General features: G+C 63.6%; 46 protein-coding genes (2 of these 46 running past the window's edge). 17 read left to right on the forward strand and 29 right to left on the reverse strand.

What is annotated here, in order from left to right:
- Positions 1-618, reverse strand: partial view of a PhoX family phosphatase gene (locus IF10I1_RS09315; RefSeq protein WP_186392562.1) — the 5' end (the start) only. Its footprint begins 1293 nt before the window's first position; 618 of the gene's 1911 nt are visible here — the first part of the coding sequence; its start codon is at positions 616-618; the stop codon falls past the left edge of the window.
- 236 nt (positions 619-854) lie between these two features.
- Between IF10I1_RS09315 and IF10I1_RS09320 the strand changes: the two genes are divergently transcribed.
- The 4 genes from IF10I1_RS09320 to IF10I1_RS09335 all read left to right on the forward strand — a co-directional run bounded on the left by IF10I1_RS09320 (position 855) and on the right by IF10I1_RS09335 (position 2841).
- Positions 855-1595, forward strand: a complete 741-nt coding sequence (locus IF10I1_RS09320; protein WP_186392563.1) for an SDR family NAD(P)-dependent oxidoreductase — start codon at positions 855-857, stop codon at positions 1593-1595.
- Complete coding sequence (locus IF10I1_RS09325) at positions 1589-2023, forward strand: thiol-disulfide oxidoreductase DCC family protein (RefSeq protein ID WP_186392564.1); 435 nt, start codon at positions 1589-1591, stop codon at positions 2021-2023. The genes IF10I1_RS09320 and IF10I1_RS09325 overlap by 7 nt, the downstream gene beginning before the upstream one ends.
- Positions 2020-2508: a DUF3429 domain-containing protein gene (locus IF10I1_RS09330; protein ID WP_186392565.1), complete on the forward strand. Its 489-nt coding sequence runs from the start codon at positions 2020-2022 to the stop codon at positions 2506-2508. The genes IF10I1_RS09325 and IF10I1_RS09330 overlap by 4 nt, the downstream gene beginning before the upstream one ends.
- 120 nt (positions 2509-2628) lie before the next feature.
- On the forward strand, positions 2629-2841 hold the full coding sequence (locus tag IF10I1_RS09335; RefSeq protein ID WP_157757063.1) for a hypothetical protein: 213 nt from the start codon (positions 2629-2631) through the stop codon (positions 2839-2841).
- 133 nt (positions 2842-2974) lie between these two features.
- On the opposite strand, the gene IF10I1_RS09340 is transcribed toward IF10I1_RS09335, so the two are convergent.
- Entirely contained in the window at positions 2975-3511 is a 537-nt protein-coding gene (locus IF10I1_RS09340) for a response regulator (RefSeq protein WP_072242558.1), read from the reverse strand.
- A 480-nt stretch (positions 3512-3991) separates the two neighbouring features.
- Here IF10I1_RS09340 and IF10I1_RS09345 point away from each other — a divergent pair, with 480 nt between their 5' ends.
- Entirely contained in the window at positions 3992-4165 is a 174-nt protein-coding gene (locus IF10I1_RS09345; RefSeq protein WP_157757064.1) for a hypothetical protein, read from the forward strand.
- A 33-nt stretch (positions 4166-4198) separates the two neighbouring features.
- Here the strand turns inward: IF10I1_RS09345 and ccoS are convergent, their stop codons facing one another.
- The 9 genes from ccoS to IF10I1_RS09390 all read right to left on the reverse strand — a co-directional run bounded on the left by ccoS (position 4199) and on the right by IF10I1_RS09390 (position 13731).
- Positions 4199-4366 (reverse strand): cbb3-type cytochrome oxidase assembly protein CcoS, encoded by a 168-nt coding sequence (gene ccoS / locus IF10I1_RS09350; RefSeq protein WP_050470930.1) that lies wholly within the window; start codon positions 4364-4366, stop codon positions 4199-4201.
- Positions 4363-6648: a heavy metal translocating P-type ATPase gene (locus IF10I1_RS09355; protein ID WP_244284684.1), complete on the reverse strand. Its 2286-nt coding sequence runs from the start codon at positions 6646-6648 to the stop codon at positions 4363-4365. The genes ccoS and IF10I1_RS09355 overlap by 4 nt, the downstream gene beginning before the upstream one ends.
- A 72-nt stretch (positions 6649-6720) precedes the next feature.
- A complete protein-coding gene (locus IF10I1_RS09360; protein WP_208977216.1) occupies positions 6721-7260 on the reverse strand; it encodes a FixH family protein in 540 nt (179 codons plus the stop codon).
- Positions 7261-7269: 9 nt separating this feature from the next.
- Complete coding sequence (gene ccoG, locus IF10I1_RS09365; protein ID WP_186392566.1) at positions 7270-8727, reverse strand: cytochrome c oxidase accessory protein CcoG; 1458 nt, start codon at positions 8725-8727, stop codon at positions 7270-7272.
- A gap of 233 nt (positions 8728-8960) precedes the next feature.
- Positions 8961-9839, reverse strand: a complete 879-nt coding sequence (ccoP, locus tag IF10I1_RS09370; protein WP_058897709.1) for a cytochrome-c oxidase, cbb3-type subunit III — start codon at positions 9837-9839, stop codon at positions 8961-8963.
- A 3-nt stretch (positions 9840-9842) separates the two neighbouring features.
- Positions 9843-9998: a cbb3-type cytochrome c oxidase subunit 3 gene (locus tag IF10I1_RS09375; protein WP_019962961.1), complete on the reverse strand. Its 156-nt coding sequence runs from the start codon at positions 9996-9998 to the stop codon at positions 9843-9845.
- A 10-nt stretch (positions 9999-10008) separates the two neighbouring features.
- A complete protein-coding gene (ccoO, locus tag IF10I1_RS09380; protein ID WP_058897710.1) occupies positions 10009-10743 on the reverse strand; it encodes a cytochrome-c oxidase, cbb3-type subunit II in 735 nt (244 codons plus the stop codon).
- Positions 10744-10758: 15 nt separating this feature from the next.
- Complete coding sequence (ccoN, locus tag IF10I1_RS09385; RefSeq protein ID WP_050470924.1) at positions 10759-12414, reverse strand: cytochrome-c oxidase, cbb3-type subunit I; 1656 nt, start codon at positions 12412-12414, stop codon at positions 10759-10761.
- Between the two features lie 234 nt (positions 12415-12648).
- Positions 12649-13731, reverse strand: a complete 1083-nt coding sequence (locus IF10I1_RS09390; protein ID WP_186424283.1) for an AbrB family transcriptional regulator — start codon at positions 13729-13731, stop codon at positions 12649-12651.
- Between the two features lie 204 nt (positions 13732-13935).
- Between IF10I1_RS09390 and hemN the strand changes: the two genes are divergently transcribed.
- The gene (hemN, locus tag IF10I1_RS09395) at positions 13936-15300 is read left to right on the forward strand and encodes an oxygen-independent coproporphyrinogen III oxidase (protein WP_186392568.1); all 1365 of its coding nucleotides are present in this window, start codon (positions 13936-13938) and stop codon (positions 15298-15300) included.
- A gap of 152 nt (positions 15301-15452) precedes the next feature.
- On the opposite strand, the gene IF10I1_RS09400 is transcribed toward hemN, so the two are convergent.
- The 6 genes from IF10I1_RS09400 to mscL form a co-directional block, all read right to left on the reverse strand.
- Positions 15453-16169 (reverse strand): Crp/Fnr family transcriptional regulator, encoded by a 717-nt coding sequence (locus IF10I1_RS09400; RefSeq protein ID WP_208994266.1) that lies wholly within the window; start codon positions 16167-16169, stop codon positions 15453-15455.
- A gap of 352 nt (positions 16170-16521) precedes the next feature.
- Positions 16522-16860 carry a response regulator gene (locus IF10I1_RS09405; protein WP_208975598.1) on the reverse strand — a complete coding sequence of 113 codons (339 nt, stop codon included), beginning with the start codon at positions 16858-16860 and terminating at the stop codon, positions 16522-16524.
- 158 nt (positions 16861-17018) lie between these two features.
- On the reverse strand, positions 17019-17615 hold the full coding sequence (locus IF10I1_RS09410) for a response regulator transcription factor (RefSeq protein WP_050470921.1): 597 nt from the start codon (positions 17613-17615) through the stop codon (positions 17019-17021).
- Positions 17616-17654: 39 nt separating this feature from the next.
- On the reverse strand, positions 17655-18827 hold the full coding sequence (locus IF10I1_RS09415) for a nitrogen regulation protein NR(II) (protein ID WP_050470920.1): 1173 nt from the start codon (positions 18825-18827) through the stop codon (positions 17655-17657).
- Positions 18828-18920: 93 nt separating this feature from the next.
- Positions 18921-20144, reverse strand: coding sequence for a pyridoxal phosphate-dependent aminotransferase (locus IF10I1_RS09420; protein WP_186392569.1), 1224 nt, complete (start codon positions 20142-20144; stop codon positions 18921-18923).
- A gap of 117 nt (positions 20145-20261) precedes the next feature.
- On the reverse strand, positions 20262-20687 hold the full coding sequence (gene mscL, locus IF10I1_RS09425) for a large conductance mechanosensitive channel protein MscL (protein WP_050470918.1): 426 nt from the start codon (positions 20685-20687) through the stop codon (positions 20262-20264).
- A gap of 245 nt (positions 20688-20932) precedes the next feature.
- Between mscL and IF10I1_RS09430 the strand changes: the two genes are divergently transcribed.
- Entirely contained in the window at positions 20933-24460 is a 3528-nt protein-coding gene (locus tag IF10I1_RS09430; protein ID WP_050470917.1) for a PAS domain-containing hybrid sensor histidine kinase/response regulator, read from the forward strand.
- Here IF10I1_RS09430 and IF10I1_RS09435 read toward each other — a convergent pair.
- Positions 24450-26924 (reverse strand): bifunctional diguanylate cyclase/phosphodiesterase, encoded by a 2475-nt coding sequence (locus tag IF10I1_RS09435; RefSeq protein ID WP_186392570.1) that lies wholly within the window; start codon positions 26922-26924, stop codon positions 24450-24452. The genes IF10I1_RS09430 and IF10I1_RS09435 overlap by 11 nt on opposite strands.
- A 295-nt stretch (positions 26925-27219) precedes the next feature.
- Positions 27220-27894: a response regulator transcription factor gene (locus IF10I1_RS09440; RefSeq protein WP_050470915.1), complete on the reverse strand. Its 675-nt coding sequence runs from the start codon at positions 27892-27894 to the stop codon at positions 27220-27222.
- A 388-nt stretch (positions 27895-28282) separates the two neighbouring features.
- Here IF10I1_RS09440 and IF10I1_RS09445 point away from each other — a divergent pair, with 388 nt between their 5' ends.
- Positions 28283-29272, forward strand: a complete 990-nt coding sequence (locus tag IF10I1_RS09445) for an alpha/beta hydrolase (protein WP_186392571.1) — start codon at positions 28283-28285, stop codon at positions 29270-29272.
- A 51-nt stretch (positions 29273-29323) separates the two neighbouring features.
- A complete protein-coding gene (locus IF10I1_RS09450) occupies positions 29324-30193 on the forward strand; it encodes a thioesterase (RefSeq protein ID WP_186392572.1) in 870 nt (289 codons plus the stop codon).
- A gap of 65 nt (positions 30194-30258) precedes the next feature.
- Here IF10I1_RS09450 and IF10I1_RS09455 read toward each other — a convergent pair whose 3' ends face one another.
- From IF10I1_RS09455 to IF10I1_RS09470, 4 genes are all read right to left on the reverse strand, one after another.
- Positions 30259-31080 carry a hypothetical protein gene (locus IF10I1_RS09455; protein ID WP_186392573.1) on the reverse strand — a complete coding sequence of 274 codons (822 nt, stop codon included), beginning with the start codon at positions 31078-31080 and terminating at the stop codon, positions 30259-30261.
- Between the two features lie 118 nt (positions 31081-31198).
- Positions 31199-31810: a 2-hydroxychromene-2-carboxylate isomerase gene (locus IF10I1_RS09460; protein WP_186392574.1), complete on the reverse strand. Its 612-nt coding sequence runs from the start codon at positions 31808-31810 to the stop codon at positions 31199-31201.
- A gap of 66 nt (positions 31811-31876) precedes the next feature.
- Positions 31877-33523, reverse strand: coding sequence for a cisplatin damage response ATP-dependent DNA ligase (locus IF10I1_RS09465; protein ID WP_186392575.1), 1647 nt, complete (start codon positions 33521-33523; stop codon positions 31877-31879).
- 116 nt (positions 33524-33639) lie between these two features.
- The gene (locus tag IF10I1_RS09470; RefSeq protein ID WP_186392576.1) at positions 33640-35607 is read right to left on the reverse strand and encodes a methyl-accepting chemotaxis protein; all 1968 of its coding nucleotides are present in this window, start codon (positions 35605-35607) and stop codon (positions 33640-33642) included.
- A gap of 403 nt (positions 35608-36010) precedes the next feature.
- Between IF10I1_RS09470 and IF10I1_RS09475 the strand changes: the two genes are divergently transcribed.
- The gene (locus IF10I1_RS09475) at positions 36011-38047 is read left to right on the forward strand and encodes a DEAD/DEAH box helicase (protein WP_050470908.1); all 2037 of its coding nucleotides are present in this window, start codon (positions 36011-36013) and stop codon (positions 38045-38047) included.
- A gap of 272 nt (positions 38048-38319) precedes the next feature.
- Here the strand turns inward: IF10I1_RS09475 and IF10I1_RS09480 are convergent, their stop codons facing one another.
- Positions 38320-38742, reverse strand: coding sequence for a DUF4440 domain-containing protein (locus tag IF10I1_RS09480; protein WP_050470907.1), 423 nt, complete (start codon positions 38740-38742; stop codon positions 38320-38322).
- A 47-nt stretch (positions 38743-38789) separates the two neighbouring features.
- Complete coding sequence (locus IF10I1_RS09485) at positions 38790-39830, reverse strand: ligase-associated DNA damage response exonuclease (RefSeq protein WP_186392577.1); 1041 nt, start codon at positions 39828-39830, stop codon at positions 38790-38792.
- A 160-nt stretch (positions 39831-39990) separates the two neighbouring features.
- On the opposite strand from IF10I1_RS09485, the gene IF10I1_RS09490 reads away from it, so the two are divergent.
- Together IF10I1_RS09490 and pdeM are read left to right on the forward strand one after the other, a co-directional pair.
- Positions 39991-42522, forward strand: coding sequence for a ligase-associated DNA damage response DEXH box helicase (locus tag IF10I1_RS09490; RefSeq protein ID WP_371328538.1), 2532 nt, complete (start codon positions 39991-39993; stop codon positions 42520-42522).
- Positions 42519-43250, forward strand: coding sequence for a ligase-associated DNA damage response endonuclease PdeM (gene pdeM, locus IF10I1_RS09495; RefSeq protein WP_050470905.1), 732 nt, complete (start codon positions 42519-42521; stop codon positions 43248-43250). Before IF10I1_RS09490 ends, pdeM begins: the two co-directional genes overlap by 4 nt.
- 19 nt (positions 43251-43269) lie before the next feature.
- Here pdeM and IF10I1_RS09500 read toward each other — a convergent pair whose 3' ends face one another.
- The 3 genes from IF10I1_RS09500 to IF10I1_RS09510 form a co-directional block, all read right to left on the reverse strand.
- Positions 43270-44055: a TIGR02186 family protein gene (locus IF10I1_RS09500; protein ID WP_186415081.1), complete on the reverse strand. Its 786-nt coding sequence runs from the start codon at positions 44053-44055 to the stop codon at positions 43270-43272.
- Positions 44055-44984, reverse strand: coding sequence for a sulfite exporter TauE/SafE family protein (locus tag IF10I1_RS09505; protein WP_058897728.1), 930 nt, complete (start codon positions 44982-44984; stop codon positions 44055-44057). The genes IF10I1_RS09500 and IF10I1_RS09505 overlap by 1 nt, the downstream gene beginning before the upstream one ends.
- A 119-nt stretch (positions 44985-45103) precedes the next feature.
- Entirely contained in the window at positions 45104-49435 is a 4332-nt protein-coding gene (locus IF10I1_RS09510) for a peptidoglycan-binding protein (RefSeq protein ID WP_186415082.1), read from the reverse strand.
- A gap of 370 nt (positions 49436-49805) precedes the next feature.
- On the opposite strand from IF10I1_RS09510, the gene IF10I1_RS09515 reads away from it, so the two are divergent.
- The 5 genes from IF10I1_RS09515 to IF10I1_RS09535 all read left to right on the forward strand — a co-directional run bounded on the left by IF10I1_RS09515 (position 49806) and on the right by IF10I1_RS09535 (position 56499).
- Positions 49806-50270 carry a MerR family DNA-binding transcriptional regulator gene (locus tag IF10I1_RS09515; protein WP_050470901.1) on the forward strand — a complete coding sequence of 155 codons (465 nt, stop codon included), beginning with the start codon at positions 49806-49808 and terminating at the stop codon, positions 50268-50270.
- A gap of 240 nt (positions 50271-50510) precedes the next feature.
- A complete protein-coding gene (locus tag IF10I1_RS09520; RefSeq protein ID WP_186392581.1) occupies positions 50511-52301 on the forward strand; it encodes an acyl-CoA dehydrogenase C-terminal domain-containing protein in 1791 nt (596 codons plus the stop codon).
- Between the two features lie 83 nt (positions 52302-52384).
- A complete protein-coding gene (locus IF10I1_RS09525; protein WP_186392582.1) occupies positions 52385-53023 on the forward strand; it encodes a glutathione S-transferase family protein in 639 nt (212 codons plus the stop codon).
- Positions 53024-53047: 24 nt separating this feature from the next.
- Complete coding sequence (locus IF10I1_RS09530) at positions 53048-54256, forward strand: acetyl-CoA C-acetyltransferase (RefSeq protein WP_094462236.1); 1209 nt, start codon at positions 53048-53050, stop codon at positions 54254-54256.
- Between the two features lie 23 nt (positions 54257-54279).
- Positions 54280-56499: a 3-hydroxyacyl-CoA dehydrogenase NAD-binding domain-containing protein gene (locus tag IF10I1_RS09535; protein WP_186415083.1), complete on the forward strand. Its 2220-nt coding sequence runs from the start codon at positions 54280-54282 to the stop codon at positions 56497-56499.
- Between the two features lie 379 nt (positions 56500-56878).
- Here the strand turns inward: IF10I1_RS09535 and IF10I1_RS09540 are convergent, their stop codons facing one another.
- Positions 56879-57671, reverse strand: the final stretch of a protein-coding gene (locus IF10I1_RS09540; protein ID WP_186392584.1) for a lysine--tRNA ligase. 866 nt of this gene lie beyond the right edge of the window; 793 of the gene's 1659 nt are visible here — the last part of the coding sequence; the start codon falls outside the window, past its right edge — the gene reads right to left on this strand; its stop codon occupies positions 56879-56881.

Raw genomic sequence — 57671 nt, forward strand, 5'->3', positions numbered from 1 at the left:
GATGCGGCGGTTGAACGGGCTGTCCACCACGATGTGCCAGCCGTTTTCGCCTTCCGCCACTTCCATGACGGTGACGCCCTGCATGTGCTGCAGGATCTTCACGTCATCGGCGCTCTGCGGCACACCTTCCGGCGCATGCGGCAGGTTGATTTCCGGGTTCACGTATTCGTGGTTGACGGCAATGACCTGATGGCCGCCGATGACGAAGAGTTCCATGCCGTCGGTGTTTTCACCGAACACCTTGTCCGAATGCTCGACGCTGACAGCCTTTTCCGGGTTCAGGTCCGGCACGCCCGAGAACAGCGGCTCGCCCCACTTGGCCAGCGGCTTCCAGGTGTAGCCTTCCGGAACATGAACGGTGTGATCGGTCGCAATCGGCACCGGCTTGAACTGGAAGCGCGAGGACGTGTCCTGCGCCAGCGCAGCGGTGGAGGACATCAGGTTGCCCACGGTGCCCATGGCAGCGGCGGCGGAGCCGAAAGCCAGGACACCGCCAAGGAAGCCGCGGCGGGACAGGGCGCTTTCGACCACGCGGTCGAAATCCGTCACGGCCGGGGGCGGGTTCTGCAGTTCATCCCATTCGTCCCAGGACAGATCGCTCTTCTTGATGTCGGACATGGCTAGCTCTCTCTCGAAACTGTTTACGAGGTCTATCGCCTCGCCCGACCGGTTAATGGCTCAGTGTCACAGGCAGATGACAAGGTAGCAGGCGCCCAGAAGCACACCTTATCCGGCTTGGCAAAAATGCGGATTATCTCCGTGGAGAAACAAGGCACTGGCATCATCGGGTGCATCTGAACCGGCAGCGCGTCTGCGACGTATTAATAGCGGTTGAATTGACTGGAGCACCCGAGTTGACCGGACCTGCCGCGCAAGACCTGAACTCGTTCCCGCCCGGCGGCCTCGCCGTTGTTGCAGGCAGCACGGGAGCGATAGGTGCCGAGATCGCGCGCCAGATCGAGGCAAGCGGCCGCTTCGCCAGGGTGATCGGGCTCTCCCGGTCCGGCAGCGGCGGCGCGCCCTTTGACCTCACGGATGAGGCAAGCATCGCCGCCGCTGCACTCGCCGTTGGTGAGGCATCGAAAACCGCGCCCTTACGGCTTGTCTTCGATGCCACCGGCATGCTCCATGAGGGGAATATCCAGCCCGAAAAGAGCTGGCGGCAGATGGATCCGGCCGCCATGGCACGGGTGTTTGCCATCAACACCATCGGTCCGGCCCTGCTCATGAAGCATTTCCTGCCGCTGCTTGCTGGCGAAGGAAAGGCAGTGTTCGCCACACTCTCTGCCCGCGTCGGCAGCATCGGCGACAACAATCTGGGCGGCTGGTACAGCTACCGTGCCGCAAAGGCTGCGCTCAACCAGCTTGTCCGCTCCGCCAGCATCGAGCTGGCCCGCAAGCGCCCTGAAAGCCTTTGCATCGCCCTGCATCCCGGCACGGTGGAGAGCCGTTTGTCAGAGCCCTTCGCCAGATCCGGCCTCACCGTGCGTCCGCCACGGGAGGCAGCCCGGCTGCTGCTGCAGACCATCGATCATCTCAGCGCTGCGCAGACCGGCAGTTTCCATGATGCGGAAGGCAAGGAGATCGTATGGTGAGCACCGCCGTCACGCCCCCGGCAGCACAGCCGGAAACGCCGCCCATCACAGTCTATTATGACGGCGCCTGCCCGCTCTGCGCGCGCGAGATCGCCGTCTACAGACGGCAGGCCGGCGCGGAGGGTGTCTGCTGGGTGGATGTCTCCTCAGAGGCCTCGGAAACCCTGCCGGACGGGCTCACGCGCAGCGCAGCCCTTGCCCGGTTTCATGTGCGCGGCGCCGATGGAAAGCTGCGCTCGGGCGCGGCAGCCTTTCTCAGCCTGTGGCACAGCCTGCCACGCTTTGCCCGTGCTGCCCGCCTGCTCGACCGGCCGGTTCCGCGCGCCATCCTGGAGTCCGGCTACCGTCTGACGCTCATCATCCGCCCTGCCCTGCAAGCCCTGGCAAGGCGTGTGTTCCGCCCTCATCCTCAGGAGCAAGACAGATGACACGGCACCTCACCTTCAATCCCCTGACTGTGCCGCGCCCGGCGCTTGCCCTCGGAGTTGCCGGGCTGATCCCCTTTGTGGCCGCCAGCCTGATGACCTTTGCAGGACCGCCTGAACTGCGCCCGCAAGCCGCTTTCGCACTTGCAGCTTATGGCGCGGTCATCCTGTCCTTTCTGGGGGGCATTCACTGGGGCGTGGCCATGGCCGCCTCCACCGGACAGGACGGGCCTTTCGAAGAGGGGGATCTTCTCACCCGGCTGGCTATCGCTGTCGCCCCTTCTCTAGCGGGCTGGGCGGGCTTGCTGCTGCCGCAGACTTCGGGGCTTCTGCTGCTGGCCGCGTGCTTTGCAGCCATGTTCGCCCTTGATCTGACCGCATCGAGGGAGGGCAAGTTTCCGCTCTGGTATCCGGCGCTGCGCCTGCCGCTCAGTGCAGGAGCGGCGGCCTCGATGCTGCTGGGAGCCGCCGCGCCTTCCGTCATGTAAGCGCTGCAGCGCCCCCCAAAGCCTTGCAAAGATCTCTTTTCAGATGATCCAGACTCGGTCATTCATTGTGCATTAACCATAAATGCCGAAGCTGTAATCGTGGATATCGGGGAGACCGGCATGGTTCGCTTGCGCAAACGCCTTGAGACTTTGGACGACTTCTTTGCAGCGGTGGAAGGCTATACACATCTGCCCACCGAACTGCTGGTCCGCTTCCTGCTCGACAACTACCTCGTTGATCTGGACCAGCTTTCCGAGTTTGCCAACGCAATGAAACTGCAGCAGGTCAATCACGCTGCCGCCAGTTCAGCCGCCGCCTCGATCGCAGCCTGATACGGGCCCTTTGCGGTCCGTACGCGGTTGAGACGTGATGCGGGACGGCAGCCAGAGCACTTTCGTTGAAAACGAAGCCGCCAAGCGTGCTCGATCTCTTTGTTTTTACGAAATTCCCGGCGCAGAACCGGCCTCAGCCGATGGCCTGAGTTTCCTGGGATTCCTGCGCAGGCGCGCCGGCATTTCCCGGCTGCGGCAGCCCGCTCTGCCAGATCTTCTGGCGGTTGCGGATTTCGCGCGGCGCAGGGCCGAAGTAGCTCGGGGTCTTCACAAAGTCACGCGGCTGCATGATCACGCTGGAGACCCGCTGATAAAGCGCCTTGGCCGAGATTGGCTTGGACAACAGCTCATGCACGCCCAGACGCCGCGCTTCGATGATGCGGCTGCGCTCCGTATGCCCCGTCACCATGATGATCGGGATATAGGCAAAGGGATTGTTCTGGGTGCGGATCATGCGCACCATGTCGGCGCCGTCGAGGATCGGCATCACCCAATCGAGAATCAGAATGTCGGGATTGGCGCGGTCCATGGCCTCAAGGCCAGACGCACCATCTTCGGCTTCGACAATACGCCGCGCGCCAAAACCCTGCAGCATGGTGCGCAGGATCGTGCGCATATAGGCGCTGTCTTCCACCAGAAGAAATGTCAGCGAGGCAAGATCAAGGCTCACCGGCCACCTCCGTTCGTCCAGATCAGACTACGGGCAAAGGATGAAAAGAGAGTTAGTCAACTCTGCCAGTGCCCGGCGCTCCGTTGTCAGGCCACAGCCGCACCAAAGGCCTCTGCACGGGAGCAGCTCAGCGCGACTGTTAACAGATGCACAGGGTTTGACTGCTCAAGCGGGCATTTCCGTGGCCTGATGTGGCCATTTTCAGCCTGTCCACCTATTTTTCCAATAAATTCAGCCCGTTGCACGAGAGAAGCAGCGGCAGAGGATTTTCTTTTACCCAAGGGCATTTAACCGGAGATGCCGCGAATTTGACATAAGATTCAAGTTACCGGGTTTAAACCTTGGTAAAGTTGCGAAGCATTAACTCGATCCGGAGCTATGGCTTAACGCGCCTTTCAGGGAGCCGTGCTATAAATCCGTCACAGTCGGACAAGGCGGGTTTTAGCAATAGCCTTTCATCCAGACACTCCGGAGCCAGCCATGCAGAGCGAACGCATAGAGAAGAAGAGGGAGGCACGCGGGGAGGAACCCGGCACGCAGGCCCCATCCTTCAGCGCCGGCTCTGGCCCTGCTCACGAGAATATTCTTCTCTTCTCCGGCCTGGCCCTGCTGATCGTTTCAGCCAGCATGGTGATCACCGCTCTCGTCGGCTGAGACAGGCGTGCCTGACCGCTTTTGCGCAGCCGGTCAGGCTTTTTTCCCATCATCATCTTCCAGATCATCATCATCCAGAATACGCCAGCTGGCGCCCTCCAGATCATCATACTGGCCGCTTTTCAGCGACCACAGGAAGCCCACAAGCCCCAAACCACCGAGGAACAGGGCGACCGGGATAAGAAACAGCAGGATGGTCATTCTGCCCCCCGAGGCTTGAGAGAAATGGCAGGCGCGCGGCCAGCGGCCGCGCCGGTTCCAGTCTGGCCGGGCACCGTGTCCTGTGCCATGCGCGCATTGACGAGGCGCAGGCGCAGGGCGTTGGCCGTGACGATGAGAGACGAGCCCGACATGGCGGCAGCCGCAATCAGCGGCGTGACAAAGCCCGCCACCGCAATCGGAACCGCGATCAGATTGTAGATGACCGAGATCCAAAGGTTCTCGATCATGGCGGCCTTGGCCTTGCGGGAGATGGCAAGCGCTTCGGCGACGGGGCGCAGCGGATCGCCCAGGAACACGGCATCGGCAGCGGCCTGGCTGATGTGAACCGCGGTCACCGGCGACAGCGACACATGCGCTGCGGCCAGAGCCGGAGCGTCATTCAGCCCGTCACCGACCATCAGCACGGTGCGGCCAGTCTGCTTCAGATCCTCCAGCCGGGCAATCTTGCCCGCAGGCGTCATCCCGGCCCGCCATTCACTGATGCCAAGGGCAGTGGCGGCCTGCTCCACCGCGCCCGCCCGGTCACCGGACAGAATCTCCAGATGGTAGCCCATGGACCTGAGGCTGGCGGCAACGGCCGGAGCATCAGGCCGGAGCTTCTGCCGCAGGGCGATCAGCCGCACCTGCCCCTCGCCGACCCGATAGGCCAGCAGCGAGGCATCGGGATGGCGCTGCATCAGCGCCGCCACATCTGCCTCTGCCGCACCACAGAAGACGGGACTGCCAAGCCGGATTTCGCGTGCCCCCAGATCGCAGGAGACGCCTGCCCCGCTTGTTTCCGCCACACCGGCCAGCGGCTCGCTGGCGGCCGTTGCCTGGGCAAGGCCACGGGCCAGCGGATGACGGCTGGACAGGGCCAGACGCCCGGCGAGCAGCAGATCCCGGTCCGACAGATCCGGCTCCTCCACAAGTTCCGGCTCGGACAGGGTCAGCGTGCCGGTCTTGTCGAAGACGATGGTGTCGGCAGCCGCCAGCCGCTCGATGGCATCGCCCGAGCGGATGAGCACGCCTGCCTTGAACAACTGCCCGGAAGCGACGACCTGCACCGCCGGAATGGCAAGGCCAAGCGCGCAGGGGCAGGTGATGATGAGAACCGAAATGGCGATGACGAGCGCCGGCTGCCAGCCGATGCCATAAATCGCCCATCCGGCAAAGGTCAGCGCTGCCGCCGCATGCACCACCGGCGAATACATCGAGGCGGCCCGGTCGGCGAGCACGACATAGGAGGACTTGGCCTGTCCGGCCGCTTCCAGCAGACGGTTCACCTCATCCAGCACCGTGGAACCGGAGGCAACCGCCACACGCACATGCAGCACGCCATCGGCATTGCTGGTGCCGGCATAGACCCGGTCCCCGGGCCTCACCGGCTCCAGCGCCGTTTCGCCGGTCACAAGGCTCTGATCGACCTCGGAAATGCCTTCCTCGATGATCCCGTCAACCGGAATGCGGTCACCAGCGGTGACCAGCACGAGATCACCCGGCTGAACCCGCGACAAAGGCACCTCGCGCACGCTGCCATCCGGATTGATCCGCGCCGCGACCTCGCCCTTCAAGGCTGCGATGTTCTCCGCCAGCGACTGGGTGCGGCCGCGCATGTTGTGATCGAGATAGCGGCCGACCAGCAGGAAGAACAGCAGCATGGTGGCGGATTCGAAATAGGCGTGATGCTGGCTTTGCGCGGTCTGGACCAGCGACAGCCCGACCGCAAGGCACACGCCGATGGAAATCGGCACATCCATGTTGAGGCGGCGGCCGCGGATGGCATTGAAGGCACTTCTGAAGAAGGGGCGGCCCGCATAGGCAACCGCCGGAAGGGCGATCAGCGCCGAGATCCAGTGAAACAGGTCGCGGGTTTCGTCGGTGATATCCGTGACATTGCCCGACCAGACCGAGACGGAGAGCAGCATGATGTTCATCGCTGCAAAGCCTGAGACGGCAATGGCGCGCATCAGTTCCCGCCCCGTCTGGTCCTGACGGTTGCGCGCCGATGCCGGATCGAACGGGTGGGCCTTGTAGCCCATGCGTGCCAGCGTGGCGACAATCTTGTCGGCCCCTGTGGCTGCGGCATCCCAGTCCACCGCGAGCCGGTGGGAGGTGAGGTTGACACGCGCTCTGGCGACGCCCGGCAGGCGCATCAGGCCCCGCTCGATGTCGCCCATGCAGGCCGCGCAAGTGATGCCCTCGACGGCCAGGTCCATATGGGCCCTGCCCTCTTCTCCGGGTGTGACGAATGCGTCCCAGTCACGCATATGCACAGTCATGATCCGTCCTTCTCGCGGGAGAAAATGCCATGCCCGGTTCGCCCCCCGAACCGCGCATGGCGCATGTCAAACTCAGTCCTTGAGGAACAGCTTGTTCTCGGACCGGAACACCCGGCCCTCGGCCCCGTGAGCCTCGATGATCAGGTGCCAGTTGCCCGCTGCCACCGGCTCCGGCGTCAAGGCCGTGTAATGCCCGCTTTCTCCTTCGATCAGGTCCACGGTCTGGTCCTGCCCCCTTGCCACGGGGTGCATCAGCCTGGCCTCGAACGTCACACCAGAGACCGGCGAGCCGTCGGCCTTCTCGGCATTGATGGCGATCTGGGCGCGGCCTTCGATGCTGCGCTCGAGATGCACGCCGACATGCCAGCCGCGTGTGGCCTGTTCACGGGCCGCTGCCACCTCATTGTTGAAGGCCTGTCCGGCCTTGTAGGAGCTGTCGACAACCGTTCCGGGGAAGCTGCCGAGGGCCACCCAGAGGAAGAAGCCATTGACCGCGAAGATGACCCCGAAAAAGCCTGTCAGCCAGATCAGAACCGTCCATCCGGTCATGGGGCGGCGTGCCGCCCCTCCCGTTCCATCACCCTTGCCCATCCTCGCAAGTGTCTGTGTCATCTGGTCCTCCTATGGGGCCTTGAAGTAATCACTGGTGTAGACAACCTCGCCCATCAGCGTGTCCGTCAGGCGGAAGATGACGGGTGTCGAGGATGCAAGTTTTGCATCGGCCGGGGAATAGACCAGCACGCGGATCTCACGGCTCTGGTCCGGGCCGACAACGATGAAGGGACGGCCATCCACATAGTGGTCGATGCCGATTGCCTCGACCCTCGTGCCGCCGGGCATGCCTTCAACATTGAGCATGAAGGTGCGTTCGTGGTTCTGCTTGTTCAGCAGGCGCACGGTGAAGCCGTTGCGCACCGAGCCGTCATTCTGCTGGACGAAGATCGGGTTGCGGTCATGCAGCACGCTGATCCCGGCAAAGTCCCGGCTGAGCAGCGCATAGAGCATGATGGCACCGGTGATGGCGATGACTGCCGCATAGATGATGGTGCGCGGACGCACGATATCATAGGTCGGGTCCTTGCCTTCCTGCCGCCGCTGGATGTTCTCGTCCGTGTCATAGCCGATAAGGCCCGTGGGCTTGCCGACGCGGGTCATCACCGCATCGCAGGCGTCAATGCACAACCCGCACTGGATGCAGTCGAGCTGCAGGCCGTTGCGGATGTCGACGCCCGTCGGGCAGACGTGGAAGCACTGGGCGCAATCAACGCAGTCACCAGCCGGCTGGCCAAGCGCCGCCAGTTCCTTGTTGCGCTTCAGCGGTCCGCGCGGCTCGCCCCGGTCCCAGCGGTAGGTGACGTTCAGCGCCTTTTCGTCCGTCAGCGCCGCCTGAATGCGCGGCCAGGGGCACATGTAGATGCAGACCTGCTCGCGCATGAAGCCGGCCAGCAGATAGGTGGTCGCGGTCAGGATGCCGATCCAGATATAGGCACTCAGCGGTGCCTGGAAGGTGGCGAGTTCATAGACCAGCGTCGGCGCATCGGAGAAATAGAGAACCCAGGCACCGCCGGTCCACCAGGCGATCATCAGCCAGGACACATGCTTGGTGGCCCGCTTGCCGAATTTCGACAGGCTCATCGGCGCCTTGTCGAGGGCGATGCGCTCGCGCCGGTCCCCTTCGATCTTGCGCTCGACCCACAGGAACAGGTCGGTCCACACCGTCTGCGGGCAGAGATAGCCGCACCACAGACGCCCGGCGACCGCGTTCATCAGAAACAGCGCCAGTGCCGCAATGATCAACAGACCGGTGAGGTAATAGACCTCCTGCGGCCAGATTTCGATGAAGAAGAAATAGGCGCGCCGCCCTTCGAGGTCGACCAGAACGGCCTGACCGGGTGCATTCGGTCCCCGGTCCCAGCGGATGAAGGGAAGGAAATAGTAGATACCCAGCGTGATGAACAGGAGCGCCCACTTGATCTTGCGGAAAGTTCCCTTGACCGCCATCGGATAGATTTTCCTGGCGGACGCAAACCACTCTTCTGGCTCTCCGCCGGCCCCGCCGGCATTTGGCTCGACACGCATCTTTCCGTCCTTTCGTCCCGGTTTCCGGCCCCAACGGCACCCGGGCGATTCCGGGCGCAGCGCGAGGGCGCAGACCCGGGTTCATGCTGACCTTCAAGACACACTAGACGGCGCGGACGCTTCGGGCCTTGAGCCTGATCAAATGCGGCAATATGTCAAAGGCCGGACGCTTGCGCGCCCGGCCTCCGGTTTTCTGCAGTTCTGCTCCTGGCCGCGCGGGCCGGGCGGCGAGGTTACTCGCCACCACCGAAGGAGTGGACGTAGACGGCCAGCGACTTGATGGTCGCCGGATCAAGACGGCCTTCCCAGGCGGGCATCACACCATGACGCGGGGCATTGACCTGCGCCTTGATGGCCTGAACCGACTTGCCGAACACGTAGTTCGCCGAAAGCAGGTTCGGTGCACCCATCTCGCGAATGCCGGCGAGATCCTCGCCATGGCAGGATGCGCAGTTGTCCTGATAGACGACCTCGCCCGCAGCCAGATCCACACCCGCTTCCGGCTCCAGCCCGGCGCGCGCAGCGACGAAACTGGAAACCTGATCGACTTCCGTCTTGTCGAGCAGTCCATCGCGGCCGAAGGCCGGCATCTCGGCGAACCGGGCCTCATCATGACCCGACCGGATGCCGTACTGCAGCGTCGTGTGGATGTCGTCCAGGGTGCCGCCCCAGATCCAGACGTCGTCCTGCAGGTTCGGATAGCCCACGGCGCCTGTACCGCCGGAGCCGTGGCACGGGGCACAGTTGTCACCGAAAGCTGCACGGCCATTTGCCATGGCGAAGTCCAGCAGTTCCGGCTTGGCGGCGATCTCTTCCAGGCTTGCGTCATTCAGCCCCGCACCCAGCTGGGCACGGGCGGCCTGACCGGCCTCGACAGCCGCCAGCGCGTCTGCACGCTGGCTGTTGCCAAGGACGCCCGCGGTGTAACCGCTGAGCAGCGGCCAGGACGGATAGACCACCCAGTAGCCGATCGCCCAGACGATCGTGGCGTAGAAGACATAGAGCCACCACTTCGGCAGGGGATTGTTGAGCTCCTTGAGCCCGTCCCACTCGTGGCCTGTCGTTTCGACGCCGGAGACAGCATCGATCTCCTTCTTGTGATTGTCGCTCATCTGTCAGTCCTCCCGGAACGGGATCTTGGAGGCCTCGTCAAAGCGTTCTGCATTGCGGGGCCAGAGGGCATAGGCGAGCACACCTGCAAACATCAGCACGAAGTAGATCGTGCCACCCGTCTGGGCGAAGCTGGCCAGGGTCATGTAGGTCTCGTTCATGTGAGCCTCCTCAGCGCAGGTTCGCCTTGTCGTCGTAGATCGTGAAATCCACGAGCGTGCCAAGCATCTGCAGATAGGCGATGAGCGCATCCATTTCCGTCAGGTCCTTCGGATTGCCGTCGAAGTCGCGGACAACAGCCTTGGGATAACGGGCCAGGAATTCATCGACACCGTCCGCATCCGGATTGGCCTGGATGGCCAGATCAGCGGCTGCGTTCTCGATCATTTCGTCCGTGTAAGGCACGCCGACGATTGCATTCACCTTCAGGTGGTCGGCAATGCCACGGGTGTCGAGCTTGGCCGTCATGAGGAACGGATAGCCCGGCATGATCGATTCCGGCACGACAGAGCGCGGGTTGATCAGGTGATCCCTGTGCCAGTCGTCGGAGTACTTGCCGCCGACGCGGGCCAGATCCGGACCGGTGCGCTTGGAGCCCCACTGGAACGGATGATCGTACATGGACTCCGCCGCCAGCGAGTACTTGCCGTAACGCTCCAGCTCATCACGCATCGGGCGGACCATCTGCGAGTGGCAGAGGTAGCACCCTTCACGGATGTAGATGTTGCGGCCGGCCAGCTCGAGCGGGGAGTAGGGACGCATCCCTTCCACCTTTTCGATCGTGCTCTTCAGATAGAAGAGCGGGACAATCTCGACGAGACCGCCGATGGAGACCATCAAGAGGATGCCTACAAGAAGAAGAATAGAGTTCTTCTCGAAGATTTGGTGTTTTGCCCAGGCAGACATTGATTGCTCTCCCCCTTATTCGGCCGGAGCCAGATTGCCAGCCGTACCGGCTTCAGCCGCTTCGGCCTCGCCGTGACGGACGGTCATCCAGAGGTTGAAGGCCATGATCACGGCGCCGATCACGAAGAGCGCACCACCGAGAGCACGGATGACGTAGTAGGGGAACATGGCGTCGACGGTTTCGATGAACGAGTATTCAAGGAAGCCCATCTTGTCGTAGGCGCGCCACATCAGGCCCTGCATGATGCCCGACACCCACATGGCGCAGATGTACAGGACGATGCCCATGGTCGAGAGCCAGAAGTGCCAGTCCACCAGTTTCAGCGAGTAGAGGCCCTTCTTCTTCCACAGCCAGGGAACCAGGCAGTAGAGCGCACCGAAGGAGATGTAGCCCACCCAGCCCAGAGCACCGGAATGCACGTGGCCAATGGTCCAGTCGGTGTAGTGCGACAGCGAGTTCACGGCACGGATGCTCATGAGCGGGCCTTCGAAGGTCGACATGCCGTAGAAGGCAACCGACACGACCATCATGCGCAGCACCGGATCGGTCCGCAGCTTGTCCCAGGCACCCGACAGGGTCATCAGGCCGTTGATCATGCCGCCCCAGGAGGGCATCCACAGGATCACGGAGAAGGTGGCGCCCAGCGTCGAAGCCCACTGCGGCAGAGCCGTGTAGTGCAGGTGGTGGGGGCCAGCCCAGATGTAGATGAAGATCAGCGCCCAGAAGTGCACGATCGACAGACGGTAGGAATAGACCGGCCGTTCGGCACGCTTGGGCACGAAGTAGTACATGATGGCGAGGAAGCCGGCGGTCAGGAAGAAGCCCACCGCATTATGGCCGTACCACCACTGCACCATTGCATCCTGCACGCCAGACCAGACGATGTAGGACTTGGTCCCGAACACCGACACCGGAATGGTGGCGTTGTTGACGAGATGCAGCATCGCGATGGTGACGATGAAGGCCAGGTAGAACCAGTTCGCCACATAGATATGCGGCTCCTTGCGCTTCCACAAAGTGCCGAGGAACAGGAACAGGTAAGCCACCCAGACGATGGTCAGCCACAGGTCGGCGTACCATTCCGGCTCGGCATATTCCTTGCCCTGCGTCGCGCCCAGCAGGTAGCCCGTGCCGGCAATGACGATGAAGGCGTTGTAGCCGAGAATGACGAACCAGGGCAGGATCTTGCCGGGCATACGGGCCCGGGATGTGCGCTGCACCACATACATGGACGTTGCCAGCAGCACGTTGCCGCCGAAGGCAAAGATCACCGCGGAGGTGTGCAACGGACGCAGGCGCCCGAAATTGGTCCAGGGCAGATCGAAATTCAGCGCCGGAAAGGCCAGCTGAAGCGCGATGATGAGACCGACGGTGAAACCGGCGATGCCCCAGAACATGGCAGCTACGGTGCCGAACTTGACCGGCCCCATGTTGTAGTTCGGCTTGCCGCCGATTTCCTGCGGGATCTCGATCCCGCCGTCATCGAAGTAGTTCTTGAAGATGATGAAGGCACCGGCAGCAGCGAACAGAGCGCCGATTGCCGTATGGAATGCCATCACCTGGTCGTAAGTCTTCCCTGCCACGATCAGGCAGGCGAAGGCGAGCAGCACAAGGAATAGGGCGAAAGCCCCTTCCTCGAGCGATATGAGTTTGGCCTTTGATTGTGCCATTCTTCCGCCCCAGTCTTGAATGCCGCTGGCGAGGGAAGGGCCAGCAGTCCGACGCTGACCTTGCACATGGGATGGGGCCAGACGCGTTGATTCAGATCAACGGGGCGGAAAGGCTTCGGTTTGATGGCAAAAAGGTATCAGGCGGGAAGGCCGTGAGAGTGCCGCAAGGCATTTATCCCGGGCGCAAGCAGCCATCCGGCCCGGCTGGACGCTGCAAAGAGGGGAAAGCCTTGGTTACGCCCCGCCGCGCGGGCTGCGGCCAAGCACGGCAAGGGTCACGGGCGGGAGAATCAGGATCAACGCAATATAGCGGGCCAGCTGATGGGCAGCGACAAAGGCCGGATCCATGTCGAGCAGGTAGGCCAGCAGCATCATCACCTCCAGCCCGCCCGGCGCATAGGCCAGCAGCACCTGACCGGCCGGAATGCCCAGCGTCAGCGCAATGGCCAGCGCCCCCACCACCGACACCGTGAGTCCCGCAGCGAAGGCTCCGACGGAGGCCGCCAGAAGGCGCAGCAGCATGGCCGGGGAAATTTCGCAGAAACGGATGCCGATGGAAGCGCCCAGAATGACAAAGCAGGGAATCAGCGCCCAGTCCGGCACATGCGTATCCAGAAAGCCCGTTCCGCTCGCCAGCGCGCTGGCAAAGAACGCCCCCGTCAGCCAGCCGCCCGGAATGCGCAGCCGCACCGCCGCAAAACTGGCCGCGACGCAGATGACAAGGCCCAATGCCGTGTCCTGAAGCGGCACGGGAGCGGCCTCAGCGCTGCCGCCCATCCCTGCCCCGCCCGCTTGCCCGATGAAGAGCGGCAGAGCTGCCACCAGGAAGAACAGCCGGATGATATGGGCCGTCGAGAAACGCGTCACATCGGTCCTGCGGTCGGAGGCAACCGCCATCACGAAGGTCAGGGCACCGGGGATGGCGGCAAAATAAGCCTCTTCCTTCGTCCAGCCGCAAAGCTGGCGGAGGAAGACATAGGTCGCAAGCATCACCAGTGCCACGACGACGGCAAGGCCAGCCAGCGAAACCGGCCAGTCGCCGATGCGATGCACCACGTCCGGCGTCACGCCGCTGCCCATGGTCATGCCCAGCAGCGTGTAGAGCGGCGGTTGAATGCCGGTTGGAAACTTCGCCCGCAACCCGGCAAAGGTAGCTGCGGCAACAACGATCATCGCGCCCGAGAGCCAGGCCGCAGGCAGGCCGAGCCAGTTGAACCCGGCCGCGCCAGCCCCGCCGATGGCAATCGTCAGGCAGAATTGCGCCAAGGCTGTCCGGCGGGAAACGGTTGGTTCGGCGTCGATCTGGCTGGATGTCATCTGGCTGGTCGCGGATCAGGAAATAGGGGGCTGGCAGGCATGCCATGTCACTATAGCGGCCTGCGGCAGGCCAACCAGTGCATTTGCAGCCGGGCTGAACCCTTGCACCTGCGCGCATGACGCATGGCTTGAAGCTGCAACACACCTTCAGGAACGTTGAGGAAGATCAAGGTTCCCCTCCCGGACATCTGCCAGATTGCCCTCATGAGCGACCATCTTGCCCGATATGCGGCCCGTAACGTGCCGCGCTACACAAGCTACCCGACCGCACCGCACTTCAGTGCGGAGGTGACACCCGGCCTTTACGGCAGCTGGCTGGCTGGCCTGCCTGAAGAGACGGACCTGTCCCTCTACCTGCATGTGCCCTATTGCCGGGAGCTGTGCCACTATTGCGGCTGCCACACCAAGGCGACCCGCAAGGACGCGCCTCTGGTGCAATATGCCAAATCGCTGGAAGCCGAGATCGAGCTGGTCGCCGGGCATCTGGGCGCCCAGCGGCGCGTGCGCCACATCCATTGGGGCGGCGGCACGCCAAGCCTTTTGCCGGAAGCAAGCCTGCTGGAACTCTCCGGCATGATCCGGGTGCTGTTCGATCTGACGCCGGATCTCGAACACGCCATCGAACTGGACCCGCGCTATGTCACCCGCCGCCTGGCGCTGACGCTGGCCGTGATGGGGATCAACCGCGCCAGCCTCGGCGTGCAGGACCTGAACCCGGATGTGCAGAAGGCCATCGGCCGGGTGCAGTCCTACGAGGTGCTGCAGGCAGCCGTCGATCACCTGCGGGATGCCGGACTGGATGCCCTGAATTTCGACCTGATGTATGGCCTGCCGCTGCAGACGCGCGACACGATTCTGGACACCGTGGCCCGCTCCGTCGCGCTGCAGCCTTCACGCATCGCCCTCTTCGGCTATGCCCATGTGCCCTGGATGAAAAAGCATCAGCGGCTCATTGACGAGACCACCCTGCCCGCGCCGGCCGAGCGCCTTGCCATGGCCGATGCGGCGCGCGAAGCCCTGATGGATGCGGGCTATGTGGCCATCGGCCTCGATCATTTCGCCCGGCCGGACGACAGCATGGCGATTGCACTTGCGGAAGGCCGTCTGAAGCGCAATTTCCAGGGTTACACCACCGATCAGGGTGAAGCGCTGATCGGCCTCGGCGTCTCCTCCATCGGCCGGCTGCCTGCCGGTTTTGTCCAGAATGTCAGTGACACGGGCACGTGGCAGCGCATGGTGGAAAACGGCCAGCTGCCGGTCAACAAGGGCTTTGCCCTGTCCGATGATGACCGGGCGCGGGCCGATATCATCGAACAGCTGATGACGTCCTATACCGTGGACGTGGCCCGGATTGCCGAACGGCATGGCCTGCCCCTCAGCCACTTCAGCGAAAGCCTCGCAAAGCTGGAGGAACTCAGCTCAGACGGGCTGCTGACCTGCAAGGACGCCTGGGTGAAAATCACGCCGGAAGGCCGGCCTTATGTGCGGATCGCGGCGGCTGCCTTCGATGCCTATTTCGGCAAGGCCGCCCCCAGCGCCGTGGTGCCGCGCCACTCGATGGCGGTGTGAGGATTGGAAATGGCGCCCAGCCAGACAGCAGGCTGGGCCAGGGCAGGAAGCGAGGGCGGCGCCCTGCTTTTGCCCGCAGAAACGCCAACAGCCAGTCCTTGCGGACTGGCTACAGGGCTTACAATGATCGATGGGGTCTTGTGCTTGTCTGATCAGTGCTTGCCGGTGAGCTGGCAGACAGCGCAAACCCGGTTGAGGCGGATCTCGTCGTTGCGCTCCAGCGTGATGAGGCCGCGGCGCTTCATATCCGAGATCACACGGCTGACTGTCTCGATGGTCAGACCAAGGTAATCGGCAATTTCCTGGCGGGTCATGTGCAGCTTGACCTGACGGCTGTCCGGCAGGCCGTCTTCCACCGGCCCCATGCAGTTGTTGCCGCCGCGGTCCGGAACCAGATGCATCAGGAAGCTGGCGACACGCTCGGTTGCCGACTTGCGGCCAAGCAGAACCGCGTGTTCATGCAGATGCTGCATCTGCGTGATCAGGCATTTGGTCAGCTGGCGCTGAATGTCGGGAGAGACTTCGATCTGGTGCAGGTCCAGCGTGTGGACACAGGCATCGGTCAGGGTTTCAGCGGTGCAATCCTGCTCTTCGCCGGCGGGCATACCGAAGATATCCCCGGCGCCCAGCACCTCGACCACCTGACGGCGGCCATCGGGCAGCAGCTTGAACAGCATCACCGTGCCGCGGCCAACCTCGAAAATGCGGTCGGCAGGGTCACCCTGGTAATAGATCACATCATGCGGTTTGTAGCTCACGCTCTTGGCGCCAAAGCTGGCGAAGTGGGAGGTGACCTCAGGGGCAGGAACGCGGGATGCGATGGTACCGGCCATGGGTGATCTTGTGAGACTGCGTTCCAGATAAGCCATGTTTCCCTCCTGTGGCTTTCAACCCGCAAAGAAACACGGCACGGGTTTCCCCATGCACCACGTTTCCGGCAACCTGCCCCGTCCGGCGGGCTGCCTGTATTGCTGCTGATGGTGACAAACTATCTTGGAGATTTGCAGGGCGAAATCCGGTCGAGTGCGTAAGGCCTTATACTCAGGACAGGATGACGCATCCGTAGAATTCAGTAGTGTAAGGGAGTTGTACTCCGCCTCTCAGAGGGGAAACACCACAAAGCAAATAAATCCGGCAGCAGATCGCAACCGGGGAATTGATACAATTCCACTTCACAAGACAAAATAAACGCAGGATTTTGTCGCGGCTGCAATTCCGCCTTCAAAGATAAGGCGCCAGCTCTTCTTCGGACAGAGGCTTGCGCAGGAAGGCGAAGGGATTGATGCCGCTCAGCATCTCCCGCAGGCGGTTCCCCGGCTGTCCGGAGATGACAATGACCTTGGGAGGGTCGCGGAATTCACCCAGCCAGCGCACCACCTGTGCGCCACTGACACCGGGCAGGCCCAGGTCGACAATCACCAGGTCGCCGGAAACCGGCGGCTCGCCTTCAAAGAAGGACTCTGCGTCGGGGTATACGACCGCTTCGTGACCCATTCCCTCCACGAGAATGGACAGCGCGTCCGATACCCCGAAATCATCTTCGACAATGTGAACTGTCACGCAAATGGTCCACGATAGAGCGTGTGCATTGGGCACTGCTCTCTTTATACGGCCCTTTTGCCCAATATGATCTACGCACTATTACGAGGGATCTGAATCAAATTTTTGCAATCGATGTCATCAGCCCGCATTGCAGGAGCGGGCTGATGACATTCGTTTCAATGAGCAAGCACGATGCGGACGAGATCCGCCGCGTTCTTGGCGCCGAGTTTCTCCATGATGCGGGCGCGGTGCACCTCGACCGTCCGGGGGCTGATGCCCAGCTCCCGGCCGGCTTCCTTGTTGGAAGCCCCTGCCGTGATCCTGCCCAGAACCTCGCGCTCACGCCGGGTCAGCAGTTCAGCGCCGGGGAAGCTGCCGGTCTCACCATTTGCAGGTGCCCCCTTGTTCCGCTGCGCCTCGATGCCCTCGCGCACACGGGCAACCACCGTGTCGGCGTCAAAAGGCTTCTCAATGAAATCAAAGGCACCGTTGCGGATGGCCTCCACAGCCATCGGGATATCGCCCTGGCCGGAGATGATGAAGATCGGCGCTTCATAGCTGTCCGCGCTCAGGGCCTTCAGCACGTCAATGCCGGAACGGCCCGGCATGTGCACGTCGAGAATGACGCAAGCCGGAACACGCTCCTTGGCAACCGTGACGAAGCTGTCCCCGTCCTCGAAGGTTTCGACCGAAAAGCCCTCCATCTCGAACACGACAGACAATGCATCGCGCACGGCGGGATCATCATCAACGATGTAGATGGCTTCGGTCATCCCTAAAGTCCTCTTTCTTGCGTATAGCCCAAGGGCATATCACGACTTGCCGTCAGCGTGACGATCTGGATCAATATTGCAATTAATAGGAAGGCGGAGAACGAACGTTGCCCCTTCTCCCTCGGCAGCTTTTTCAAGGCTCAGATCACCGGCGTGATTCTGGGCGATGGTCCGGGAAATGGCGAGGCCAAGCCCCAGCCCCTTGCGTTTGTGGCCTGAGAAGGCGCGGAACAGTTCCGGCACCACCTCGGAGGGGACCCCTGGCCCGCTGTCCTGGACGCGGAACTCGATGTAATCGCCGCTCCGTTCGACTTCGAGCCGGACGGTCTTTTCCGGCGAGCCCTGCACCGCCTCGCGGGCGTTGCGCAGAAGGTTGACCAGAACCTGGCGGATCTGCACCGGATCGATCGGCAGCTCCGGCAGCTGCGGCTGGATTTTCATCTCGAAACGCACGCCGCTGTCACCCGATCCCAGTTCCACCAGTTCCACACAGGACCGGCTGAAACTCAGCAGATCCGTCGGCACCCGTTCCGGATCGCGCTTCTCCACCAGCTGGCGCATGCGCTGGATGATCTCCCCCGCACGCTCGGCCTCGCGCATGGCCTTCTCGATCACGCCAAGAGACTGAGCATCGACGGTATCGGCATTGCGCGCCTTGCGGACAACGGCCTGAAGATACAACAAGATTGCTGTCAGCGGCTGGTTCAGTTCATGGGCAATCGCCGCGCCCATCTCGTCGATGGCGCTGATTCGGGTCATGTGAACCAGTTGCGCTTGCGCTCTCGCAAGGCTCTGCTCCACCGACTTGCGGTGCCGCAGATCCCGCAGGATGCCGATGAACTGGCGTCCGTCAGGCGTTTTCGCCTCGCCGACCGACAGCTCCACCGGAAACTCGGTGCCATCCTTGTGGCGCGCGGCGACTTCACGGCCGATGCCGATGATCCGCCGCTCGCCGGTTTCCAGATAGCGCTCCACATAGTGGTCATGCTCGCGGGCATAGGATCCCGGCATGATCAGGGTAACATTCTGACCCAGAGCTTCGGCGGCCGTGTATCCGAAAAGGCGCTCGCAGGCCTTGTTGAAGCCCAGGATGCGCATACGGTCGTTGATGACAATGATGCCGTCGACGGCCGTCTCCAGAACACTGGCCAGACGTGCGTCAGATACGGTCCAAGCCGCGCCCTGACCACAATGTCCCTGTCCCTCGTCCATGCCCTGCCGCCAAAATGTCCCGAGCGCGGCAAAGCACAACGCTGGGTAACAAGTCCTTACGTGGAAATCCGTAACGCATTCTACGAAGCTGCGTCAACGCTTTAGCCAAGCGGCAAGGCGCCTCATCCCCTCTTCCACATGATCGGCCCGGCGGGCAAAGCACAGCCGCAGGAAGCCCTGCCCGGTGACACCAAAGGCCGAAGCAGGCGCCAGCCCCACCCGCGCCTGAAGGGCCAGATCCATGGCCAGCTGGCGCGCATCCGTGTGCCCCTCGATGCCGAAGAACATGTAGAAAGAGCCATCCGGCACGGTGAAGCGCACGCCATCCATGGCCGCCAGCGCATCACAGACGATCTTGCGGCCCGCCAGCGCCCGCGTTTTCTGCTCCTCAAGGAAGGCATCCCCTTGCGGAGACAACGCCGCAATCGCCCCGCGCTGCATGAAGCCAGCTACGCCGGACGTGGAATATTGCACCATGTTTTCAATGACCTGGCCCAGCGCCTTGGGCGCCGACATCCAGCCGATGCGCCAGCCGGTCATGGCCCAGTTCTTGGAGAAGGTATTTACCTGGATCACCCGGTCGTCCTCTTCCACAATTTCGTGGAAGGAGGGCGCATGATTGCCGGCCCCATAGTAGAAACGGCCATAGACTTCGTCGGCAATAATCCAGATACCGTGGCGGCGGGAAATATCGAGAATCTGTTTCAGATCCTCGCGGCTCGCCACCCAGCCGGTCGGATTGGCCGGCGTGTTGATGAAGATGGCGCGGGTGCGCGGCGTGATTGCCGCTTCGAGACGCGCCACATCCAGCGACCAGCCGCCTTGCGTGAAATCGAGGGGCACGGAGACCGGCACCCCGCCCATCAGCCCGACAGAGGCGGCAATGTTCGGCCAAGCAGGCACCGGAACCAGCACCTCGTCCCCCTGCCCGGCAATCATCTGCACCGCGATCTGGATGGCCTGCATCCCTGACCCGGTGACGAAGAAGCGCTCCGGATCAAACGGGCGGCCGAAGACGCGGCCATGATAATCCGCCAGCGCCTTGCGCAGTTCCGGCAGGCCGCGCTGATAGGTGTAGAAGGTCTCGCCCGCCTTCATCGCCGCTTCCGCCGCCTCGCAGATGAAGGCCGGCGTCGGCAGATCGCCCTCGCCCACCCAGAGCGGGATCACATCCGGCAGCTCGCGCGCCGCATTGACGACTTCGACGATGCCGCTTTCCGGCGCATTGCGGGCAGGCGCCCGGAGAGCATCAAGGATGCGATCATTGGGGGTGTGCAAGGTCACGTCAGGCTCCGCCGGAAGGATGTGTCTGGTCATCGACCTTACAAATCCTCTCCGGCAAAAGCACATGAATCTGCGTGAAGCTGACTTCACCCAAAGCGATGATTGCCGCCGGGTGCCAGCCCCGGCGGGACAGGCCTATCCCGGCCTAGCTCACTTCTTCAGAAGGTCGCGGATCTCTTCCAGCAGCAGTTCCTGGCGCGGCGGCTTGGCCGGTTCTGCGGGCTTGGCCTTTTCTTCGCGCCGCAGCCGGTTGACGCCTTTCACCACGATGAAGAGGGCGAAGGCCACGATGGTGAATTTCACCATCGCATTGACGAAAAGACCAAGGTTCCAGGTCACGGCACCGGCAGCCTTGGCAGCGTCAACCGTCGGATAGGGGCCTTCCGGCATGCCCTGCTTGAGCACCAGGAACAGCTCGGAAAAATCCACATTGCCGAGGATGAGGCCGATCGGCGGCATGATGATATCGTCCACCATGGAGGAGACGATGGCACTGAAGGCCGCGCCGATGACAATGCCGACGGCCATGTCGAGCATGTTGCCTTTGATGGCAAATTCTTTGAATTCCTTGAGCATTTCCGCCCCCGTGATCTGGTGCTCCTGGTCCGGGCCGTCCGCCCGGTCTGCCTGACAGTGTTAACACATCCTATCCGCAAGGGAAGATTTGCGCAGGCACGCCCCCGCCGCAAGACGAATGGACAAGCCCGCGCACCTATGGTCCGATCAGCACGGGAGGACGGAGACGCGCGGAAAAATCCGGCGCATTCGGCCAGAGGCAACAAGCAGTCCGGTTCAACCGGACAAGGGCGGACAGGATTGCGATGCTGGACGGCTGGATCGTCACCTTAAGCGCACTGGGCTATATCCTGCTGCTCTTTGCCATCGCCAGTTTCGGGGACCGGCGCTCGCGCCTGCCGCTGGCGGTGAAGAGCCGGCCCTTCATCTATGCGCTGTCTCTCTCTGTCTACTGCACATCCTGGACCTTCTATGGCTCGGTTGGCGGTGCAACGCAGAACGGGCTGGAGTTTCTGGCGATCTACACAGGCCCGATCCTGCTCTTTGCCTTCGGCTTTCCGCTGCTGCGGCGGATCATCCGGGTCGCCAAGACGGAGCGGATCACCTCGATTGCCGACTTCATGGCCGCCCGTTACGGCAAGAGCCAGACAGTTGGGGCAACGGCGACGGTCATCGCCGTCATCGGCATCATCCCCTACATCGCCCTGCAGCTGAAGGCGCTGTCCCTGTCGGTCACCACCATGATCGGCCCCTTCGGCCCGCCGGACGGGGTGTCGCTGCTCACGTCCTTCGGCGACATCACTCTGCTGATCGCCATCGGTATGGCCGTCTTCGCCTGGCTGTTCGGCACCCGGCACATTGATGCGACCGAGCATCAGGAAGGGCTGATGCTGGCGATTGCGCTCGAAGCAGTGGTCAAGCTCTTCGCTTTCCTGGCGGTTGGCTTCTGGGTCACCTATGCCCTTTATGACGGGCCGCTGGATCTGGTGGCGGCAATTGCCACAAGCCCCAAGGTCGCCAGCGTCTTTTCCCAGCCGTTCCAGCCGGCGGAATGGATCGCCATCACGTGCCTGTCGCTGATCGCCTCGCTGCTGCTGCCACGCCAGTTCCATGTGGTGGTCACCGAGAACAATTCCGAGGCGGAGCTGCGCCTCGCCACCTGGATGTTCCCGCTCTACCTCATCGCCATCAACATCTTCGTGGTGCCGATTGCCGCGGCGGGCATGCTGACGCTGGATCCCGGCATCAATCCGGACTCCTACGTCCTCGCCCTGCCGATGGCCTCGAACCAGGGTTTTCTCGCCCTCTTCGCCTTCATCGGCGGCCTGTCGGCGGCAACGGCCATGATCATCGTCGCCACGGTGGCGCTGGCGATCATGATTTCCAATGACATCGTGGTTCCGCTCATTCTGCGCCAGCGCGGCAGCGACGATATCGCCTCGACACGGGGCAAGGATCTCAGCCGCATGCTGCTGCGCGTGCGCCGTGCCTCCATCTTCGTCATCCTGCTGCTCGCCTATGCCTATTACAGAGCAGCCGGAGATACCGCCGCCCTTGCCTCGATCGGCCTCCTCTCCTTTGCCGCGATTGCCCAGTTTGCTCCGGCCTTCTTTGGTGGGCTTTTCTGGCGCAAGGCAACGGCGCGCGGTGCGATTGCGGGCATGGTGGCGGGCTTTGGCCTGTGGCTCTACACCCTGCTGCTGCCGACCTTTGTCCAGTCCGGGCTTATTGCCGAAGCGATCCTCTTCGACGGGCCGTTCGGCATCGAATGGCTGCGGCCGCAATCCCTGTTCTACAGCCCCGCCGACCCGTTCCTGCACGGGGTTGCCTTCAGTCTTCTGGCCAATCTCACCTGTTTCATTCTCTTCTCCCTGACCCGGGCGCCCGAACCATCCGAACGGCTTCAGGCCAATCTCTTCGTGCCGCAGGAGCTGGCCTCGACGCCGTCCTTCCGCCTGTGGCGGACCCATGTGACGGTTGGTGATCTGAAGGCCACCGTCGCCCGCTATCTGGGGGTGGAACGCTCCGAGCGTTCCTTCCACCGGTACGCCCGTGAACGCGGCCTGACGCTGGATCTCAACGCTCCGGCGGATGCGCAGGTGCTGCGCTACTCAGAGCAGCTGCTGGCCTCGGCCATCGGCGCGGCCTCCGCAAGGCTGGTCCTGTCGCTGTTGCTCAAACGGCGCGATGCCACCATCAAGGGCGCCATGAAGCTGCTGGATGATGCCTCGGAGGCCATCCAGTACAACCGCGACCTTTTGCAGACGGCGCTTGATCAGGTGCGTCAGGGCATCGCCGTGTTCGACCGGGATCTGCGGCTGATCTGCTGGAACCGTCAGTTCCGCGACCTGCTAGGCCTTCCGCCTGAATATGGCCAGGTGGGCACCCCGCTCGACACCATCATCCGCTTCAATGCGGAGCGGGGCGAATTGAGAGGCAGTTCGGCCGATGCGATTGTGGCCGACAGGATCGAGAAGCTGGTCATCCGCCAGGAGACGTTCCAGGAGCGCCTGTCGATCACCGGCACCATTCTGGAGGTGCGCATCAGCCCCATGCCGGATGGCGGCATCGTTACCACCTTCACCGACATCACCGAGCGCGTGCTGGCCGAGGAAGCCCTGTCCAGATCCCACGAAACGCTGGAGCGCCGGGTGCGCGAGCGCACCGAGGAGCTGACCCGCGTCAACCAGCAGCTCGTGCAGGCAACCCATGCGGCCGAAGAGGCCAATATCGGCAAGACCCGGTTTCTGGCCGCCGCCGGTCATGACATCCTGCAGCCGCTGAACGCCGCCCGCCTTTACGCCTCCGTGCTGGTCGACAGGTTCCGCGAGGGGGAGGCAGGGGATCTGGTGCGCAATGTCGAAGCCTCGCTCGAATCCGTCGAGGACATCATCAGCGCCATTCTGGATATTTCCCGCCTCGACACCGGCGCGCTCAAGCCGGAATACGGCACCTTCCGCCTCGACGAGATTTTCCGCGCCTTGCAGCTGGAATTCGACCCGGTCGCGCGCGAACGGGACCTCAGGCTGAGTTTCGTGCCGACCTCGCTCACCGTCCGTTCAGACCGCCGCCTGCTGCGCCGCCTGTTGCAGAACCTTGTGTCCAATGCCCTGAAATACACCCTGACGGGCCGCGTCCTTGTCGGCTGCCGCCGCCATGGCTCACGTGTCGTCATTGAGGTTCATGACACGGGTATCGGCATTCCGGCCTCCAAGCAGAAAGCCATCTTCATGGAGTTCCACCGGCTGGACGATGGCATCCGCACGGCCAAGGGACTTGGACTCGGCCTGTGCATCGTGGAGCGGATCAGCCGGGTGCTGGATCACCCGGTCACCCTGCGCTCGCGAATGGGGAAAGGTTCCTGCTTTGCGGTGGAAGTTCCCTCAGCAGCCCCTGTTCCCGTGCTGCCCAGCGTTGGCGAGCCGGTTGCCGTGACCAGCAGCCAGCTGGATGGCATGCTGGTTCTGGCCATCGACAACGAGCCAAACATTCTCGACGGCATGCGCCGCCTGCTGGAAAGCTGGAGCTGCGAGGTTCTGACCGCCAGCAACGACATGGAAGCAGCCCAGCACGTGACGCAGCTTGGCCGCACCCCCGACATCATGCTGGTCGATTATCACCTTGATCAGGGCAATGGCATTGAATGTGCCGTGCGGCTGCGCTGGAAGTTCGGCCGCAGCATTCCTGCGCTGCTCATCACCGCCGACCGCAGCCGCGCCGTGCGGGCGGAAGCAGCGGAGCGGGACATCGGACTGCTCAACAAACCGGTCCGGCCTGCGGCCCTCAGGGCCCAGCTGGCGCGAGTCCGGGCAGAAATGCTGGTTACTGAGTGACGATCTTTCGCGACCCTACCCGGCTGGCGCCATAGTCAGGACGCGGCACGAGAGTGTCCGGGTAGGTCTCCACCGGCTGGCCGAAATAAAAGCCCTGCAAACTGCCACAGCCCATGAGGCGCAACTGATTGGCCTGTTCTTCTGTCTCGACGCCTTCTGCCGTCACTTCCATCTTCAGGCTGCGCGCCAGGATGATGACAGCTGAAATGATGGCCATGCTCTCCCCGCCATCGCCCAGTTCGCTGACGAAGGACTTGTCGATCTTGATCTTGTCGAAGTGATAGTGGCGCAGGTAGCTCAGCGACGAATATCCTGTTCCGAAGTCGTCCAGAGCGATGCGCACGCCCAGCGCCTTGAGCTGACTGAGGATCTCGGCCGTTGACCCTGCGTCCTGGATCAGCACGGATTCGGTGATTTCCAGGATCAGCCGTTGTGCCGGCAGTCCCGATTCCTCCAGTGCCCATTTCACCGCATCAACAAGCCCCGCCGCAGCGAACTGCAGCGGCGACAGATTGACCGCAATGGATATCTCGTGCTTGCTCCCGGCAGCCCGCTTGCAAGCCTCCCGCAGCACCCATTCCCCGATCGGAACAATCAGCCCGGCCTCTTCGGCGATAGGGACGAAGACGGCGGGTGAAACCGGGCCGATGAACGGATCGTTCCAGCGCAGCAGCGCCTCGCAGGACTGGATGTGTCCGGTCTGCGCCGAGACAATCGCTTGGAAAGCCAGGGTGAGGCCGCCTTTTTCGACGGCCCTGCGGAGCGCTGCCTCCATCTCGCGCCGCTCACGCTGTTCCCGGTCCATCTCGGCTTCGAAATACAGGGCCTGCCCCCGTCCGCTGCGCTTGGCCTTGTAGAGCGCGATATCCGCGCAGCGCATCAGGTCATCGATGGTGTCCGCCTGACGCGGCGCGCAGGCGATGCCAATCGTTGCGCCCACGGTGTAGCTGCCGCTATCGGTCAGCAGCGGCGCCTTCAGGCTGTTGATCAGTTCGTTCGCCAGCGCCTCGGTGTTCTGGCGGCTTTGCCCCACATGCAGAATGGCGAATTCATCACCGCCAATGCGGGCAAGATCCGCGCGTCCGGCACAGATTTCGCTGAACCGCTGCGCGACCAGATTGAGGATCTCGTCGCCCACGGGATGACCGCGCATGTCATTGATGGCCTTGAAGTTGTCGAGATCCACCATCAGCAGGCTGACATTGCTGCCATCGGCCAGCGCGTTCTCCAGGCTCTCGCCAGCCCGGCCCAGCAGCCAGTTGCGGTTGCCCACTCCGGTCAGCGCATCATGCTCAGCGAGATATTTGACCAGATCGTGGGCGCGGCGGGCATCGGTGATGTCAGACCCGACGCCGCGATAGCCGGTAAACTTGCAGGCTCGGTCGAAATAGGGCCTGCCGGTGAGAGACCACCAGCGGCGCTCACCATTGACGATGGTCAGCACGGGCATGTCGCGGAAAGGCTGACAGGCGTTCATCACCTCCCGCACCTCATCCCAGCCATCCCCCTGCTCGGCACTTGTCTGCAGGGCATCGATCAGGCCGTATCCCTGCAGGTCTTCCGGGGCGCGCCCGCAAACCTCGCAGAACCGGGCAGATGTCCGTTTCAGACTGCCCGCGCTGTCGGTTTCCCACAGCCAGTCGCTGGCGCTTTCCTCAAACTCGTTGAGCAGCAGGCCGATCACCTGTCCCCGGTGTTCGAGTTCCTGCTCCGTTATCACACGGGCGACAAACACCCGGGAAACCGCCAGAATACAAACCACCACCATAAAGGAATAGGCCGAGAGCAGGCTGGCAAGCTCGACCATCGGCCCCTTTCCGATCTGCATGATCTGGAACACCGATCCGCACCAGATCGTCACGACCCAGGCAAGGCCGGCCAGAGGCACCGTCGCCAGCACAAAGCCGCCCGCGCAGATCAGTCCGGCAATCAGGCAGGCGGAAAGGATGAGCGTATCCTGAGAACCGTAGTAAAAGGTCATGAACAGTGCCAGGCACCACAGGATGCCCAGTACGCCAGCCTGTACGGTCGCGGAAATAATGCCCCTGGAGGACGCCGTCGTAAATGCCCGCTTCCGGCTTTTCCGCCAGACGGCGACACCGCGGCCGATGACAAACATCATGGCTACCGACCAGGCGAGCAACAGGTAGAGCGGCGTCACACCGAAATTCAAATTGATGATGATGAGAGCGCTGAAGACGTTCCATGACGTAATATACGGCATGAACCGGACAATCGCCGTGATCTGCTGCGCGCGTATCCGGCCGCTCAGCTCATCCTCATCCAACAGTCCCCGGAAGATGAAGCGCACGGCGTCGGTCAGATGATGAAGTGGACGCCTCAGAAAATCAGCGATGCTGAGTTCCCCGTTCATGCACACGTCTTCCCCTGCTGCAGCCCGCCCGGCATCACCGGGCTCTGCTGCTCCGAATGCGACCTGCTTCTCGGCCTTCGCCTGGCTCATCCACTATCCGGTCAATATTTGCGCACAGGGTACATGTGTCGCTGGGGAACGTAATGTCTCATATCTCCGTAAAGAGGGGGTAAAAATCACGATTTGAATTAAACAAAGCGAAGATTTCCAATTGAGATCAACAGGAAACGGCTCAATCAATTTAATCAACTTGATAAAATACCTGTCCACGCTCTCCAGCCTGCCCAGCATTGCTCAGTAAGCATGCCTAAAGGATGGGCACGCCCGCAGAACAGCGGTTGACTGTTCGCGAAATCTGGCAGGGCTGAGATTCAAAACAGCAGGATCAAAGATCCTGGCTTGCTTCCGGTATCTGCCAGCTTCCGGCTTCGATCTTGGAGGCCGCAATCACCGCTTGCGTCCGGCTTTCAACGCCCAGTTTCTGCAAGATGGCAGACACATGCGCCTTGACGGTTGCCTCGGATACGGACAGCTCATAGGCGATCTGCTTGTTCAGAAGACCTTCCGACAGCATCATGAGGACGCGCACCTGCTGCGGCGTCAGACTGGCCAGCCGGCGCGCCGCATCAGAATCCTTGTCGGCGATGGTGAGGTCGATTTCCGGCGGGGTCCAGAGCGAACCGGCCATCACCTGCTCGATCGCATTGCGGATGACTTCGATGCCATGGGACTTGGGAATGAACCCCGACGCCCCAAAGCCGATGGCCCGGCGAATGGCCTGAGGCTCTTCATTGGCCGAGACAATCACCACCGGGACCGAAGGGTGCTGGGCGCGCAGGAACATAAGGCCCGAGAAGCCGCGCATGCCGGGCATGGACAGATCCAGCAGCACCAGATCCACGCCGCCGGCATCCTCCAGGCGGGCGGTCACATCCTCCAGCGTACCGGCTTCGTCGATCACCGATCCGGGATAGAGCAAATCAAGCGCCTGCCGCAGCGCCCCGCGAAACAAAGGATGATCATCCGCAATGATGAAATGGTAATTGTTGCTGTCCGCCAATGCTTTCCCCCCGATTTTACACCCCGGCACGTCTGCCGGCGTCTGGGCCGCTCCACGGCTCCCGGCCCCTTATCACATACCGTCCGGACGGACCGGAATGCTGACGCATCTGCTTCCCAGATCCGCTCGAACGCCATTCCATCCGGTCAGGCCAGCGCACACCGCACAACGGGCGCGGCCGTCCCGGTCAGAAGGCTCTGCCTTCACAGTGCACATCACCTTGCACCAGATCAAGCCTTGCCCGAAATCTCCCGCAAGTGACATGGGAGAAACGGCAACGCGCTGCAACTTCTCCGGATTGCCCCCTGACGTCCCCTGACTGAAGCAGATTGGCAGGCACGATCTGACACTTTAGCTTTCCCCAGTCACCGGAACCGGAGAACCCTTGATGCTGAGCCTTCACCATTCCCTCTTCCTGCCCGAAGCCGCGAGCGAAGAAACACGCGCCTTCAATGAGGCTCTCGCGGCACGTCTGGCTGCCGAGCCGGATCAGTGGAGCTTCCCCCCGCAGGTGGTCCGCGACCGGCGGGAGCAAGGCATAGGCCCCTTCCCGGCCCCTGTCCGCAGCCCGCGCGCTGAGGATATCTGGATCGAGGGCCCTGCACGTGGCGGGGCAGCGGGCAAGCTTCGCCTGCGGCTTTTCCGGCCACAGGACAGCCGGCCGGAGGGCGCCTTCCTGCATATTCATGGCGGCGGCTGGACGTTCGGCGGGGCGGACCTGCAGGATCTGCGGTTGGCCGAAATGGCCGACAGGACGGGGCTTCTGGTTGCTTCCGTGGACTACCGGCTTGCTCCGGAACATCCCTATCCTGCCGCACCGGATGACTGCGAAGCCGCAGCCCTCTGGCTCATCGGGCCGGCCGCGCAGGAATTCGGGCTGTCACGGTTTTCCATCGGCGGGGACAGCGCAGGCGCCAATCTGGCTGCCGTCACCCTGCTGCGCCTGCGGGACAGGCACGGTCTGACACCCTTCAGTGCCGCCGTCTTTATCGCCGGCTGTTTCGATCTGAGCCTGACGCCGAGCGCCAGATCCTGGGGCACGGAGAAGCTGGTCCTGAACACGCGCGATATCGAAATGTTCGTCCGTTTGTATCTGAAGAACGGCGAAGACCCCAAGTCTGCGGACATTTCCCCCCTGATGGCAGACCTGAGCGGCATGCCGCCCGCCTATTTCGTGGTGGGAACCCGGGATCCCCTTCTGGATGACACGTTGTTTCAGGCATCCCGATGGATATCGTCCGGGAACTCCGCCACGCTGGACGTCTTCCCCGGCGGATGCCATGTTTTCCAGAGCTTTCCTCTCGAAATAGCGGACCAGAGCAAATCTCTTATTGATAATTTCCTTAGCGTAATTATGAATAACTCTACTATTACCTGAAAGTAAGTTACATATTTTCCCGGCTACAGCAACCATCAGGGCCACCACACGATGCTGACTGAAGAAACCCTGTTCTCCTATGTGAGCCACAGCGATTGTACAGAACAGGGTGTTTTGAGCGAACATGGTTGCGTCCAACGGCTCGATGAGGCGGACAGGCAGTTCCGGCTCATCTGCGCGCTGAGTGAGTCTCTGGTCGGCGCCCGCCGCGTGCGGCATATCCGCTTCCACACTCCGGCCCCCTGCAGCACGCTGCTTGTGGTTTCCTCTCTCGTCTGTTTCGACGGCCCGCATATTCTGACCATCGTCCATCAGATGAAGAACGCCGTGACCGGAGAGGTTCTGGCCACGGCTATCGATGGCTATACCCCGCCTGCCGGCACCGCCCGCACGTTCCGCAGCAAGTTCAAAGATGTGGTTCAGGCCATGCCGGAAGAAGCGGCGCCCCGTGCCTTGCCCCCTTCTCCATTGGCCAACAAGGCAACGCTGGAAAGCATTGTCGAGGGCGGCGGATCGGTCATTTACCGGGGAACCGTGCTCCCAAGGCATCTTGGGGCGGACAACAAGGCAGATGATGGCTTTGTCGCGCAATGCATCGGCGAGGCGCTGCCTCATGTCTGGCAACAGACTCCCCTGAACCTCGGCTGGCAACAGGAAACAGGCAGTGAGCGCCGCCTTTTCGAGATGAAACTGACCTGGATCAGTCCGCTCAAGGCAGGCGAAAGCTTTGTGATCGCCGTCAGCCTGACTGGCACCCAGGCAAACATGCTGGGCGCGCGTTTCTTCGTGTTTGAAAGCCGCGCCAGCCGCCTTTGCGCCATCACCGACACCGCTTTCGGCCCCGTTTGCCGGGAGAGCGGCGAGCCTGCGGGCCTGCCCACTGGCACGCAGGAAGCCCTGTCACGTCTGCGGGCAGACTGAGCAGAGGAGACAGCCTGTCCCGCCGGAGCCTGCAACGCGGCCGTGAGATGCGAGGGAAAGGCCGTCTACTGACCCGTTTCTCTTTGCAGATCCCGCATCAGACCGAAGAACCGGCGCATGGCCTGCTCCGTGAAGGAGAGCATTTCGTCGAGCTGTTCTTCATCCTTTTGCGACAGTTCCGGAGCCGGGCGGGTGTTGCCGCGGGGGGCTTCTGCGGATGGGCGGCCCGGGGCACCGCTGTCCGAGTTGCCCTTGAGAGCCGCAATTTCTTGCCGCAGGGCTGCGTTTTCCTGCCGCAGCTGGTCGATTTCACCCAGATAAGCGGCTTCTGCATCCGGAGAAGGCATGCAGCGCCACACCCCATTGGCCGGTTTGCAGAAGGCGATCGTTCCGGCCACCCTGTCCAGCCGCAGGTAGCTGCCGTCCACTTTCACGAGCGCGTAACGCCGCGGATCAGCGACCGGAGCCTCAGAAGGTGCGGTTTCCTGCGCCGGATTTGCCTGCTGATCCGCCTGCTGGTCCGCCACCGGGACAGGTGCCGTTGCAGGCCGGCTGACCGGCACTTTTGCTGGTGAGTCCCCTTGGGATCTGCCTGCAGCGCTGTTCGCGGTCTTGCTTGCGGGAACGGCGGGAGCAGGCTTGGGCTTGGTTTTAACCTGGCTCTGGCTCTGGCCTTGAGCTTTTGCCTTGGCGGCAGGCTTGCCCGAGGGCACGGTCTTTGCGGGAGCCCCCTGACCTGCCACCTGGCCCGCCGCAAGGCCGCCCTGCGGTGCCGCGCTTTTCGCCTCCGCCACTTGTCCCTGCAGGAAGCCGGACAGGGCCAGAAGAGCCACGGCGAGCGTTCCTGCGCGCAGCCGCGCAGATGATGCCAGTTTCGGATCAGCCATCGCCCATGCCTCCATTCGCCGCGCGCCGGGGGACTCGCCCACATAAGCTGCATGTTAGCGGGGGACTATGTCAAAAGCACGCCGTTGCGGCAGTTCTGCCCAGGAAGCTTGTCCCGCCTCAAACCGGCCGGAAAGCATCCCGGCCCGAGACAAGCGCATCTTCCAGCAGGTCCAGCCTGTCCTGTCCCCAGAAGGGCTCGCCTTTCAGCACGTAGCAGGGCGAGCCGATGACGCCCAGTTCGATGGCGCGGCGCTGATTCTCCTGATAGGCCTCCTGAATGGCTTCGCTGCCTGCTGCTGCAAGCAAGGCGTCTGCATCAAGGCCCAGCTCCCTCAACAGCCCCGCCAGAACCGCTTCGTCGGCGATGTTCAGGTCTTCCACCCAGATGGCGCGGAACAGCCGTGCCGAACAGGCCGCCACCGGGCCGCCCGCCTCGGCAACGGCAATGGCGCAGCAATCGGCCAGGGTGGGATCGGCGGGAAAGAAGGCTGGCTTCAGCGTCAGCGGCACGCCGCGCTTTTCCCGCCAGCGCTGCAACTCGACAAAACGGTAGGCCTGACGCACCGGATGGCGCTTGGCCAGCGGCAGACCGCCCGACACCTCGAAAACCCCGGCCAGATTGACCGGCCGGAACCGCACCTCCTGCCCATGCGCCGCCGCAAGATCCACAAAGGCCTGATGGCCGAGATAGGCCCAGGGCGAAACGTGGGTGTAAAAATAGTCGATCACTGGCAGGTCTCCCGTCGAACCGGCTTTTCCGGTCAGGGCGAACCTTGCCGGTTTCGCGCCGGAGACTCAAGTCACGCTGGCAGGCATTGGCAACAGAGCCTCCAGAGTCTCGATCCGGTCGGCCTCATGCGGCGGCTTGTCCCAGCGCAGGCGGGCGATGCGGGGAAAGCGCATGGCAAGGCCGGATTTGTGCCGTCCGGAGCGGTTCAGCCCCTCGAACGCCACTTCCAGCACCAGCCCCAGATCGGGCGTATGCGCCACTTCCCGCACCGGACCGAAGCGGTTGACGGTGTTGTTGCGGACGAACCTATCGATCTCCAGCAGTTCCTCATCGGTAAAGCCGGAATAGGCCTTGCCCACCGGCAAAAGCTCCTCGCCCCGCCAGACGCCGAAGGTATAGTCCGAATAATAGGACGAGCGCTTGCCGTGGCCGCGCTGCGCATACATGAGCACCGCATCCACTGTGAAGGGATCGCGCTTCCACTTGAACCATTCCCCGCGCGGACGCCCTGCTAGATAGGGCGACTGCCGCCGCTTCAGCATCAGCCCTTCCACGGCGCCTGCATCAGCCTCCGGCAGATGCGCGGAAGGCTCCTCCCGCCAGCGGGCCAGTTCCTCCCAGTTCGCAAAGGGCACCAGTGGCGACAGGTCAATGCGCGGCGGGGCTTGCGCGATCAGGAAAGCCTCGAGCCGCGCCCGCCTTTGCTCAAACGGCAGGGCGCGCAGGTCTTCTCCATTGTCCATCAGAAGATCATAGGCCCGGATGGCGGCCGGAAGCTGCTGCATCAGCTTCGGTGCTGCCGTCTTGCGGTTCAGCCGCTTCTGCAGCTCGGAAAAGGGCTGCACCGCACCATCGCGCAGGATCAGCAGTTCCCCGTCGATACAGCCCTCGAAGGTCAGGCTCTCCAGCACATCGGGAAAGGCGGCGGAAATGTCATCGCCGGAGCGGGAGTAAAGCCGCGCCACACGCCTGCCCGCCGCATCTCGCCCGGCTGAAGCCTGCACGCGGATACCGTCCCATTTCCATTCGGCCAGAAACTGAGCCGGGTCCAGCGCCTCCATATCCCGCGCCTCATCCAGCGGGTGTGCCAGCATCGGCGGGCGGAAGGGTGCCGGGTCCCGTGCCTCGGGCCTGCCGCCCTGCCCTTCCACCCAGGCCAGCAGCGCCGCATAGGGCGGCTTCTGCGCGTTCCAGACCTCCTCGATCTCATCCACGCTGACAGTTCCAAGCCGCGCCAGCGCTGTCTTGGCGAGGCGGGCGGACACCCCCACCCGCAAGCCACCGGTGACAAGCTTCAAAAGCGCCCAGCGGCTCGTCTCATCCAGAAGGTCCAGCCATCCGGCAATCAGCTGCGGCACCTCGCTGCGGCCAGCGCCAGCAAGCCGTTGCACCACGGCGGAAAGTCCCGGCCCCTCGCCATCGGCTTCGCCGGCCCGGTCGGGCGCGGGCCACATCAGCGCCACCGTCTCGGACAGATCGCCGACGAAATCATAGGACAGCGCGAAGAGCACCGGGTCCGTCCGTTCCCCCGCCAGCGCCCGCAGCATTGCAGGCTTGGCGTGACGGAACTCCAGCGTGCCCGTCAGCGCCGCAAGGGCATAGCCCCGGTCCGGATCGGGCGTGCGGCGGAAATAATCCACCAGCAGCGCCTCCTTGGCATTGCGGGAGCTTTCAAAGGCAAGACGGTCCAGAAGGCGGGAAAAGGCACGCATACCCGGATGATAACGCGCCGGGGCCCCAAGTCCACGAAGTTGGCTCGTGGAACAGCAAAAGGACGCCGGCGGGGCTGCCACCGGCGTCCTTCATCAACATGTCTCTGCTGCGCGTATCAGCTAGCCATCTGGCGGCGCAGGGCCGCGCGGCGGGCTTCCACATCCTGAACCATATCCGCAAGGAAGGCATCGACCGCCTTGGACAGGTTCTCGGAGACGGACTTCACATCACGCGACAGGCTGTCGACCATCTCCGCCTCGGTGCGCGTGTCCTGTGCGGTCCGGGTCACATTGGCGACGCTGGCCGCAACCTGATCCGAGCCATCGGCCGCGATGGTGATGCTCTGGGTGATCTCGCGTGTTGCTGCGCTCTGTTCGCCGACCGCGTTCTTGATGGCCGTCGTCATTTCCATCACGGATTCGATCGATCCGGTGATGCGCTGGATCGAGGTCACCGCCTTGCTGGTCATGCCCTGCACCGAAGTGATCTGGGCGGCGATTTCCTCCGTCGCCCGGGCCGTCTGGTTGGACAGTTCCTTCACTTCGGCCGCCACAACGGCAAAGCCCTTGCCCGCTTCTCCGGCACGGGCCGCCTCGATGGTGGCATTGAGGGCGAGAAGGTTCGTCTGCTCCGCGATGGCGCGGATCATCTCGACGACAACGCCGATCTTGTCGGTTGCTTCCGCAAGGCTCGACACATGCACATCGGTCTCGCGGGCCACCTCGGTGGCTGCGGTAATGGCGACAGACGACCGGTCGGACTGATTGAGAATCTCCGAGATGGCGCTGGAGAGTTCCTCAGCCGCAGCGGCCACGGTCTGGACACTGCGCGAGGACGTGGCAGAGGCTGCCCGCGCCTGATCAGCCGCGGCAAAGGCCTGACCCGACACTTCCGTCACCCGCTGGGCGCTGCCGGCCATCGCTTCCGTCTTTTCGGCCACGGCCTGCATGCTGGCATCGATCATGCTGCGGAAGCGGTCGATGATGGCCTCGACCTGAGACTGGCGGCCGCCTTCGAGCGAACGCTCCTGCTCCATTTCCTTTTCCAGCGCCTGACGGCGGCGGGCATTGTCCTGAAACACGGTGCCTGCACGGGCAAGATCGCCGATTTCGTCGCCCCGCTCCAGCAGCGGCATGGTGAAGTCGGTCTCGTCCTGCGCCACCCGGCCCAGCGCTGCGCGGATCTGGCGCAGGTTGGCGAGGATCGCACGCAGATTGAGAAGGCTGATGATCACCGTCACCGCGATGGCCGCGGCAGACATGAGCCCGGCAACCAGCGCGCGGGAATAGGCTTCGCCCTCCATGACCGCGACGGTCTCACCGGCGGCCTTGAGCAATTCCAGCGTCTCCTTGCGGATGATGTCGAGCCGTGCCGTTGCCGCGTCGAACCACTGCGGTCCCGTCACCCCCTGCCCATTGTCCGTCTGCGGCAGGGTGAGAAGCACCTTGCGCCAGTCCCTGACCTGTTGAACGGCGCTGCCGGTCATCATCCGGTCAAGCGCTGCGGCCTGGTCAGGCGTCGCCAGCATGTGGAAGCTCTGAAGATAGGCCTCGCCGGCGGCCACCCGGTCGACAAAGGACAGGAACACCGCATAGTCGGTCACCTCCCCCTTGCTGGCCGCCGTAAACAGGCGCGCACCGATGGCGCGCTCCAGCCCGCCGGCTTCCTTGGCCTGAATGAGCGCCGTGAACGGCAGCAATTCCGCGGCCAGGCGCGGCTCGCCCGTATCAAGCGCGATCGCAGAAACCGTGCCCATGAGGCCGGAGATCAGATCTGTGTAAACCTTCAGGTTGTCAGCGCCATTGACCGAACGGGCATCGACCGCGGACCGGTGGCTGGCAATGACGCGCGGGAGGCTGGCCATCTCCTTGAGCTCGGCAGAGGCATCCGCCACAGCAGCCTGCGACAGAAACGCCTGCAGAGCCTGCAGATCTGCATCCGTTGCGCCCCTCTGTTTGGTGACAGCCGCTGCCGCTGCCTGGTCATAGCCGGAGGCAATGAGCACCGCCGTCTGGCCGCGTTCCTTCTGCAATTCGTCCACGACAGCCTCGACAAGGCCCGAAACCTCAACGAGCGGTTTCATGTCTTGCATCTTGCGCAGGTATGTGAATTCGCTCAGAAGAAAATTACTGGCATAAACAACAACTGCCAGAAGCGGTACTACCGCCATGAAAGCGATTTGCAGACGTATATTGCGCATCGAAGCCCACCATCCATCAGTCCGGACCTACAACCTGAATATGCTTCGGTAGGTACTCTGAGTTAACGCCAGACTAACCAGACAACTCCAAAGCGTGATTTCTGGCATATTAGGTGTTTGGACCTATCCGGACCGCACGCATGCAGCTCCCGGCAAGCAGCCGTGTGCCAGAGGTTTGCCGCAGCCAGTGGACGGCAGGGCTATTTTGCCGTATAGGGGGTTCCAACATGACGGGCACGCCGGACATATGAAGGCTGCTCCGCCCCCTTTTTCACGAAAGACACACATGATCGAGACGCACGCCGTTGCACCGGCGCTGGCCGCCGCTTTGGCAAAACGGGGCTATTCCAGCCTTACTCCGGTTCAGGAAACCATCCTGGCCGACGCCCCCGCAGACGCCGACCTTCTGGTTTCCGCCCAGACGGGCTCCGGCAAGACTGTTGCCTTCGGCCTCGCCCTTGCTCCGACGCTGCTTGGAGACGATGAACACCTCGGCCCCGCCGGTGCGCCGGTGGCCCTTGCCATCGCCCCGACCCGCGAGCTGGCCCTGCAGGTCAAGGCTGAGCTGACCTGGCTTTATGAGCAGGCCGGCGCCCAGACCGCGTCCTGCGTTGGCGGCATGGACCCGCGCGCCGAGCGCCGGGCCCTTGAACGCGGCGCCCACATCGTCGTCGGCACGCCTGGCCGCCTGCGCGACCACATCGAACGCGGCGCCCTTGACCTTTCCGGCATCCGCGCCGTGGTTCTGGACGAAGCGGACGAAATGCTGGACCTCGGCTTCCGCGAGGACCTGGAGTTCATTCTGGACGCTGCTCCGGAAGACCGCCGCACGCTGATGTTCTCGGCCACCGTGCCGAAACCGATTGCCGATCTCGCCCAGCGCTTCCAGCGCAACGCCGTGCGCCTGACCACGATCAGCGGCCGCGAGCAGCATGTCGACATCGACTATATCGCCATGCCGGTCGTGCCGAACGAGCGCGAGAACGCCATCATCAACATCCTGCGCTTCCACGAGGCCCAGAAGGCCATCGTGTTCTGCGCCACCCGCGAGGCGGTGAACCGGCTGACCTCGCGCCTTGCCAACCGGGGCTTCTCGGTCGTGGCGCTGTCGGGCGAGTTGAGCCAGGCCGAGCGCAGCCATGCGCTGCAGGCCATGCGCGATGGCCGTGCCCGCGTCTGCGTCGCCACCGATGTGGCCGCACGCGGCATCGATCTGCCCAACCTTGATCTCGTCATTCACGCCGACCTGCCGACCGGCAAGGCCGCCCTGCTGCACCGCTCTGGCCGTACGGGCCGCGCCGGCCGCAAGGGATCGAGCGTTGTCGTCGTGCCCTTCCCGCGCCGCCGCGCCGCAGAGCGCCTGCTGCAGCTGGCCGGTGTGAAGGCCGAATGGCGTGAAGCCCCCTCCGCCAATGCCATCCGCGCCCAGGACAAGGCCCGTCTTCTTGCCGATCCGGTTCTGAACGAACCGGCAGAAGAAGAAGATCTGGAGACGGCCCGCGAGCTTCTGGCCGTGCATGATGCCGAGCGTATCGCGGCGGCCTTCGTGCGCCTGTACCAGCTGCGCCTGCCGCCGCCGGAAGAGCTGACGGAAGACAGCTTTGAAGCCCGCGGCCCGCGTGAGCGTGGTGACAGGGGCGACCGTGGCCCGCGTGATGACTTCGGCGGCGGCAAGAGCTTCGAAGTCCGCAACAAGTTCGAAGATGGCGTCTGGTTCCGCCTGTCCCTCGGCCACAAGCACCGCGCCGATCCGCGCTGGCTGCTGCCGATGATCTGCCGCGCCGGCCACGTGACGAAGAAGGAAGTGGGTGCCATCAAGATCGGCAACACCGAAACCCTCTTCGAGATCATGGGCGGCCATGCGGAGAAATATGCCGATGTGATCCGCCGCGATGGCTCCGGCGAGCGCGGTGTGGTGATCGAGCCTGCCGACGTGCGCGGCGGCTTTGCCCCTTCCTTCCGTGGCAATGACGAGGACGGCCCGAGCCGTTACGAGCGTGCCCGTGAACGCAACACCGGCCGTGGCTTCGGTGGCGGCGCCCCCGCTGGCCGTGGCGGCCCGGCTCCGCGCCGCAGGCGTTTCGAGGATGATGAACCGCGCCCGACGCATCCAGCCTTTGCCCCGATGGACGAGGCCCCGCTCGACCGTGGCCCGAAGCGCGGCAAGCGCGGCCCTGACGGCGGCGGCTTCGGCGGCGCACCAGCCGGTGAAGGCTTCGCCCCGCGCAAGGGCAAGCCGGCCTTCAAGGACGGCGGCCCGAAAAAGGCCGCCCACCGCAAGGGCGACGGCGTGAAGAAGAAGTCGAAGAAGCAGGACGGCTGAGGCAGGCCGTCCGGCGTACTCACTTCATCGGGAACTGGTATAGGCCGCGCCACACACTAAGGTCGCCCCGGACGAAGCGCAGCGCAGATCCGGGGACCACTCGCTTGCAGAGCAATCAGATTTGCCCTCGCAGCGGGACATAAGACCGGGCAGGTCTGGCGCAGCGCTCCTGCACAAACCCGCCTCTCTGCGAACGAGTAGACCCCGGCTCGCGCTACGCTTGGCCGGGGTGACTCAGAGCAAGGTGGGGAAGACGTAAAATCAGCTGCCGCTTATTGCTCGTTGACGATCATCGCAATGCGCCAGACCTCGCCATCGGAGACGAGGTGATAGTGGCAGGTGAACTCGAAGACGCTCTCGCCATCAGCGCTTTCCTGGCGCCAGTCGAGCGTAACCAGCGCCGTCGGGCCTGAGATGTGGGCAGAGACCACGTCAAATTCGGAATAGGAGATATTCTCCTTGTCGAGCGCATCCAGCAGGGCGTCGATGTTCTCCGCCAGCTCTTCCTCGTCATCAAAGACATAGCCCTTTTCCATCTGCCAGATGGTGGCAGGCAAGGAAAAGCAATCGATGAGCGCCTCTGCATCGGCATCGTTGAAACCGGCGAGATAATCCTCGAAAAGTTCCGCAATGGCTGCTTCCAGCTCCTGCTCGGCAGGTTCTGCGGTGTCTTCGATCTCGTTCTTGTCCGCCATGGCCGTCTTCCTGAAAGGGCGCGGCAGGTCTGCAGCGCGCCTCAAGCTTAAGTGTCAGTGTCAGCCGGGGCAGAATCGGTTTCGGTTTCATCTTCCCCGTAGCCGATCATATGGAGAGGCCGGGCCTTGCGTCCAACGGTTTCACACCAGTGCACCAGTGCCTCTTCGGCACCATGTGTGACCCATGTTTCGGCAGCCCCGGTTTCCAGCACCGTGCGGGTGAGATCGGGCCAGTCCACGTGGTCGGAAATGACCAGCGGCAGTTCGGCCCCGCGCTGGCGGGCTCTGGCACGCACGCGCATCCAGCCGGAGGCCACCGCCGTCACCGGATCGCCGAAGCGCCGCGCCCAGCGCCCGGCGAGCTCGCCGGGCGGGCACAGCACGATTTCCCCGGCAAGCTCCTTGCCAAGCCGCCCCACCGGCTCAACCGGCCCCAGCGCAATGCCCCGGCTCTGGTAATAGGCCGTGATCTTTTCCAGCGCGCCGTGGAGATAGATGGTCCGGTCATATCCGGCGCGGCGCAACTCCGCGATGACGCGCTGTGCCTTGCCCAGTGCGTAGGCCCCAACAAGATGCGTTCGCTCCGAAAACAGCGCCAGCGAGGCCAGCAGCTTGGCCATTTCCGCGCCTGCATCGGGATGGCGGAAGACCGGCAGGCCGAAGGTTGCCTCCGTCACGAAGACATCGCAGGGCACCAGCTCGAACGGCGCGCAGGTTGGGTCGGCCTGCCGCTTGTAGTCGCCGGAGATGACCGCACGCGCAGCGCCCGCCTCCAGCACCACCTGCGCCGATCCAAGCACGTGCCCGGCAGGCTTCAGTGTCAAAGTCACGCCGCCCAGATCAAGCCTATGACCATAGGCCAATGTCTGCCGCTGGCCGCAAAAGCCCTCGCCATAGCGCAGGGCCATGATATCGAGCGTTTCCTGTGTCGCCAGAACTGCCCCATGTCCGGCCCGCGCATGGTCGGCATGGGCATGGGTGATGATGGCCCGCGCCACCGGGCGCACCGGATCGACATGAGCGTTCGCCTCAGGGCAGAAGAGCCCGTCCGGCGTCAGATGCAGAAGACTGGATGCGGCAATGGACATGGGGCAGAAGCATAGGGCCTTCGCGGCCATTTGCCAGAGGCGGTCAACATGCGGAGTATTCCTGTCTCGAAAGAGCTTGGAGCGGCAACCGGCTGACCTATAATCAGAAGCCATGGCCCCAGGCCTTTCCTCTCTCACAGCCTCAGGCCCGGCGCAGCCCTTGCACATGACCGCCTCCTCTCAGGATCAGCTTCTGCCCGAACAGTTCCGGGCCTGGTTTGCCGCGCGCGGCTGGAGCCCGCGTGAGCATCAGCTGGCCTTGCTGGATGTGCTGGGCCGCGGACAATCCGCGCTGCTCATTGCCCCGACCGGCGCGGGCAAGACGCTGGCCGGCTTCCTGCCGAGCCTCGTCGAGCTGACGGAACGGGGACGGCCGAATCCGGGCACGGTTCAGGCGATGCGGCAGGGCGTGCATACGCTCTACATTTCCCCGCTCAAGGCGCTCGCCGTCGATATTGCCCGCAATCTGGAAACGCCGGTGGCGGAGATGGACCTGCCGGTGCGGATCGAGACGCGCACCGGCGACACCCCCACCCACAAGCGCCAGCGGCAGAAGCAGGCACCGCCCGATATCCTGCTGACAACGCCGGAACAGATCGCCCTGCTGCTGTCCGACCCTGCAGCATCCGGCATGTTCAAGGGCCTGAAGACCATCGTTCTGGATGAGCTCCATGCGCTGGTCACCTCCAAGCGCGGCGATCTGCTGGCGCTTGGGCTTGCCCGCCTGAGGCGGATTGCGCCGGATGTGCGGCTCGTGGGCCTGTCGGCAACGGTGGCAGAGCCGGATGACCTGCGCGCCTATCTGGTGGCCCAGACAGAACCGGAGGGCCGCTGCCTCAGCGAACTGGTCACCGTTACCGGCGGAGCTGCGCCGGATATCACTATTCTCGAGACGGGTGAGCGCGTGCCCTGGGCCGGACATTCGGCCCGCTATGCGCTGGATGACATTTACCGGCTTCTCAAGGCGCACCGGGTGACGCTGCTGTTCGTCAACACCCGCTCGCAGGCCGAAAGCCTGTTTCAGGACCTCTGGAAGATCAACGAGGACACCCTGCCCATCGCCCTGCACCATGGCTCGCTGGATGTGGGCCAGCGGCGCAAGGTGGAAGCGGCCATGGCCTCGGGTCAGCTCCGCGCCGTGGTCGCCACCTCGTCCCTCGACATGGGCATCGACTGGGGCGATATCGATCTCGTCATCAACGTGGGCGCGCCGAAGGGGGCAAGCCGCCTTGCCCAGCGCATCGGCCGCGCCAATCACCGCATGGACGAGCCCTCGCGTGCGGTTCTCGTCCCCGCCAACCGTTTCGAGGTGCTGGAATGCCGGGCCGCGCTCGAAGCGTCCACCAGTGGGGGGCAGGATACCCCGCCCCTGCGGCGCGGCGCGCTGGATGTGCTGGCCCAGCACATTCTCGGCATGGGCTGCGCCGGGCCTTTTGATGCCGATGAGCTCTACGCCGAAATCCGCGAGACGCAGACCTACCGCCATCTTGACCGGGAAACCTTCGCCCGCGTGCTCGATTTCGTGGCCACCGGCGGCTATGCGCTGAAAAGCTACGACCGTTACGCCAAGCTGAAACAGGGCCCGGGCGGGCAGTGGCGCATCACCCATCCGCGCATTGCCCAGCAGTACCGGCTGAATGTGGGCACCATTGTCGAAGCCCCCATGCTGAAGGTGCGGCTGGTGCGCGGCAAGGAACAGGGGCGCCGCACACCGCTGGGGCGCGGCGGCAGGGTGTTGGGCGAGATCGAGGAATGGTTTCTGGAGCAGCTTGCCCCCGGCGATACCTTCCTCTTTGCAGGCGAGATCCTGCGGTTTGAAAGCATCATCGAAAGCGAGGCCTATGTCTCGCGGGCGAAGGCCGAAAAGCCGATGGTGCCCTCCTATCAGGGCGGCAAGTTTCCGCTCTCCACCTATCTGGCCGATGGCGTGCGGCGGCTTTTGTCCGAGCCGGACCACTGGCCGGCCTTGCCGGATCAGGTGCGCGACTGGCTGGAACTGCAGCGGGCCAAGTCCCTCCTGCCCAGCCGAAGCGGCCTGCTGGTGGAAACCTTCCCGCGTGCCGGCAAGCACTACCTCGTCTGCTATCCCTTCGAGGGGCGCCTTGCCCACCAGACACTCGGCATGCTGCTGACCCGGCGGCTGGAGCGGCTGGGCGCCAAGCCGCTGGGCTTTGTCGCCAATGACTATGCGCTGGCGATCTGGGGGCTGGGGGATCCGGATCTTCTCATCCGCACCGGCCGCCTGTCTCTCGATGCCCTGTTCGAGGAGGATCTTCTGGGCGATGACCTGGATGCCTGGCTGGCGGAGTCCAGCCTTTTGAAGCGCACCTTCCGCTACTGCGCCGTCATTTCCGGGTTGATCGAGCGGCGCCATCCGGGGCAGGAGAAATCCGGCCGTCAGGTCACGGTTTCATCCGATCTCATCTATGATGTGCTGCGCCAGCACGAGCCGGACCACATCCTTCTGCGTGCAACATGGAACGATGCAGCAGAAGGACTTCTGGATATCTCCCGGCTTGGTGAACTTCTTTTAAGGATCAAGGGTCGAATCACGCATACTCATCTCGCAAGAGTTTCGCCCCTTGCGGTTCCTGTTCTGCTGGAAATCGGAAGAGAACCCATTTATGGCGAGGCTCAGGAAAGCATCCTTGCAGAAGCAGCGGATGATTTGATCGGGGAGGCCATGGCATGACGGCGCTCAGACAGCCGGGACCAATGCGGCGCACCACGCCCGTGTGTCACGATATTGCCGTTGCCGGAACCCAGCTCGGTCTGCATGACAGCGGCGTCGCTTGGTGGGCCGAAGAAGCCACCCTCATCGTCGCCGACCTGCATCTGGAAAAAGCCTCCTCTCTCGCCCGCCGCGGCGTTCTGCTGCCGCCCTATGATACGGCGGCCACGCTGGAACGCCTGGCACTGGTGATCGAGGCGTTCGACCCGTCCCGCATCATTGCCCTGGGGGACAGTTTCCATGATGCGGAAGGCTCGGACCGGCTGCCCGCACCTTACCGCGCCTTCCTTGCCACGCTGCAGCTCAACCGCGAATGGATCTGGGTCACCGGCAATCATGATCCTGTGGCGCCTGTGCGGCTCTGCGGGGAATGCGTTGACGATCTCACCCTGGGCGGCCTCACCTTCCGGCACGAGCCCTCAGAAGGCAACGGCGCTGCAAAGGGTGAAGTCTGCGGCCATCTGCATCCGGCGGCCAAGGTGCGCCGCTATGGCCGCTCCATCCGCCGCCCCTGCTTTGCCACCGATGGCACACGGCTGGTCCTGCCGGCCTTCGGCGCGCTGACGGGCGGTCTGAATGTGATGGATCCGGCCTTTGCGGCCGTTTTCCCGCCCCGCCGTTTCTCGGCTTTCCTTCTGGGGGCGGACAGGCTCTACCCCTTCACAGCCGCCAAGCTGATCGCAGACTGATCCCGCCAGCGGCTTACGCTCAATCCCTGCGGAAGACGACACCGGCAAGCCAGCCGGTGAAGACCGCCAGCGCAATCGCCGCAAGCCCGTAAAGCGCAGGCTGCTCATGCGCCATGTCGAAGGTCATCTGCTCGAAGCCGGTCTTGGCGACCGTCAGCCCCTTCTGATCCTGCGCCAGCATTTCTCCGCCCCTCAGAAGAAACGTGTCCACCGTATAGACACCGACCGGCGTCGTCGCAGGCAGTGAAATGGTCGTGCGGAACATGGTCGGAGTCAGAAACTCCACCTTGCCCGGCTGGTCCACGTAGGTGCCGTGCTCCTTGCGCAGCCGTAGAAAAGCGTGGCGGAAATGGGCTCTCTCGGCCAGCGGCATCTCGGAATCGGCCCTCAAGGGCAGATTGACGTAGCTTGCCCCGATGCTGTTCTCCTCCAGCATCTGCCGCGGGCCCAGTTCGCTCGCCGGATCGGTCGAGGACATGACATAGAACGACGGCACGCCGTAAAACGTCTCGGCTTCCCGGTTGACCCACAGCACACCGAGAAAACGGCCCTTGCGGCGCGTCGTGACGTTTTCGGGCGGACCTTTCAGCACCACCGCGAGGTCATAACCGGCATCGGGCGCAGAGACGCCCGGCGGCAATTCCACCTGACCGAAGACGACAATCTTTGCACCGGTGAAGTTCGAGGCGATGCTGACCGTGTCAGCGGACAGGGCCGTCACCAGCCCTTCAGCCCGCACTGCAGACGGCAGCAAGACCCCTGCCAGCAGAAACACAGCCACAAGATGACGGGACAGCGAATGCATCACAGGCCCTCCCCCTTGCGCACGGCGACCGAGTAGAACTCGTCCGGCATGACGACAAGATCCACCGCGAACCGCACGCCAACCGCCAGCACCAGCAGCGCCAGGAGAAGGCGCAACTGGTCACCGCGTAGCTTCTGGCCCATGCGGGCACCGAACTGCGCCCCGATGACGCCGCCAATCATCAGCGTCAAGGCCAGCACGATGTCGATCGTCTGGGTGCTGATGGACAGGAACAGTGTGGCAAAAGCCATCGTGAAGAGAATTTGCATCAGCGAGGTGCCGATGACGATGCTGGTCGGCATGCGCAGCAGATAGATCATGGCGGGAACCATGAGGAAGCCGCCGCCGATGCCCAGAACCGTGCCGATGAAGCCGATGCCGGCACCAAGCACGATGATCGGAATGACGCTGAGATAAAGCTTCGACTTGCGGAAGCGCACCTTCAGCGGCAGGCCATGGATCCAGTTGTGCTGGCCGGGCTTGCGGGCCGCGCGGGCCGTGCCTGCCCGGCGCTGGCGGATCGCCCGCAGGGATTCCACCAGCATCAGGCCGCCAACGGTGCTGAGGAACGTCACGTAGGACAGGGCAATGACCACATCGAGCTGGCCGATGGCCTGCAGCTTGCCGAAAAGCCAGGCGCCGACAGCCGAACCGGCGATACCCGCCGTAAGCAGAATGCCGGCCATCTTCATGTCGATGGCCCCGCGCCGCCAGTAAGTCAGCACGCCGGAGGCCGACGAGGCCACGGTCTGCGTGGTGACGGTGGCCACGGCCACGGCGGGGGGGATGCCGGAGAAGATGAGAAGCGGCGTCAGCAGAAAGCCGCCGCCAATGCCGAAGAGCCCGGACAGAAAGCCCACGGCGCCACCCATGCCGAAGATCATGAACATGTTCACCGAAATCTCGGCGATGGGCAGATACAGTTGCACGGGCTCAATACCGGCTTGCGGCAGCCGCGCGGGGCGCGGCGCCTGAACGGAAAGACACGTGTTAAAAGGGCTGCTTTTGCAGCCCTGTCAACCTTGGAATTTCAGCAATCTGCTCACATTCAGATTGAACGTCCGAGCAGAGCCCTGATCAGACCAGCATCCACGTTTCCGGTTACCGGAAGGTTGGCGCTGCGCTGAAAAGCTTCAATCGCAGAACGGGTCTTCGGGCCCATGGAGCCATCAGCCACGCCAGGATCGAAACCGAGCTTCTGCAGCAGAGCCTGAACCTGGATGACTTCGTTCACTTCCCCGCCCGCAGCTGCATTGACCGGCATGGCCAGCGCCGCCTCATCCCAGGCCGGATCCAGCAGAACCGTGTTGGCTGCCGGGTTAAGGTCCTTGAGCCTGAACGTCTCCACCGCAAGGCGGGCAGCGGCAAGGCCGCTGGCGTCGAGCATGTTGGCCACATCGTCACGCTTGCGGGCAGCTTCCGCGTCACCGCCGCGCGCGGCAATGGCGAACCACTTGTAGCTTTCGACCAGATCCTTCTCGACGCCAATGCCCCGGGCATAGAGGATGCCCAGATTGTAGAGGCTGTCGGCAACACCGTGTTCAGCGGCCGACTTGAACCACTTGGCAGCCGCTGCCATGTCCGGCTGGGCTTCGGCGCCTTCGGCATAGATGACGGCGAGATTGTGCATGGCCTTGGCGTTACCGGCCTCCGCAGCCTTCAGATAGAGGTCGCGCGCCTTGGTGATGTCGCGCGGCACACCACGGCCCTTTTCATAAAGGCTGGCAAGGCGGTACTGCGCGGGAGCGAGCCCCTTGGCCGCTGCGCTCTCATACCAGCGGGCGGCTTCCGCCAGATCCGGCGTGACACCCTTGCCTTCGGTGTAATGAACCCCGATCTGGAACTCCGCTGCGGCGTTGCCGGCGGCAGCGGCGCTGCGCAGGGCCATCGGACCCGCCGTTTCCGGCGGCAGGGCACCGGCGTCGGCACCGGACTGCGGATCGGCGGCGGCGAGGCTGGCGGACGGCTGCTGCGGCCCGGTGACAAAAGGTGTATCGCCGAACTTGCCGCTGATCGCTGGCGGAGCAAAGGCGAGGTCAGGTGCCATTTCCGGGGCCTGAACAGAAGGCTGTGCGGAAACTGCCGGCGGCACCTGGGCGGCAGGAACCTGTTCCAGCGGCATGGCCCCACCGGATGGCGGGGTCACATTGCGGGCGGGCGCTTCGGCCATCTGCGTCTGCCCGGCCGCTGAACCGGGCTGCGCCGTGGCCGCGTCGAGAGCCTCGGCAATGTCCTGCTCGGTCAGCTCCAGAACGGGCTGCGTGCCGGTGCCATCGGAAGCTTCCGCCAGTTGCTTGCCCTCGTCCTGAGCCTCGGGTGCCGATGCCGTATCACCGCCTCCGGTCGACAGACGGAAGACCTGCAGCGTGCCGATTGCCAGAACGACCGCAGCCGCCGCCAGCAGGATCGCGCGCTTGCGGCCGGTGCCGAACAGGCTGCTGCTGCTGCCAGCTGCGGCCTCGTCGCGGATATCCGCAGCAAGGTCCGCCAGATCAAGATCACCTGCAGTCTGGCCCTCATCTGCGGGGGCCTTCTGCGGCTTGCCGACCACAGGCTCGATCTTGGCGCGGGTGCCCCCCTCCGCAGCCGCTTTCTCCGGCTTGCGGGCATCGTCCTTCGCGGCAGTCCTTGCCACAGTCTTTGCCGTATCCCGGCGCAGGGCGCGGCGGAACCAGCTGGCGCGGCTATCGCTGGCGGCGTTCTCGCCTTCGTCCTGCTCAAGCTTGGCCTGCTGCTGAACTTCGGCGGATGCTGCATGGGCTGCGCGGCGGGCGGCTGCAATGAAATCGGCCTTGCGGTCGCGGGTGCGGTCGCGCGGACGCTCTTGTTCGCCTGCGGCTGCGGCACTCTGCGGCAGGCCGGGCAGCGGAGCACGGCGGGCGCTGCTGCTCTCACCGGCCGGGCGGGAGGCAGCGCCACGGTCCAGCGTGCTGCGTTCCAGCGAGTCGAGCCGGTCGGTGATGCCGGTCAGAATGGACTGGACGCCATCAAATGTGTTGCGCGTGCGCGTCTCGGAGCCCTGCGCAGCATCCATGAGACGGCGCAGATCGTCGCGCAGCGCGCCGATGGCACCGTCATATTCGTCCGTGGCCGGAGCCTTTTCGATCACGGCACGGCGGGCGGCCTTTTCGGCCACCTCAATCACTTCCTCGCGGGTGGCGCGCAGATTGCTCTCGATGCGCGACAGCACCTTCTCAATTCCGGCAACGCTGGACAGGCGCCCTTCCGTTGCCTGCAGCTGATCTGCCAGCGCGCTAATCTTGCCGGTGATCTGGTCAAGGCGCCGGTCATCGAAGCTGTCGCCGCCCCGGGAGACGGCGTCCGCCAGTTCGCTGATGCGTGCTTCAAGCGCAGCAACGGAAGGCGCGGGCTGCTCGACCGAACGGCGGATCCCGGCGATCTCGCTGCGCAGCGCGGCCATGTCCTCGGCCGTGACGCTATCACGCGGCGCGGACAGACGGCCGGACAAGTCCGAAATCTGCCGCTCAAGCTGGGCCAGCATCTGCGCTTCAAAGGCACTGCCTTCGCCGAAGGACGGTAGGTTCACCGGCTGACTGGAGCGTTCCTCAATGCGGGCAATCTGGCTGTGGATGCCGTCGAGACGGTTTTCCAGCTCGGCAAAGGCGCGGTCATAGACGGGCTGCGCCGTGCCGCCCTGCTCGATGCCGGAGAGCCGGTCCATGATTTCGTCGAGACGGTTGTCCACCTGGCCGAAGCGGGCATCGTCACGCCCTGCGCGTCCGTTCTCGCGCGACAGCATGCCGAAGATCTCCTCCAGCCGCCCGTTGAGGCGGTCAAGGGCTTCGGCATCCGGCATGCGGTCTTCCATCGCGGACAGCCGCTCATCAAGGCCGCGCTGCTCGCGCGCCAGGATTTCCAGCTCGTCCAGGCGGCTGGCGACAAAGCGGATGCGGTCGTCCACCGATCCGATGAGACCGGTAAAATCAACCTGCTCCACCAGCTTGCGCATGTCGCGCAGTTCCTGCCGCAGCGGCTCGATGTCGGGGCGCGTATGGGAACGCAGCAGGCTTTCCACCCGGTCGGAGATATCGCCCACCCGGCCTTCCAGCACCATCAGATGCTCGGCGCGCGGCAGCGAAGCAAGGCCGTCCTCGATCTCGACCAGACGGGCACTGAGATTGCGCACGACACGCGGATCAACGGCAGAACGGGTCAGCTCGTCCAGCCGCTGCACCACATGGGCATAGCCCATTTCCAGCGACTTCAGCGTGCCATCCACATTGGTCTGGCCGATCAGCGTCTTCAGGCTGGAAATCTCGCCGCGCAGTTCCTTCGCCAGACGGTCGTTGCCACCTCCGGCACGCAGGCCCTCGACCATTTCCGCCAGACGCCGCATCTCACGCCGGTCGCTGTCATCGCGCCGGGCGGCAGGCATGTTGCCGATGGCTTCGCGCAGGGAGCCGATTTCCTGCCGCACCACATCCAGCGCCTCTTCCTGCGGATGGCGCAGGGCGTCGATGCGGCGGGCCAGATCCTGATAGAGATGGCGGGACTGCTCTTCCCCCTCGCGGGCGGCCTGCTCAGCCGCGGCGCGGCGCGGGGCGGGGCGGGAGCGGGTGTCCTGCGCCTCGAAATCTTCCTCGATCAGCCGCTCCAGCGGGCTGCCGCGGCGGCGTGGCTGTGCCGGGGCACGGCGCTGGGTGCGGGCGGCGAAATCGTCTTCGTCATCCAGTTCCGCGCCGGCTGCCAGTTCGTCGAAGTCATAACCGGGCACACCACGGCCCTTCTTCGGTGCCGGGGCACGCTGGGGCTGGGGGCGGCGGGCCTGAGGCCGGACAGAAGCATGGGCGGGCGCCTCGTCCTCGTAATCCTCATCCTCGAAATGAGAGCCGTAAGCCCCGCTGCCGAAGTCTGCTTCATCGTCCGCCGTTTCATGAGGCCGGACGGGCGAGGACAGGGTTTCCACACGGCGGTCCAGACGCTCCAGCGCCTCGAGAACGGCGTCGATCCGGCCGGACGCGGCAGGGCGGGCGGGAGCAGCCTCACGGCGCGCACGCGCGGAGCGCTCGCCATGCTCTGCGGTGTCATGGGCCGGGCGGCGGCGGCTTTCTTCGGGCTTGCGGCGGGCGCGCTGGCGGCTGTTCATCAGGCGGTCGAGCTCGCTCGCCACCTCTTCCAGTTCCTGCGCGGTTTCAGAGGCGTGGCTGGCCCGGCCAAAGTTGCCGGCAGCGGTGGATGTGCGCGTCAGACGCTCGACACGCTCCTGCGGACGCTCTGTGCGCGAGCCATAGCCCTCGTCAAAGCCGTCATCCTCTTCGTCATATCCCGGACCATCCCAGCCGTCATGGCTACGCCGGGCATATCCCGCGTCATGACGTACGCTGCCGCTTTCAGGCTTGCGGGTTTTCCAAGAGGACATTGACTGGACCTGGCCTTGCGGTCGTGCTGACCATTGAACACAAGAGATGCTGCAGAAGCCCGGAACGCGATACTGACTTGGCAACGAAGCAATTGATGAATCTTTGTCGTGTTAGGGTAAACACCGCGTTAACTGGCACTGCATGTTGCAACAGCAGGCCCCCGGAAACGCGCTCTGGCGGGGCTGTTTGTCAAAAAATTGCGTAAGGTCACTGGACCATTCCGTATGCGTAAGGTAAGGCAGAGACAAGCAGGCAGTCTCGGGCCCTCCCTCCTCAAGGGCCGTGACGCCGGGGGCATCCGCCCGCATGCACGTCAGATTTTCCGCAGTACAGCAGGTTCGGCCACATGCGGACGGACAGGACAAGGCAATGAGCGAAGCACTTTCCATTCAGGACGGCAACGAGATTGCCGATGTCGTTGCCGCAGCCGACGACAGCACCAAGAAGACCCAGTTCACCATCGGTGACCTTGCCAAGGAATTCGGCGTCACCCTGCGCACCCTGCGCTTCTATGAAGACCGGGGCCTGCTGAACCCCAAACGTGACGGCCTCAACCGCGTCTACACCCGCCGCGACCGCGCCCGCCTGAAGCTCGTCGTCATGGGCAAGCGCGTCGGCTTTTCCCTGTCCGAGATCCGCGACATGCTGGATCTTTATGACCTGCGCGACGGCCAGGTGACCCAGCTGCGCGTCGCCCTCTCCCGCTTCAACGAGCAGATTGCCGTGCTGGAAACCCAGCGCAAGGACATCGATCAGGCGATTGAAGAGCTGTCGCGCACCGTCGCCATCGTCTCCGGCATGCTGAAGCACAAGGAAAACGAAGGCGGGGAGTGATCCCGGTCCGGCCGCCATTTTCTCTTGGAGGCGGCAAAACAGCACGCCAGACCATCAAAACCGGGGCCTTCGCTCCGGTTTTTCGCGTTTGATGACACGGTTTTCATTCATTTCACGCAAAAACAGGCGTACCTTCCCCAAGGACATGGCTTGCCCGCCCGAAAATTGAGACGTATATATCGGGAGAGGTGACGTTTACGGAAACGTCACCTGCCAACGGTTACGTTCTGGGAGGAATTGATGCCGGCTTACCGTGCTCCCGTCGAGGACACCCTCTTCCTGCTCAATGATGTGTTCGGCTACGAACGCTACAGCAATCTGCCGGGCTTCGCTGATGCGACGCCGGATCTGGTGGAAGCCATCCTGCGCGAAGGCGCCAAGTTCTGCGAGGAAATCGTCCAGCCCCTGAACCAGACCGGTGACCGGGAAGGCTGCGTCCGCCATGAAGATGGGCGGGTGAGCGCGCCCAAGGGCTTCCAGGCTGCCTATGACGCCTATTGCGAAGGCGGCTGGGGCGGACTGTCCGTCAGCCCGGACTTCGGCGGCCAGGGTCTGCCGCATACGCTGGCGATGATCATGGCCGAGTACATGTCCTCCGCCAACATGGCCTTCGCCATGTATCCGGGTCTGACGGCAGGTGCCATCGCCGCCCTTACCCTGCATGGCACGGATGAGCAGAAGGCAGTCTATCTGCCGAAGATGGTGGCCGGCACCTGGACCGGCACCATGAACCTGACCGAGCCCCATTGCGGCACAGATCTGGGCCTCATCCGCACCAAGGCGGTGCCGCAGGGCGACGGCAGCTATGCCATCTCCGGCACCAAGATCTTCATTTCCGCCGGCGAGCACGACATGGCGGAAAACATCATCCATCTGGTGCTGGCCCGCATCGAAGGCGCACCGGACGGCGTGAAGGGCATCTCGCTCTTCGTGGTGCCGAAATTCGTTCCTGCCGCCGATGGCACGCCAGGCGAGCGCAACGGCGTTTCCTGCGGCTCCATCGAGCACAAGATGGGCATCCACGGCAACGCCACCTGCGTCATGAACTATGACGGCGCCCGCGGCTGGCTGGTTGGCGAGGAGCACAAGGGCCTGCGCGCCATGTTCACCATGATGAACGAGGCCCGCCTCGGCGTCGCGGTGCAGGGTCTGGCGCAGTCCGAAGTCGCCTATCAGAACGCCGTCATCTACGCCAAGGACCGCATCCAGGGCCGCGCCCTGACCGGGCCGAAGGCTGCGGACAAGGCGGCTGACCCGATCATCGTGCATCCGGACGTGCGCCGCGTGCTGATGTCGATCCGCTCCTTCAACGAGGCAGCCCGTGCGCTGGTGCTGTGGACGGCGCTGAAGGGCGACGTGTCGCACCGCTCCGAAGACGAAGCCGAGCGCGTCAAGGCCGATGACATGATGGGGCTCATGACCCCGGTTCTGAAGGGCGTGCTCACCGACACCGGCTTTGCCAATGCGGTGAATGCGCAGCAGATGTTCGGCGGCCACGGCTACATTGCCGAATGGGGTATGGAGCAGTTCGTCCGCGATGCCCGCATCGCCATGATCTACGAAGGTGCCAACGGCATTCAGGCGCTGGATCTCGTCGGCCGCAAGCTTCCGGCCAATGGCGGGCGCGCCGTCATGGCCTTCTTCGAAGAGGTCGGCGCCTTCCTGAAGGCCCACAAGGAAGACGAGGCGCTGGCGCCCTACACCAAGCCGCTGAAGCAGGGGCTCGATCATCTGCAGGCCGCGACCATGTGGTTCATGCAGAATGCCATGAGCAACCCGGACAACGCAGGCGCTGGCTCCACCGACTACATGCATCTCTTCGGGCTGGTTGCCCTTGGCTACATGTGGGCGCAGATGGCCAAGGCGGCGCAGGCCAAGATCGCCAGCGGCGAAGAGACGGAGCGTTTCGAGGCCAAACTGACCTTCGGACGCTACTTCATGGAACGGACCATGCCGGAAACGGGCGCGCATCTGGCCCGCATCACCAGCGGTTCCGCCACCATGATGAGCCTTGCGGCGGACGCATTCTAAGCCTTTGATACGCCATAGCCCCGGGCGCCATGCCCGGGGCAACCCCGCCAAAGAAGAGCCCGCCGCTGCGGGCTGGAGGTTTCATGGCCGAGTATGTCCTGCATTGTTTCGCCCAGTCCGGCAACGCCTACAAGGTTGCCCTCATGCTCCAGCTTGCCGGAGCTGAGTGGGAAGCCCGCTTCTGCGACTTCTTCAATGGCGCCACCCGCACGCCGGAGTTCCGCGCCGAAGTGAACGAAATGGGCGAGATTCCGGTGCTGGAGCACAAGGGCCTGAAGCTCAGCCAGTCCGGCGTCATCCTTGATTACCTCGCCGAGGAACTGGGCGAGTTCGGCGCCCACACGGAAGACGAGGCCCGCGAGATCCTGCGCTGGGTGCTGTTCGACAACCACAAGCTCACCAGCTACACCGCAACGCTCCGCTTCCTGCGCCAGTTCGCCAAGACCGGCGAAACCCCGGTGACGGCCTTCTTCGAGGCGCGGGCCAAGTCCGCCCTTGCCATTCTCGACAAGCATCTGGAGGGGCGCCGTTTCGTGGCGGCGGACCGGCCGACCACGGCGGATCTGTCCCTGTCCGGTTATCTCTTCTGGCCCGAAGAGATCGGCATCGACTTCACCCCCTATTCCAACATCGCCCGCTGGCTGGATGCGATCCGCGCCCTGCCCGGCTGGGTGCACCCTTATGAACTCATGCCGGGGCACCCGCTGCCCGCCAAGGCCTGACAAGAACCACATCAGGAGGAAACCATGCCCGAGGCCTATGTATTCGACCATGTGCGCACCCCGCGCGGGCGCGGCAAGAAGGACGGCAGCCTGCACGAGGTGACCGCCGTCCGCCTTGCCGCCACCGCACTGGAGGCACTGCGCGACCGCAACAAGCTGGATACCCGTCAGGTGGACGATCTGGTGCTGGGCTGCGTCGATCCCATCGGCGAGGCTGGCGGCGACATCGCCCGTGCGGCGGTGTTTGCTTCCGGATACGACAACTCGGTCCCGGGCATGCAGATCAACCGCTTCTGTGCCTCCGGCCTTGATGCGGTGAATATGGCTGCCGCGCAGGTCATGTCCGGCCAGCATCAACTGGTCGTGGCGGGCGGCGTGGAAAGCATGAGCCGCATCGGCATCGGCGCCTCCGGCGGTGCCTGGCCGGTCGATCCGCAGGTGGCCCTGCCCTCCTATTTCATGCCGCAGGGCGTCTCGGCCGACCTCATCGCCACCAAATACGGTTTCACCCGTGACGACTGCGACGCCTATGCGGTGGAGAGCCAGAAGCGGGCGGCGAACGCCTGGGACAAGGGCTATTTCAACAAGTCCGTGGTGCCGGTGAAGGATGTCAACGGCATCACCATCCTTGGCCGTGACGAGCACATGCGCCCCGGCACGGACATGCAGTCGCTGGCCTCGCTCAACGCCTCCTTCGAGATGATGGGCGCCATGGGCGGCTTCGATGCGGTGGCCATTGCCGCCCATCCGGAGCTGGAAAAGGTGCGCCACGTGCATCACGCGGGCAATTCCTCCGGCATCGTCGATGGCGCTGCCGCCGTGCTGATCGGTTCGCGCAAGGCCGGCAAGTCGGCTGGCCTCAAGCCCCGCGCCCGCATCCGCGCTTTTGCCAACATCGGCTCGGAGCCCGCGCTGATGCTGACCGGCCCGGTGGATGTGACGGAAAAGCTGCTCGCCAATTCCGGCATGAAGCTGAAGGACATCGACCTCTTCGAGATCAACGAGGCCTTCGCCTCCGTAGTGCTGCGCTACCGGCAGGCCTTCGACCTTGACCCGTCCGTGGTCAACGTCAATGGCGGAGCCATCGCGCTCGGCCACCCGCTGGGCGCCACCGGCGCCATGATCCTCGGCACGGTTCTCGATGAACTGGAACGCCGCGACCTGAACACTGCCCTTGTCACCCTCTGCATCGGCGCCGGCATGGGCACGGCGACGATCATCGAGCGCGTGTGACAAGAGACCGGAGGAGACAAGCCATGACCTACAAGAACTTCACTCTTGAAACCGGCGCAGACGGCATCGCCCTGATCACCTGGGACATGAAGGACAAGTCGATGAATGTCATCGACCTGTCCGTGATGGACGATCTGGAAGCGATCGTTGCCCATGTGGCCACGGCGGATGCCATCAAGGGCGCCATCATCACGTCCGGCAAAGCCGCCTTCTCGGGCGGTGCGGACCTGACCATGCTGGAAGGCCTGCTCAAGGGCTTCCATGCCGAGCGTGCGAAGGACCAGGAAGCGGCCGCCAAGGCGCTGTTCGAGGGCTCGCGCCGCCTGTCGCTGATCTACCGGAAGCTGGAGACCTGCGGCAAACCCTTCGTTGCTGCCATCAACGGCACCTGCATGGGTGGCGGCACCGAGCTGGCGCTCGCCTGTCATGCCCGGGTTGCCGCGGAGGATGACAGCTTCAAGATGGGCCTGCCGGAAGTGAAGGTCGGCCTCTTCCCCGGCGCTGGCGGCACCCAGCGCGTCATGCGCATGACGGATGCCCAGGCTGGCCTTCAGTTCCTGCTGCAGGGCCAGACCCTGCGTGCCGCCAAGGCCAAGCAGATGAAGCTGGTGGACGAGACGGCAGCACCGAAGAAGCTGATCGAGACCGCCCGCAAGATGCTGCAGGCAGGCGTCAAGCCGGTGAAGCCGTGGGACGAGAAGGGCTTCAAGCTGCCGGGCGGCCCGGTCTATTCCCCCGCCGGGTTCCAGTTCTGGCCCGCCGCCAACGCCATCTACCGGCGTGAGACCCACGACAACTACCCCGGCGCCCGCGCCCTGCTGAAGTCCGTCTTCGAAGGGCTGCAGCTGCCGATGGATCTTGCCCTGCAGGTGGAAAGCCGCTACTTCGCCAATGTGCTGCAGAGCCCCGAAGCGGCGAACATGATCCGCTCGCTCTTCGTCTCCATGCAGGAACTGAACAAGGGCGCCCGCCGTCCGCAGGACGTGAAGCCCAACAAGATCAAGAAGATCGGCGTGCTCGGCGCCGGCTTCATGGGCGCGGGCATTTCCTATGTCACGGCCAAGGCCGGGATCGACGTGGTGCTGATCGACCGCGATCAGGCCGCCGCCGACAAGGGCAAGGCCCATTCGGACGAGCTGATGAGCAAGGCCGTCTCGCGCGGGCATGCCACGGCGGAGGAAAAGGAAAAGCTCCTCGCCCGCATCACCCCGACGGACAACTATGACCTTCTCGCCGACTGCGATCTGGTGATCGAGGCCGTGTTCGAGGACCGTGAGGTCAAGCGCGTGGTGACGGAAAAGGCCGAGGCGGCGATGAAGGCCCGCGCCATCTACGCCTCCAACACCTCCACCCTGCCGATCACCTCGCTGGCCGAAGCCTCTTCCCGCCCGAAGAACTTCATCGGCATCCACTTCTTCTCGCCCGTCGACAAGATGATGCTGGTGGAAGTGATCCTCGGCAAGAAGACCTCGGACAAGGCGCTGGCCATGGCGCTGGACTACATCAAGGCCATCAAGAAGACGCCGATCGTCGTCAACGACAGCCGCGGCTTCTACACCTCGCGCGTGGTCATGACCTATGTCCGCGAAGGCCTGATGATGCTGGCCGATGGCGTTCCGGCAGCCATGATCGAGAATGCGGGCAAGATGGCTGGCATGCCGGTCGGCCCGCTGTCGCTGGGTGATGAAGTGGCGCTGGACCTTGCCTGGAAGATCGTCTCGGCCACCCGCAAGGACCTTGGCGTCAACTATGTGGAAGGCCCGCTCGACAACATCCTTGAGGAGATGGTGGTCAAGCGCGAGCGCTTCGGCCGCAAGAACGGCAAGGGCTTCTATGACTATGCAGGCAAGGAAAAGAGCCTGTGGCCCGGCATTCCGGAAGTCGTGGGCAAGCCCAAGGCAGCCGATCACTTCAACATCGAGGAGCTGAAGCAGCGGCTGCTGGTGATGCAGGCGCTGGAAACCGCCCGCATCTTCGAGGAAAAGTGCCTGACGGACGTGCGCGAGGCCGATGTCGGCTCGATCCTCGGCTTCGGCTTCGCCCCCTATACCGGCGGCACGCTGAGCTACATCGACATGATGGGCACCCATGCCTTCGTGGAGCTGTGCAAGAAGTTCACCAAGAAGTGGGGCCCGCGCTTCAAGCCCAACCGCCTGCTGCGCGAAATGGCCAAGACCAACGAGAGCTTCTACGGCAAGTTCCCGCCCAAGGCCGAAGCCGCCGTCACGGCGGATGCAGCCTGACAGGTTCTGCAAGTTAGCCTCGACGCCCGGCCATGTGCCGGGCGTTTTGCTTTCTACGCTGTTCACTTACGCGAAGCAGTGATGGAACGGGCATGTCGCGGGGCTGCCCGTCTGGAGAGACCACGGCATGGATGCCATGGTCGAGCCACGGCATGACGGAGCGAGTGGTTCAGGTTTCGAGACAGCTCTTCTGCGGATACGGCCCCACATGCTAGGCGAGATTTCCGCACAAACCTCCCCATTTTCGTCATGCCATGGCTCGACCATGGCATCCACGCCGTTACCCGTCATCACGAGAAGCGGTGTGCCCTGCCCAAAAAACAAAACCGCCGCAGACTTAGCAGACTGCGGCGGCTGAGAATGTCAGAACGGCAAGATATCAGGCAGCCAGTTCGCCGCTGAGGGCCTTGGCGATCAGGGCGCGGGTCTCGGCGATGCCGTAGAGTGCCACGAAGGAGCCGAAACGCGGGCCCTGTTCGAGGCCCAGCAGCACCTTGTAGAGCGCCTGGAACCAGGCCACCGACACGCCGGGGCCGCCGTCCGGGCTCTTCTTCGTCTGGTCCTGATAGCGCTCGATCTTGCGCGCCACATCCAGAACCGCGTCCTGAATGGTGTTGCCATCGGCACCGGCCGGCAGGGCGGCGAGCGATGCATCGAGCGCTTCGAGAGCGGCCCGCTCCACATCGTCCGGTGCACGGAACTGCTTGGACGGCTTCACGAAGTCATCGAAGTAGCGGATCGCATAGGTGACCAGTTCATCCAGCTTCGGATGGGTGTCCTTGGTCACGCCCGGCGCATAGCGGGTGATGAAGGCCCAGAGCACGTCCTTGTTCTCGGCGTTGGAGGCCGAGACGAGGTTCAGCAGCATGGCAAAAGGCACCGGCGAGCTGGTCGCGGGCACGTTGCCGGAATGGATGTGCCAGGCCGGGTTCATCAGCTTCTGTTCCGGCGTCATCTCCGCGAACTTGCCCGCAAAGGCGAGATATTCGTCCACGGCACGCGGGATCACGTCGAAATAGAGCTTCTTCGCGGTCTTGGGCTTCTGGAACATGTAGAGCGCAAGGCTCTCCGGCGAGGCATAGGTCAGCCACTCATCGATGGTCAGACCGTTGCCCTTGGACTTGGAGATCTTGGAGCCGTCATCAGCCAGGAACAGCTCATAGACGAAATGC

Origin of the sequence: Pannonibacter sp. I15F10I1 (assembly GCF_900185665.1) — a bacterium.
Taxonomy (GTDB): Bacteria; Pseudomonadota; Alphaproteobacteria; order Rhizobiales; family Stappiaceae; genus Pannonibacter; species Pannonibacter indicus.

Bases quoted from the DNA above. Each gene is read 5' to 3' on its own strand.
- IF10I1_RS09325 (WP_186392564.1), top strand. From the start codon at position 1,589: ATGGTGAGCACCGCCGTCACGCCCCCGGCAGCACAGCCGGAAACGCCG.
- IF10I1_RS09330 (WP_186392565.1), top strand. From the start codon at position 2,020: ATGACACGGCACCTCACCTTCAATCCCCTGACTGTGCCGCGCCCGGCG.
- IF10I1_RS09335 (WP_157757063.1), top strand. From the start codon at position 2,629: ATGGTTCGCTTGCGCAAACGCCTTGAGACTTTGGACGACTTCTTTGCA.
- IF10I1_RS09345 (WP_157757064.1), top strand. From the start codon at position 3,992: ATGCAGAGCGAACGCATAGAGAAGAAGAGGGAGGCACGCGGGGAGGAA.
- ccoS (WP_050470930.1), bottom strand. From the start codon at position 4,366: ATGACCATCCTGCTGTTTCTTATCCCGGTCGCCCTGTTCCTCGGTGGT.
- IF10I1_RS09355 (WP_244284684.1), bottom strand. From the start codon at position 6,648: ATGACTGTGCATATGCGTGACTGGGACGCATTCGTCACACCCGGAGAA.
- IF10I1_RS09360 (WP_208977216.1), bottom strand. From the start codon at position 7,260: ATGACACAGACACTTGCGAGGATGGGCAAGGGTGATGGAACGGGAGGG.
- ccoG (WP_186392566.1), bottom strand. From the start codon at position 8,727: ATGCGTGTCGAGCCAAATGCCGGCGGGGCCGGCGGAGAGCCAGAAGAG.
- ccoP (WP_058897709.1), bottom strand. From the start codon at position 9,839: ATGAGCGACAATCACAAGAAGGAGATCGATGCTGTCTCCGGCGTCGAA.
- IF10I1_RS09375 (WP_019962961.1), bottom strand. From the start codon at position 9,998: ATGAACGAGACCTACATGACCCTGGCCAGCTTCGCCCAGACGGGTGGC.
- ccoO (WP_058897710.1), bottom strand. From the start codon at position 10,743: ATGTCTGCCTGGGCAAAACACCAAATCTTCGAGAAGAACTCTATTCTT.
- ccoN (WP_050470924.1), bottom strand. From the start codon at position 12,414: ATGGCACAATCAAAGGCCAAACTCATATCGCTCGAGGAAGGGGCTTTC.
- IF10I1_RS09390 (WP_186424283.1), bottom strand. From the start codon at position 13,731: ATGACATCCAGCCAGATCGACGCCGAACCAACCGTTTCCCGCCGGACA.
- hemN (WP_186392568.1), top strand. From the start codon at position 13,936: ATGAGCGACCATCTTGCCCGATATGCGGCCCGTAACGTGCCGCGCTAC.
- IF10I1_RS09400 (WP_208994266.1), bottom strand. From the start codon at position 16,169: ATGGCTTATCTGGAACGCAGTCTCACAAGATCACCCATGGCCGGTACC.
- IF10I1_RS09410 (WP_050470921.1), bottom strand. From the start codon at position 17,615: ATGACCGAAGCCATCTACATCGTTGATGATGATCCCGCCGTGCGCGAT.
- IF10I1_RS09415 (WP_050470920.1), bottom strand. From the start codon at position 18,827: ATGGACGAGGGACAGGGACATTGTGGTCAGGGCGCGGCTTGGACCGTA.
- IF10I1_RS09420 (WP_186392569.1), bottom strand. From the start codon at position 20,144: ATGACCAGACACATCCTTCCGGCGGAGCCTGACGTGACCTTGCACACC.
- mscL (WP_050470918.1), bottom strand. From the start codon at position 20,687: ATGCTCAAGGAATTCAAAGAATTTGCCATCAAAGGCAACATGCTCGAC.
- IF10I1_RS09430 (WP_050470917.1), top strand. From the start codon at position 20,933: ATGCTGGACGGCTGGATCGTCACCTTAAGCGCACTGGGCTATATCCTG.
- IF10I1_RS09435 (WP_186392570.1), bottom strand. From the start codon at position 26,924: ATGAGCCAGGCGAAGGCCGAGAAGCAGGTCGCATTCGGAGCAGCAGAG.
- IF10I1_RS09445 (WP_186392571.1), top strand. From the start codon at position 28,283: ATGCTGAGCCTTCACCATTCCCTCTTCCTGCCCGAAGCCGCGAGCGAA.
- IF10I1_RS09450 (WP_186392572.1), top strand. From the start codon at position 29,324: ATGCTGACTGAAGAAACCCTGTTCTCCTATGTGAGCCACAGCGATTGT.
- IF10I1_RS09455 (WP_186392573.1), bottom strand. From the start codon at position 31,080: ATGGCTGATCCGAAACTGGCATCATCTGCGCGGCTGCGCGCAGGAACG.
- IF10I1_RS09465 (WP_186392575.1), bottom strand. From the start codon at position 33,523: ATGCGTGCCTTTTCCCGCCTTCTGGACCGTCTTGCCTTTGAAAGCTCC.
- IF10I1_RS09470 (WP_186392576.1), bottom strand. From the start codon at position 35,607: ATGAAACCGCTCGTTGAGGTTTCGGGCCTTGTCGAGGCTGTCGTGGAC.
- IF10I1_RS09475 (WP_050470908.1), top strand. From the start codon at position 36,011: ATGATCGAGACGCACGCCGTTGCACCGGCGCTGGCCGCCGCTTTGGCA.
- IF10I1_RS09480 (WP_050470907.1), bottom strand. From the start codon at position 38,742: ATGGCGGACAAGAACGAGATCGAAGACACCGCAGAACCTGCCGAGCAG.
- IF10I1_RS09485 (WP_186392577.1), bottom strand. From the start codon at position 39,830: ATGTCCATTGCCGCATCCAGTCTTCTGCATCTGACGCCGGACGGGCTC.
- pdeM (WP_050470905.1), top strand. From the start codon at position 42,519: ATGACGGCGCTCAGACAGCCGGGACCAATGCGGCGCACCACGCCCGTG.
- IF10I1_RS09500 (WP_186415081.1), bottom strand. From the start codon at position 44,055: ATGCATTCGCTGTCCCGTCATCTTGTGGCTGTGTTTCTGCTGGCAGGG.
- IF10I1_RS09510 (WP_186415082.1), bottom strand. From the start codon at position 49,435: ATGTCCTCTTGGAAAACCCGCAAGCCTGAAAGCGGCAGCGTACGTCAT.
- IF10I1_RS09515 (WP_050470901.1), top strand. From the start codon at position 49,806: ATGAGCGAAGCACTTTCCATTCAGGACGGCAACGAGATTGCCGATGTC.
- IF10I1_RS09520 (WP_186392581.1), top strand. From the start codon at position 50,511: ATGCCGGCTTACCGTGCTCCCGTCGAGGACACCCTCTTCCTGCTCAAT.
- IF10I1_RS09525 (WP_186392582.1), top strand. From the start codon at position 52,385: ATGGCCGAGTATGTCCTGCATTGTTTCGCCCAGTCCGGCAACGCCTAC.
- IF10I1_RS09530 (WP_094462236.1), top strand. From the start codon at position 53,048: ATGCCCGAGGCCTATGTATTCGACCATGTGCGCACCCCGCGCGGGCGC.
- IF10I1_RS09535 (WP_186415083.1), top strand. From the start codon at position 54,280: ATGACCTACAAGAACTTCACTCTTGAAACCGGCGCAGACGGCATCGCC.